The organism is Corallococcus sp. NCSPR001, from assembly GCF_017309135.1.
Lineage (GTDB): Bacteria > Myxococcota > Myxococcia > Myxococcales > Myxococcaceae > Corallococcus.
On sequence record NZ_JAFIMS010000002.1, the window covers coordinates 2,669,255 to 2,726,179 of the forward strand.

The 56,925-nt window shown below is 70.6% G+C and carries 49 protein-coding genes (2 of these 49 only partly in view); 35 read left to right on the forward strand and 14 right to left on the reverse strand.

The window, feature by feature from the left end:
• On the reverse strand, positions 1-1,790 hold the 5' portion of the coding sequence (locus JYJ93_RS13030; protein WP_206790464.1) for a FecR domain-containing protein. The gene continues 250 nt to the left of window position 1, outside the view; only the first 1,790 of its 2,040 coding nucleotides appear in the window; it begins with the start codon at positions 1,788-1,790; its stop codon lies beyond the left edge, outside the window.
• On the reverse strand, positions 1,777-2,445 hold the full coding sequence (locus JYJ93_RS13035) for an RNA polymerase sigma factor (protein ID WP_206790465.1): 669 nt from the start codon (positions 2,443-2,445) through the stop codon (positions 1,777-1,779). Before JYJ93_RS13035 ends, JYJ93_RS13030 begins: the two co-directional genes overlap by 14 nt.
• Before the next feature lie 239 nt (positions 2,446-2,684).
• Here JYJ93_RS13035 and JYJ93_RS13040 point away from each other — a divergent pair, with 239 nt between their 5' ends.
• Positions 2,685-3,884, forward strand: coding sequence for a hypothetical protein (locus tag JYJ93_RS13040; protein WP_206790467.1), 1,200 nt, complete (start codon positions 2,685-2,687; stop codon positions 3,882-3,884).
• Between the two features lie 17 nt (positions 3,885-3,901).
• Here JYJ93_RS13040 and JYJ93_RS13045 read toward each other — a convergent pair whose 3' ends face one another.
• Positions 3,902-4,891, reverse strand: coding sequence for a class I SAM-dependent methyltransferase (locus JYJ93_RS13045; RefSeq protein ID WP_206790469.1), 990 nt, complete (start codon positions 4,889-4,891; stop codon positions 3,902-3,904).
• A gap of 51 nt (positions 4,892-4,942) precedes the next feature.
• Between JYJ93_RS13045 and JYJ93_RS13050 the strand changes: the two genes are divergently transcribed.
• From JYJ93_RS13050 to JYJ93_RS13080, 7 genes are all read left to right on the forward strand, one after another.
• Entirely contained in the window at positions 4,943-5,704 is a 762-nt protein-coding gene (locus JYJ93_RS13050) for a crotonase/enoyl-CoA hydratase family protein (RefSeq protein ID WP_206790471.1), read from the forward strand.
• A gap of 50 nt (positions 5,705-5,754) precedes the next feature.
• On the forward strand, positions 5,755-6,900 hold the full coding sequence (locus JYJ93_RS13055) for a cystathionine gamma-synthase (protein ID WP_206790480.1): 1,146 nt from the start codon (positions 5,755-5,757) through the stop codon (positions 6,898-6,900).
• 86 nt (positions 6,901-6,986) lie between these two features.
• A complete protein-coding gene (locus JYJ93_RS13060) occupies positions 6,987-8,816 on the forward strand; it encodes a discoidin domain-containing protein (protein WP_206790482.1) in 1,830 nt (609 codons plus the stop codon).
• Positions 8,817-8,890: 74 nt separating this feature from the next.
• Positions 8,891-9,337: a MaoC family dehydratase gene (locus JYJ93_RS13065; RefSeq protein ID WP_206790491.1), complete on the forward strand. Its 447-nt coding sequence runs from the start codon at positions 8,891-8,893 to the stop codon at positions 9,335-9,337.
• A 66-nt stretch (positions 9,338-9,403) separates the two neighbouring features.
• Positions 9,404-9,862 carry a hypothetical protein gene (locus JYJ93_RS13070; protein ID WP_206790493.1) on the forward strand — a complete coding sequence of 153 codons (459 nt, stop codon included), beginning with the start codon at positions 9,404-9,406 and terminating at the stop codon, positions 9,860-9,862.
• 151 nt (positions 9,863-10,013) lie between these two features.
• Positions 10,014-10,412 carry a hypothetical protein gene (locus JYJ93_RS13075; RefSeq protein WP_206790495.1) on the forward strand — a complete coding sequence of 133 codons (399 nt, stop codon included), beginning with the start codon at positions 10,014-10,016 and terminating at the stop codon, positions 10,410-10,412.
• 3 nt (positions 10,413-10,415) lie between these two features.
• Positions 10,416-10,817 (forward strand): hypothetical protein, encoded by a 402-nt coding sequence (locus tag JYJ93_RS13080; RefSeq protein WP_206790496.1) that lies wholly within the window; start codon positions 10,416-10,418, stop codon positions 10,815-10,817.
• A 93-nt stretch (positions 10,818-10,910) separates the two neighbouring features.
• Here the strand turns inward: JYJ93_RS13080 and JYJ93_RS13085 are convergent, their stop codons facing one another.
• A complete protein-coding gene (locus JYJ93_RS13085; protein ID WP_206790498.1) occupies positions 10,911-12,278 on the reverse strand; it encodes a pyridoxal-phosphate dependent enzyme in 1,368 nt (455 codons plus the stop codon).
• A gap of 259 nt (positions 12,279-12,537) precedes the next feature.
• Between JYJ93_RS13085 and JYJ93_RS13090 the strand changes: the two genes are divergently transcribed.
• Together JYJ93_RS13090 and JYJ93_RS13095 are read left to right on the forward strand one after the other, a co-directional pair.
• Complete coding sequence (locus tag JYJ93_RS13090; protein WP_206790507.1) at positions 12,538-13,578, forward strand: phosphotransferase; 1,041 nt, start codon at positions 12,538-12,540, stop codon at positions 13,576-13,578.
• Between the two features lie 4 nt (positions 13,579-13,582).
• Entirely contained in the window at positions 13,583-14,611 is a 1,029-nt protein-coding gene (locus JYJ93_RS13095) for an NDP-sugar synthase (protein WP_206790509.1), read from the forward strand.
• On the opposite strand, the gene JYJ93_RS13100 is transcribed toward JYJ93_RS13095, so the two are convergent.
• The 3 genes from JYJ93_RS13100 to JYJ93_RS13110 form a co-directional block, all read right to left on the reverse strand.
• Positions 14,612-16,081 carry a hypothetical protein gene (locus tag JYJ93_RS13100; RefSeq protein ID WP_206790511.1) on the reverse strand — a complete coding sequence of 490 codons (1,470 nt, stop codon included), beginning with the start codon at positions 16,079-16,081 and terminating at the stop codon, positions 14,612-14,614.
• Positions 16,082-16,159: 78 nt separating this feature from the next.
• Positions 16,160-16,924 carry a Stp1/IreP family PP2C-type Ser/Thr phosphatase gene (locus JYJ93_RS13105; RefSeq protein ID WP_206790513.1) on the reverse strand — a complete coding sequence of 255 codons (765 nt, stop codon included), beginning with the start codon at positions 16,922-16,924 and terminating at the stop codon, positions 16,160-16,162.
• 144 nt (positions 16,925-17,068) lie between these two features.
• Positions 17,069-17,437 carry a DUF192 domain-containing protein gene (locus JYJ93_RS13110; RefSeq protein WP_206790515.1) on the reverse strand — a complete coding sequence of 123 codons (369 nt, stop codon included), beginning with the start codon at positions 17,435-17,437 and terminating at the stop codon, positions 17,069-17,071.
• Between the two features lie 17 nt (positions 17,438-17,454).
• Here JYJ93_RS13110 and JYJ93_RS13115 point away from each other — a divergent pair, with 17 nt between their 5' ends.
• The 5 genes from JYJ93_RS13115 to rsmA all read left to right on the forward strand — a co-directional run bounded on the left by JYJ93_RS13115 (position 17,455) and on the right by rsmA (position 29,108).
• Positions 17,455-17,958 (forward strand): tRNA (cytidine(34)-2'-O)-methyltransferase, encoded by a 504-nt coding sequence (locus tag JYJ93_RS13115; RefSeq protein WP_206790517.1) that lies wholly within the window; start codon positions 17,455-17,457, stop codon positions 17,956-17,958.
• Positions 17,959-17,992: 34 nt separating this feature from the next.
• Positions 17,993-24,262, forward strand: a complete 6,270-nt coding sequence (locus JYJ93_RS13120; protein WP_206790542.1) for a DnaJ domain-containing protein — start codon at positions 17,993-17,995, stop codon at positions 24,260-24,262.
• Positions 24,263-24,405: 143 nt separating this feature from the next.
• Positions 24,406-27,180 (forward strand): response regulator, encoded by a 2,775-nt coding sequence (locus JYJ93_RS13125; RefSeq protein ID WP_206790551.1) that lies wholly within the window; start codon positions 24,406-24,408, stop codon positions 27,178-27,180.
• Between the two features lie 52 nt (positions 27,181-27,232).
• Complete coding sequence (gene tsaD, locus JYJ93_RS13130) at positions 27,233-28,231, forward strand: tRNA (adenosine(37)-N6)-threonylcarbamoyltransferase complex transferase subunit TsaD (protein ID WP_206790562.1); 999 nt, start codon at positions 27,233-27,235, stop codon at positions 28,229-28,231.
• A 10-nt stretch (positions 28,232-28,241) separates the two neighbouring features.
• A complete protein-coding gene (gene rsmA, locus JYJ93_RS13135; protein ID WP_206790564.1) occupies positions 28,242-29,108 on the forward strand; it encodes a 16S rRNA (adenine(1518)-N(6)/adenine(1519)-N(6))-dimethyltransferase RsmA in 867 nt (288 codons plus the stop codon).
• An 18-nt stretch (positions 29,109-29,126) separates the two neighbouring features.
• Here the strand turns inward: rsmA and JYJ93_RS13140 are convergent, their stop codons facing one another.
• Positions 29,127-29,414, reverse strand: a complete 288-nt coding sequence (locus tag JYJ93_RS13140; RefSeq protein ID WP_206790566.1) for a hypothetical protein — start codon at positions 29,412-29,414, stop codon at positions 29,127-29,129.
• A 181-nt stretch (positions 29,415-29,595) separates the two neighbouring features.
• Here JYJ93_RS13140 and JYJ93_RS13145 point away from each other — a divergent pair, with 181 nt between their 5' ends.
• From JYJ93_RS13145 to JYJ93_RS13165, 5 genes are all read left to right on the forward strand, one after another.
• Entirely contained in the window at positions 29,596-30,237 is a 642-nt protein-coding gene (locus JYJ93_RS13145) for a deoxynucleoside kinase (protein ID WP_120568193.1), read from the forward strand.
• Between the two features lie 170 nt (positions 30,238-30,407).
• A complete protein-coding gene (panB, locus tag JYJ93_RS13150) occupies positions 30,408-31,316 on the forward strand; it encodes a 3-methyl-2-oxobutanoate hydroxymethyltransferase (protein WP_206790573.1) in 909 nt (302 codons plus the stop codon).
• Between the two features lie 2 nt (positions 31,317-31,318).
• The gene (gene panC / locus JYJ93_RS13155; protein ID WP_206790575.1) at positions 31,319-32,173 is read left to right on the forward strand and encodes a pantoate--beta-alanine ligase; all 855 of its coding nucleotides are present in this window, start codon (positions 31,319-31,321) and stop codon (positions 32,171-32,173) included.
• A 17-nt stretch (positions 32,174-32,190) separates the two neighbouring features.
• Positions 32,191-32,676, forward strand: coding sequence for an SsrA-binding protein SmpB (smpB, locus tag JYJ93_RS13160; protein ID WP_014398822.1), 486 nt, complete (start codon positions 32,191-32,193; stop codon positions 32,674-32,676).
• 36 nt (positions 32,677-32,712) lie between these two features.
• A complete protein-coding gene (locus JYJ93_RS13165; protein ID WP_206790577.1) occupies positions 32,713-33,255 on the forward strand; it encodes a ClpXP protease specificity-enhancing factor SspB in 543 nt (180 codons plus the stop codon).
• A gap of 20 nt (positions 33,256-33,275) precedes the next feature.
• On the opposite strand, the gene JYJ93_RS13170 is transcribed toward JYJ93_RS13165, so the two are convergent.
• From JYJ93_RS13170 to JYJ93_RS13195, 6 genes are all read right to left on the reverse strand, one after another.
• Positions 33,276-35,087, reverse strand: a complete 1,812-nt coding sequence (locus tag JYJ93_RS13170) for a serine/threonine-protein kinase (protein WP_206790579.1) — start codon at positions 35,085-35,087, stop codon at positions 33,276-33,278.
• A 31-nt stretch (positions 35,088-35,118) separates the two neighbouring features.
• On the reverse strand, positions 35,119-35,460 hold the full coding sequence (locus JYJ93_RS13175; protein WP_206790590.1) for a DUF971 domain-containing protein: 342 nt from the start codon (positions 35,458-35,460) through the stop codon (positions 35,119-35,121).
• Positions 35,461-35,564: 104 nt separating this feature from the next.
• Positions 35,565-37,280, reverse strand: a complete 1,716-nt coding sequence (locus JYJ93_RS13180) for an HD domain-containing phosphohydrolase (RefSeq protein WP_206790598.1) — start codon at positions 37,278-37,280, stop codon at positions 35,565-35,567.
• A 29-nt stretch (positions 37,281-37,309) separates the two neighbouring features.
• On the reverse strand, positions 37,310-38,161 hold the full coding sequence (locus JYJ93_RS13185) for a peptidoglycan-binding protein LysM (RefSeq protein WP_206790601.1): 852 nt from the start codon (positions 38,159-38,161) through the stop codon (positions 37,310-37,312).
• Positions 38,158-38,568, reverse strand: coding sequence for a FecR family protein (locus tag JYJ93_RS13190; RefSeq protein ID WP_014398816.1), 411 nt, complete (start codon positions 38,566-38,568; stop codon positions 38,158-38,160). Before JYJ93_RS13190 ends, JYJ93_RS13185 begins: the two co-directional genes overlap by 4 nt.
• A gap of 129 nt (positions 38,569-38,697) precedes the next feature.
• Complete coding sequence (locus tag JYJ93_RS13195; protein ID WP_206790603.1) at positions 38,698-39,501, reverse strand: carbon-nitrogen hydrolase family protein; 804 nt, start codon at positions 39,499-39,501, stop codon at positions 38,698-38,700.
• A gap of 209 nt (positions 39,502-39,710) precedes the next feature.
• On the opposite strand from JYJ93_RS13195, the gene rimP reads away from it, so the two are divergent.
• The 15 genes from rimP to JYJ93_RS13270 form a co-directional block, all read left to right on the forward strand.
• On the forward strand, positions 39,711-40,196 hold the full coding sequence (gene rimP / locus JYJ93_RS13200) for a ribosome maturation factor RimP (RefSeq protein WP_120620823.1): 486 nt from the start codon (positions 39,711-39,713) through the stop codon (positions 40,194-40,196).
• A 70-nt stretch (positions 40,197-40,266) separates the two neighbouring features.
• Positions 40,267-41,967, forward strand: a complete 1,701-nt coding sequence (gene nusA, locus JYJ93_RS13205) for a transcription termination factor NusA (protein WP_206790605.1) — start codon at positions 40,267-40,269, stop codon at positions 41,965-41,967.
• A gap of 17 nt (positions 41,968-41,984) precedes the next feature.
• Positions 41,985-42,281 (forward strand): YlxR family RNase P modulator, encoded by a 297-nt coding sequence (locus JYJ93_RS13210; protein ID WP_206790607.1) that lies wholly within the window; start codon positions 41,985-41,987, stop codon positions 42,279-42,281.
• A gap of 120 nt (positions 42,282-42,401) precedes the next feature.
• Complete coding sequence (infB, locus tag JYJ93_RS13215; protein ID WP_206790610.1) at positions 42,402-45,593, forward strand: translation initiation factor IF-2; 3,192 nt, start codon at positions 42,402-42,404, stop codon at positions 45,591-45,593.
• Positions 45,594-45,712: 119 nt separating this feature from the next.
• Positions 45,713-46,315 carry a DUF503 domain-containing protein gene (locus JYJ93_RS13220; RefSeq protein ID WP_206790612.1) on the forward strand — a complete coding sequence of 201 codons (603 nt, stop codon included), beginning with the start codon at positions 45,713-45,715 and terminating at the stop codon, positions 46,313-46,315.
• A complete protein-coding gene (rbfA, locus tag JYJ93_RS13225) occupies positions 46,312-46,671 on the forward strand; it encodes a 30S ribosome-binding factor RbfA (protein ID WP_014398810.1) in 360 nt (119 codons plus the stop codon). The genes JYJ93_RS13220 and rbfA overlap by 4 nt, the downstream gene beginning before the upstream one ends.
• 10 nt (positions 46,672-46,681) lie before the next feature.
• Positions 46,682-47,545 carry a tRNA pseudouridine(55) synthase TruB gene (gene truB, locus JYJ93_RS13230; protein WP_206790614.1) on the forward strand — a complete coding sequence of 288 codons (864 nt, stop codon included), beginning with the start codon at positions 46,682-46,684 and terminating at the stop codon, positions 47,543-47,545.
• Positions 47,546-47,875, forward strand: a complete 330-nt coding sequence (locus tag JYJ93_RS13235; RefSeq protein WP_206790616.1) for a hypothetical protein — start codon at positions 47,546-47,548, stop codon at positions 47,873-47,875.
• 125 nt (positions 47,876-48,000) lie between these two features.
• Entirely contained in the window at positions 48,001-48,270 is a 270-nt protein-coding gene (gene rpsO / locus JYJ93_RS13240; RefSeq protein ID WP_014398807.1) for a 30S ribosomal protein S15, read from the forward strand.
• 404 nt (positions 48,271-48,674) lie between these two features.
• Complete coding sequence (gene pnp / locus JYJ93_RS13245; RefSeq protein WP_206790632.1) at positions 48,675-50,831, forward strand: polyribonucleotide nucleotidyltransferase; 2,157 nt, start codon at positions 48,675-48,677, stop codon at positions 50,829-50,831.
• A 370-nt stretch (positions 50,832-51,201) separates the two neighbouring features.
• Positions 51,202-51,999, forward strand: a complete 798-nt coding sequence (locus JYJ93_RS13250; protein WP_206790634.1) for a hypothetical protein — start codon at positions 51,202-51,204, stop codon at positions 51,997-51,999.
• A 12-nt stretch (positions 52,000-52,011) separates the two neighbouring features.
• Positions 52,012-53,022, forward strand: coding sequence for a M23 family metallopeptidase (locus JYJ93_RS13255; protein ID WP_206790636.1), 1,011 nt, complete (start codon positions 52,012-52,014; stop codon positions 53,020-53,022).
• 76 nt (positions 53,023-53,098) lie between these two features.
• Complete coding sequence (gene dut / locus JYJ93_RS13260) at positions 53,099-53,554, forward strand: dUTP diphosphatase (protein ID WP_206790638.1); 456 nt, start codon at positions 53,099-53,101, stop codon at positions 53,552-53,554.
• Between the two features lie 112 nt (positions 53,555-53,666).
• Positions 53,667-56,714 carry an SUMF1/EgtB/PvdO family nonheme iron enzyme gene (locus tag JYJ93_RS13265; RefSeq protein WP_206790647.1) on the forward strand — a complete coding sequence of 1,016 codons (3,048 nt, stop codon included), beginning with the start codon at positions 53,667-53,669 and terminating at the stop codon, positions 56,712-56,714.
• Positions 56,711-56,925 carry the 5' end (the start) of an ABC transporter substrate binding protein gene (locus tag JYJ93_RS13270; RefSeq protein WP_206790655.1) on the forward strand. The gene runs 748 nt beyond the window's last position, so the window shows 215 of its 963 coding nt (coding positions 1-215); it begins with the start codon at positions 56,711-56,713; its stop codon lies off the right edge, out of view. The genes JYJ93_RS13265 and JYJ93_RS13270 overlap by 4 nt, the downstream gene beginning before the upstream one ends.

The following is a 56,925-nucleotide window of genomic DNA, read 5'->3' on the forward strand; positions in this document are numbered from 1 at the left end:
ATGCGGGCCTGTTCCCGGTGGCTCGTGCGAGGGCTGGCGGAGGCGATTTCGCCCAGGCCCACGAGGAACTGCCCGCACGTGGTTCCGGCCGTCTGGACCTTGGCGTAGCCGAGGAAGCGCTCATCGGAGTCGTCCGACAGCAGTCCGCCCGGAACGAGCCCGCCCAGCGTCTTGCGCTTGCGCGGCTCCGAGGGCGGGGCCGGAGCCATGGAGGGAGCCTGCACGGCGCCCGGCATTGGCGAGGAGGACGCGAGCGAACCCGCTGAAGCGCCAGGGTAGGGCGCGAAGTCATCGGACGGGGTGGGCTCGGGCGAAGGCACGGCCCGCGGAATCTCCGTGTTGGGAACCTGCGCCTGGGCAACAGCGGTGCGAGGCGCCTCGGGCGTCTTCCGCGCGACGTCCTGAGACGGCGCGGTGTCGTTCTCCACGGGAGCCGAGCCATCCGGCGTCGCCTGGGCGATGGCCTGCGACTGCGCGGCGTTGTTCTCCATGGGAGCCGGGGCGGTGGGCGCATTCTGCGCGACGGCCTGCGACTGCGCGGCCTTGTTCTCCATGGGAGCCGGAGCGGTAGGCGCCTTCTGCGCGACGGCCTGCGACGGCGCGGTGTTGTTCGTCACGGGCGAGGTGCCGGGAGCCGGGGCGGTGGGCGCCTTCTGCGCGACGGTCTGCGACGGCGCGACGTTGTTCTCCACGGGCGAGGTCCCAGCCGCGGGCGTGTCGCGCGTGGCGACGGACGGGCGCTCTTCGACTCGCGACGGTCCCTTCTTCGCGGGCACGACGCTCGCGACGGCAGCGGAAGGCTCATCGGCCCGCAGGTCCTGGAACGCCTGCCGGTCTCCAGCGGAGAGCGCGCGAGGCTTCAACGTCTCACCGGCGCCCGCGAGCTCCACGCGCTCGCCCGCGTCCACGAAGCGCGGAGGCTGTCCCTCCGCGTCCACGCGCACGCGCCCTTCGAGCACCGCCACCGCGGCCCCGGCCGCCGTGCGCTCCACCGAGAACACCGTCCCCACGACGGACACCCTCAGGCCCGCGGACTCCACGAGGAACGCGTCGCGACGCGCATGCGAGGCCTTCACGGACAGCCGTCCCTGCTGGACGGTCAGGTGCACTGCGTTCGAGTCCGCGCGAGCAAACACCACGTCCGAGCCCGCCGACAGACGCACGCGGCTCTCATCCGGAAGCCGCAGCACGGCCGATGCCTTCGGAGGCGTCCGCACCGCCATGCCCGAGCGCAGCCGCATCCCGGCCGCCAGCGCATGCTCCACACCCGTGGCCTCCCGCACCACCGCGCCGGTGACGCGCTCCGCCTCCGTGGTGGACGCAGCCTCCGAATGAGCCGCGACCGCTTCCTCCGTGGCGCCACGCTGCCCGGTGGCCTTCAAGTCCCCGGGCACGGTCCGCTCTCCAGCTTCCCCAGCGCCCTGTTTCGTCGCGACTGCGGACTCCGGCCCTTGCGCCGCATTCCTCCACTGCGCTCCACCCAACCACACCACCAGCGCGACGGCGCAGGCCCCCGCGAGCGTCATCGCCCAGGGCGACAGGAACCGCCGCTCGGGCACCGCCATCCGCTTCGCCGCGGCCGCCTTCAGCTTCGCCCCCGTCTCCTCCCACCGCACGGACGGCTCCACCGAACGCGCCGTGTGCAGCAGCGCCCGGGCCTCCTCCACGCGCTTCCACTCCGCCGAGCACGCGGCGCACTCCGCCAGGTGTGCCTCCACGCGAGCCTTGCCGGCGGCATCCAGCTCTCCCGCGGCCAGCGCCCACAAGGCCTGTGTCTCATGACCGGTCATGGGAACCTCCCACCGGCCGGTCGGCGACCAGACGCTGCATGGCTTCCGTGAACTCCAATCTCGCGTGGTGCAGGCGGCTGCGCACGGTGTTGGGAGAGCTTCCCACGGCGACGGCGATCTCGTCCGGGCTCATGCCGCACAGCTCGGCGTAGACGAAGACAATGCGCTTCTTGGGCTTGAGCTTCTCCAGCGCCGCCTCCACCAGCCGGGCCGCCTGACGGCGCTCCGCGGCGCGCTCCGGGTCCTCCCCCGTGGCCACCATCTCCGGCGGCTCCGCGAAGGGGTCCTCCGGCCGGCGCCGCTTCCACCGCAGATGGCTGAGCGCCACGTTGGCGCACACCCGGTAGAGGAACGTCTTGAAGCGGGACTCCCCCCGGAAGCCCTTCACCGCCGTGAGCAGCCGCAGGTACGTCTCCTGGAGGAGGTCATCCACCTCCACGCGGTTCCCCACCAGGTGGCGCAGGGTCCGCGCCGCGTCCAGCTTCGTGGCCTCGTAGAGCTGCTCGAAGGCGCTCAGGTCCCCCTGCTGGACCCGCTGGACCAGGAGCCGCAGGCGGGCCTCGTCCGCGGAGGCCGGCCCACGCGCGTCCACCGCGTCCACGCCGGACTCCGGCGGGACCGTGGCCGTCCACGTGCGCGCTCCTCGGCTGAACACCCGGGCCTCTCCTTCAGGGTGACGATGAAGGACGTCTCCCTTTTCCAGGAACGCCCTCCAGTCTGTAGCGGTGGTCCAGACGAGCACACTGCCTCCGTGCCCCTAGGTCTCCGGACCGACAAAAAAAGATCAAAAAGATTTGATCAATCTGGCCGCCTCTTGCGTCGAAGGCTCTCGAAATCGGATGACCCCCCCGGTGGCCGGTCCGGACCCATCCCATTCCTTTGGAGCCCCCACTCATGAGGAACATCACGCTTCGCGGCACATTGGTCGTGCCGTTCCTTACGCTGTTAGGCCTGTTGTCGGGTTGTATCCTCGAGACGAATGGCGGCGGTTACTGGCCTGACGACGACTACGACACCAGCTACGGCTGCTCCACCACGTCCGACTGCGGCTCGAACCAGTACTGTCGCTCCGGGAGCTGCTGGGACCTGACCTCCGACTCCCAGGGCTGCGTCTATTCCAGCGAGTGTCCCGGCACGCAGATGTGTATCAACGGCTGGTGCGCCCAGTCGTGCTACCGCGACTCGGAATGTGGCGCGGGCGGCCGCTGCAAGGACAACTTCTGCACCACCTCCGGTACCAAGCCGGACGCGGGCACCACGGACGGCGGCACCAAGCCGGACGCCGGCACGAAGCCGGACGCGGGCACCACGGACGGCGGCACCAAGCCGGACGGCGGCACGAAGCCGGACGCGGGCACGGACGGTGGCGCCCCGGTCTGCCGGGTCAATTCCGACTGCGGCACGGACCACTACTGCATCAACGGCCAGTGCCGTCAGCAGTGCGACCATGACGACAAGTGCGGCCCGGGCGGCGTGTGCATCCAGGGCCTGTGCCAGAAGCCGCAGACGGACCCGAACGCGTGCACCACGGAGGCCCAGTGCCCCACGGGCCGCGACTGCGTGAACGGCCAGTGCCGCGCGCCGTGCTCCTCCACGACGGAGTGCTCCGCGGACACCAAGTGCGAGGTGGGCTACTGCCTGCCCATTCCTTCCGGCGGCCAGTGCCAGGCCAACTGCGAGTGCCCGGCCGGCCAGGTCTGCACCAGCGGCCAGTGCAAGTCGCCGCAGCCGGACCCGGGCCAGGCGTGCCTCGCCAACTGCGACTGCCCCTCCGGCCAGGTGTGCAACGGCGGCTACTGCAAGCAGCCGGTGCCGGACGCGGGCTCGGGCAGCAACATCTCCTGCACGGTGAACTGCGAGTGCCCGTCCGGTGAGGTCTGCACCAGCGGCAAGTGCAAGCTGCCCCCGACGCAGCCGTCGTACGACGCGGGGACGTCCGGCACCGTGTGCCGCGCCAACTGCGAGTGCCCGGCGGGCCAGGCCTGCACCAGCGGCCAGTGCAAGCCGGTGAACCACGGCTCCGGCAAGGTCTGCCAGGCCAACTGCGAGTGCCCGTCCGGCGAGCGCTGCCAGGACAACGTCTGCTGGCTGTAGCCGTCAGCGGCTGACGCTCACCGCGAGGGGGCCACCATGCGCCAGCATCGGTGGATCTCCTTGCGGTGGAAGTCCTCGGGGATGGAGCGGGGGGTGAGCTCCTCCACCTTCTCCATGCCCCGGGTGGCGGAGTCCTTCAGTTCGAAGCCCAGGAAGTTGGTGGAGAAGTAGAGGACGCCTCCGGGGGCCATGAGCGCCCGGAGGTGTTCCAGCATCCGCACGTGGTCGCGCTGCACGTCGAAAGTCCCCGACATCTTCTTCGACGTGGAGAACGACGGCGGGTCGCAGACGATGAGGTCGTACTTGTCGTCCCCGTGCTTCGCCTGGTCCTCCAGCCACGCCTTCGCGTCCGCGCGGATGAGCACGTGGCGAGGGTCCGCCAGGCCGTTGAGGACCAGGTTGTCCTCCGCCCAGTCCAGGTACGTGTTGGACAGGTCCACGCTCACGCTGCCCGCCGCGCCGCCCGCCGCCGCGTACACGGTGAACGCGCCGGTGTACGCGAAGAGGTTGAGGAACTGCTTCCCCTTGGCCTCCGAGCGCACACGCGCGCGGGTGTTGCGGTGGTCCATGAAGAGGCCGGTGTCCAGGTAGTCGCCCAGGTTCACCCAGAACTTGAGGCCCTGCTCCTCCACCACCAGCCGCTCGCTGCCCTCGCCCACGCGGCCATACTGCGAGCGGCCCCAGGGCTGGGGCGTGTGCGTCTTCACGGACGTGCGCTCGGGCGGCACGCCCAGCACGGCGGTGACGGCGGCGAGCACCTCGTCGCGCTCCGCGTCTTCGGACGTCCCCTTCGCGCGGGCCTTGCGGCGGGGGAACTCCACGACGTGGGCGTGGTCGCCGTAGAGGTCCACGGCGTAGGGGTACTCGGGGATGTCCCGGTCATAGACGCGGAAGGCGGTGAGCCCTTGCGCGAGAGCCCACTTGCGCAGGCGCTTCGCGTTCTTGCGCAGGCGGTTCTCGAACATGCCACCCGCGCCCTGCGTCTCCTGGTTGCCTTCGTCCGACATGGCTCCCCTCATATTGCAGGCCGCCCCGGGGGCGGGGGAAAACCGGTCCCCATGAGCGTGCGCGTCGAGAAGAACGGACCCGTCACCACCGTCATCCTCCACCGGCCGGAGGTCCGCAACGCGGTGGACGCCGACACGGCCCGGGAGCTGGCGGACGCCTTCCGCGCCTTCGACGCGGACCCCGACGCGAAGGTGGGCGTCCTCCATGGCGACGCGGGGACGTTCTGCGCGGGCGCGGACCTGAAGGCCGTGTCGGAAGGGCGCCTGCCGCGCCTGGAGCCGGACGGGGACGGGCCCATGGGGCCTTCGCGCATGCGCCTGTCCAAGCCCGTGGTGGCGGCCATCAGCGGCCACGCGGTGGCGGGAGGCCTGGAGCTGGCGCTGTGGTGCGACCTGCGCGTGGCGGAGGAGGACGCGGTATTGGGCGTCTTCTGCCGCCGCTGGGGCGTGCCCCTCATCGACGGGGGCACCGTGCGCCTGCCCCGGCTGATTGGCCTGTCGCGCGCGCTGGACCTCATCCTCACCGGCCGCCCCGTGTCGTCGGGTGAGGCGCTGGGCATGGGCCTGGTCAACCGCGTGGTGCCGAAGGGCGAGGCCCGGAGCGCCTCGGAGTCGCTGGCCGCTCAAATCGCTGCCTTCCCGCAGGCCTGCATGAACGCGGACCGAGCCTCCGCCTACGCCCAGGGGGACCTGGCCTTCGAAGACGCGATGCGCCAGGAGTTTCAGGCCGGGGTGAAGGTGCTCCAGACGGAGTCCATCCCCGGGGCCACGCGCTTCGCGAAGGGGGCGGGCCGGCACGGCCAGTTCGACTAGAGGCCCGGGAGCGCTGCACGGCCGGTGGGACTGTGTTAGTTCGCGAAGCCATGCGCTTCGACACGCTCGCCATCCACGCCGGCCAGGAGCCGGATCCCACCACCGGCGCCATCATGACGCCCGTGTACCTGACCTCCACCTACGTCCAGGACGGGCCGGGGGAGCACAAGGGCTACGAGTACAGCCGCACGCAGAACCCCACGCGCAAGGCGCTGCAGGACTGCCTGGCCGCGCTGGAAGGCGCGAAGTACGGCGCCGCGTTCGCGTCCGGCCTCGCCGGCACGGACATGCTGATGCACATGCTGGAGGCCGGTGACCACGTCATCGTCTCCGACGACGTGTACGGCGGCACCTTCCGCATCTTCGACAAGGTGTTCAAGCGCTCCGGCCTGAACTTCTCCTTCGTGGACCTCTCCAAGCCGGAGAACTTCGAGGCGGCCATCACCCCGAAGACGAAGATGGTCTGGGTGGAGACGCCGACGAACCCGATGCTCAAGCTCATCGACCTGGCGCGCATCGCCGAGGTCGCCAAGAAGCGCGGCATCATCTCCGTCGCGGACAACACGTTCATGACGCCGTACTTCCAGAAGCCCCTCAACCTGGGCTTCGACGTCGTGGCGCACTCCACGACAAAGTACCTGAACGGCCACAGCGACGTGGTGGGCGGCTTCGTCTGCACCAGCCGCGACGACATCGCGGAGCGGATGTACTTCCTGCAGAACGCGGTGGGCGGCGTGTCCGGCGCCTTCGACAGCTTCCTCGTGCTGCGCGGCGTGAAGACGCTGCACGTGCGCATGGACCGCCACGCGCAGAACGCGATGAAGGTGGCCCAGTACCTGTCCACGCACAAGCAGGTGAAGAAGGTCACCTACCCGGGCCTGGAGACGCACCCGCAGCACGCGCTCGCGAAGCAGCAGATGAGCGGCTTTGGCGGCATGCTGACGTTCGACATCCACGGCGGTCTGGAGGCGGCGCGCACCTTCCTCAAGACGGTGAAGGTCTTCGCCTGCGCCGAGTCCCTGGGCGGCGTCGAGTCCCTCATCGAGCACCCGGCCATCATGACCCACGCCTCCATCCCCAGGGAGACGCGGGAGAAGCTGGGCATCGCGGACGGCTTCATCCGCCTGTCCGTCGGCATCGAGGACGCGCAGGACCTCATCGACGACCTCGCGCACGCACTCGACCGCGTGAAGTAGTCAGCGCGCTCGCTCGCGCTCCTGCCTGCCAGGCCTGCCCTCCGGGGCAGGGGGAATGTTGGTTGGAACACAACGTTTCCGGCGCGATGCGTAACCGACTGCTTGGTCCCACCTGCCTCCTGGGCGCGTGGCTCGCGACTGGCTGCGAGTCACCGCCTGCTCCCACTGACTCCGACGTTCCTCCGGCCGCGCTGCCGGAGTCGCTCTCCGCGTCCAACTGCAATCAGCTCGTCACGAAGACGGTGACGGCGAGCGGCGACGACGGCAACGTCCCCGCCAACACGCAAGACGACGACCTGGGCACTCGCTGGAGCGCCCAGGGGACGGGCGTCTGGCTCCAGATGGACCTGGGCTCGGCGCAGACGCTCACGGGCACCACCATCGCGTGGCACCGGGGCAACGAGCGCCAGAACCACTTCGTCGTCTCCACGTCCACCGACGGCAGCAGCTTCACCCAGGCGTACGCCGGTGACAGCGCGCTCAACACGTCCGCGCAGACGGTGGCGTTCTCCTCGCGCAGCGCGCGCTACGTGCGCATCACCGTCAATGGCAACACGGTGAACGACTGGAACTCCATCGCGGAGGCCCGTGCGTGCGCGGCAAGCGCTCCGCCGTCTTCCAGTGACTCCGGCACCGCGTTGCCGCGCCTGCCGTACCTGCAGAGCGTGAAGCAGACGTCCGCCATCGTGGCCTTCCGCACCGCCAGCAGCTGCAACCCCACGGTGCGCTATGGCGAGGGGAACAACCTCACGTCCTCCGTCAGCGCGGGTGTGACGGGCACGCGCCACGCGGTGAAGCTGTCCAACCTGTCCGCGGGCCGCACCTACGGCTACGTGGTGGAGGCCTGCGGCAGCAAGACGGGCCTGCGCAGCTTCCAGACGTCCACGACGTCCTCGGCCACCCAGGCGCACTTCACCGCGATGGGCGACTTCGGCACCGGCGGCAGCATGCAGGGGAAGGTGATGGCGGTGATGAACACGCCGCAGTGGCGCTCGGAGCTATTGCTGGCGCTGGGTGACAACGCGTACCCGAACGGCACGGACGCGGAGTTCCAGGAGCACCTCTTCAAGCCCATGGCGGGCTTGCTGCGCGAAGTGCCCATGTTCGCCACGCCCGGCAACCACGAGTACGTGACGAACCAGGCGCAGCCCTACCTGGACAACATGTACCTGCCGGCCAACAACCCGCAGGGCACCGAGCGCTACTACTCCTTCGACTGGGGCCCGGTGCACTTCATCTCCCTGGACTCCAACTGCGCGGTGGGCCTGGCGTCCGCGGACCGGTGCACGCTCGCGGCGCAGAAGTCATGGGCGGAGTCGGACCTGGCCGCGAACACTCGGCCGTGGACGGTGGCCTTCTTCCACCATCCGTCGTGGTCCAGCGGTGAGCACGGCTCGCAGCTCACCATGCGCCGCCAGTTCGGCCCGCTGTTCGAGAAGTACGGCGTGGACCTGGTGCTCACCGGTCATGACCACGACTACGAGCGCAGCAAGCCGATGTACGGCGACAACGTGGCCTCCAGCACCCAGCGCGGCATCCCGTACCTCGTGGTGGGCAGCGGCGGTGCCACGCTGCGTCCCTTCGCCACCAGCCAGCCCGCGTGGACCGCGCTGCGTGACAACCAGGCCTACGGCTTCCTGGACGTGACGGTGGACGGCGGCACGCTCACCGCGCGGCTCATCACCTCCAGCAACACCGTGCGCGACACGCTGACCCTCAGGAAGACGCTGGCCAAGGCTTCGGTCCGCGGCGTCCAGGCCAGCGCGCTGGAGGCGGAGGAGGCCGCGGCGGAGGAGGCGCACGCCACGCCCCCGGGCCCCACGGACGACCGCGCGGAGCCGGCGCGGCGAGGCCCCGTGCCGCCCGCGGACACGCTGGAGTCCGTGGCCGACCCCGAAGAGCCGCTTCCGCAGTAGCCGCGAGGCCCGCCGGAGGGTAGGGAAGGGCGGAATGAACCGCCGGCGGGCCCGGCACCCACAGGAAGGACACCATGCGCTACTTCGAGGACTTCCCCGTCGGCGAAATCATGGAGCGGGGGCCGTACGTGGTGACGCGCGAGGAGATCATCGCGTTCGCGCGCCAGTTCGACCCGCAGCCCTTCCACATCGACGAGGACGCCGCCGGCAAGAGCATCTACGGCGGCATCATCGCCAGCGGCTGGCACACCGCCGCCATCTGCCACAAGCTCATGGTGGAGGGCCTGCTGGGCCAGGCCGCCGGCATGGGGTCGCCCGGCCTGGACGAGCTGCGCTGGAAGAAGCCGGTGCGCCCCGGTGACTCGCTGCGGATCCGCATCGAGACGCTGGAGGCGAGGCCCTCCGCGAGCAAGCCGGACCGCGGCGCGCTCAAGCTGCGCCTGGAGGTCGTGAACCAGCACGGCGAGGTGGTGATGACGGAGGTGGCCAACGCCCTCTTCGCCCGCCGCCCGGCTCCGTAGAAAACGACCCACACTTTGAGTTCCTGGGCTGACCTGGGTTACCAATACGTCCCAAAGGAGAAGCCCATGTCCAACACCAATGAGGTCGTTCCTCCTCCGGCGCCCAGCCGGCTGAAGCGTCCCGTGGAAGTGGTGCGCGCGGAGCTGCTGGCGGACGCCGACGTGCAGCAGCAGGCGGAGATGCTGAAGCTCCCCGTCGCGCAGTACGTGGAGAAGATCCTCGATTACGCCATCCACCCGGACAAGCCGCCCCAGCTGGAGATCATCCCGGACGAGGAGCTCAAGGCGCGCGACCCGAAGATCCCCACGGTGGAGGAGATCGGCACCCACCTGCAGAAGATCATCGACGGTGAGGTCGTCATCAGCCCCGCCCAGCAGCGCGACGGCTTCAGCAGCGACAAGAGCCACGAGCAGCGCTACAGCGCCGCGCTGGGCTCCGCGGCGAAGCCCGGCCAGGCCGTGGCGCCCAAGCCCGGCGCCGCCGTGGATCCGGCGGAGGCCAAGAAGGGCCCCATCCGGGGCTGAGCCGTCCCGCCAAGGCCCTGGAATCCCAGGGCTTTGGGGTGGGTCACTCGGATAATCCGGGAACCGGAAACTTCTCCGGCGTCCCACCGAGAATCCCACTGTCAGTCTCACTTCGAGGGCCCGCGCGGCCCTCCCCGAAAAGGCTCAGACCATGGGCGGCATCGGCAAGGCTCTCGGCAAGGTGATGGACATCGTCAAGCCGTTCGTGTCGGCGGTGAACCCGCTGCTCGGCGCGGCGATGGGTTTCGCCAGCGGCCTGATGCAGGGCAAGAACCCCCTGCAGGCGCTGCTGGGCGCGGCCACCGACCTCATCCCGGGCGGCGGCGTGCTCAAGAACGCGCTGGGCACCTTCGCCGGCTCCGGCCTGATGGACGGCGCGGGCGGCAACAGCCTGCTGTCCGGCGCGCTGAACCTGGCGAAGGGCAAGAGCAAGGTCACCGACATCGTGGGCGACCTGTTCAAGGCCACCAAGAGCAACCCGCTCACCAACCTGGGCATGAACAACGCGACCGAGCTCGCCGCCCAGAAGATGTCCACGTTCCTCTCCTAGTCCATGAAGCCCGTCCGCTTCGACCCCAAGGTCCACCACGAGCTGCTCAACCTGTGGCGCAAGCCATGGGATGAGACGATGACGCCGGACGCGCTGCCGGAGTACGGCTTCGTGGTGCCGGGCAAGGCGGCGGGCTTCCTGTACCGCACGGACAGCTCGGTGGCGTTGATTGAAGGCATCATCGCCGCGCCCGGGCTGACCAAGGAGGACCGCAACGAAGCGGTCAACGCCATCGTCGCCGCCGTCCGCGACGAGGCCCGGAAGCAGGGCTTCAAGCTGCTGTTGGGCTACTCGCAGCTGGACGCCATCAAGAACCGCGCGGAGCGCTTCGGCTTCATGCACGTGGGGCCGGGTTACCACATGGTGGCCCTGGACCTGACGAAGCCGGACCCCGAAGGGCTCTGAAGTCACCGCACCGCTGAAGCACGACGGGCCCGAAGGGAGGATTCGCTCCTCCTTCCGGGCCCGCGGTGTTTTCAGCGCCTCCGCTCGCGGTGCTTAAGCCGCGGTGCGGTGCAGGTGGTCGATGAGGTCGATCTTCGTGACGATGGCGATGACCGTCTCGCCGTCCTTCACCACGGCCACGTTGTCGCGCGCGAAGATTTCACGCAGCCGGTCGATGCTGGCCTCGGCGGACACGGCGCCCTGGAGCGGGGCGACGATGGGGTCGATGGCGTCCTGGAACTTCACCTTGTTAGCGACCAGGGCGTTGAGCAGGTCGTACTCGTGCACCATGCCCACGGCGCGCCCGTCGTCGGACACCACGGGCATCTGGCTGATGCCATGGCTGCGCATGGTCTCCACCACGCGGTCCACGCGGTCACCGCGCTTGGCCGTCTTCAGGTCGCGGGGCTTCGCGCCGATGATGTCGCGCACCGTGCCCGCGCCCTTCTCCTGCATGAAGCCGTTGTCGCGCATCCACTCGTCGGAGTGGAACTTGCTGATGTAGCTGCTGCCGGAGTCCGGCAGGACGACCACGATGGTCTTGCCCTTGCCCACTTCCTTCGCCAGCTGCACCGCCACGTGCACGGCCGCGCCGGACGAGCCACCCGCGAAGATGCCCTCCTCGCGAGCGAGGCGGCGCGCGGCGTTGAAGCACATGCGGTCATCCACCTGGCGCACGTCGTCCACGACCTTGAAGTCCATGGCGCCGCAGAGCATGTCCTCGCCAATGCCCTCGACCTTGTAGACGTGCGGCTCGGTGAGCTTGCCCGTCTTGAAGTAGCCTTCGTAGACGGAGCCCTCCGGATCCACGCCGATGTTCTTCAGGCCGGGGATCTTCTCCTTGAGGAACTTGCCGGCGCCGCTCATGGTGCCGCCGGTGCCCAGGCCGGACACGAAGTAGTCGAACTTGCCCTCGGTCTGCTGGAAGATCTCCGGACCCGTCGTGTGGTAGTGCGCCTCGATGTTGTCCGGGTTGTGGTACTGGTTCAGCATGAACGCGCCCGGCGTCTCCTTGGCCAGCCGCTTGGACGTCTCGTAGTAGCTGCGCGGGTCCTCCGCCGGAACGTTCGTCGGCGTGACGACGACCTGGGCGCCCATGGCCTTCAGGCGGTTGATCTTCTCCAGGGACATCTTGTCCGGCATGGTGAAGATGCACTTGTAGCCCTTCACCGCCGCGGCCAGCGCCACGCCCATGCCGGTGTTGCCGGACGTGTTCTCCACGATGGTGCCGCCGGGCTTGAGCTTCCCCTCCCGCTCGGCCTTTTCGATGATGTAGAGCGCCATGCGGTCCTTGATGGACGCGCCGGGGTTCATGAACTCGCACTTCACGAGCACGGTGGCGTCGTTCGGACCGACGAGCTTGTTGAGCTTCACCAGCGGCGTGTGGCCAATGGCGGTGAGGATGTTCTGTTGGATGTCCATCGTGCGTGGCTTCCCGAAAAAAGTGAGGGTCGGGGCCTTATATGTGCTCCGCCCCGTCAGGGGGAACATGCCCGAAGGCATGGCCCTTCCTGACGCAGGATGCCGCGACCGTGTGGGTGTTGCCCTGGGGTTCCTCGTCGCGTAGGCGACAGGGCAGGCGGCCGCCGGACGCGTGGCCCACGTGGGCTTTGACCCGCCGCGCCGTGCCTCCGATACTCGCGGGCGTCTTTTCCTTCCCCCTCCGGAGCACCCGCCCCCCATGGAACTTGAGGCCGCCCTTCGCGACCAGGTGGGACAGGCCATTGGCCGTCCCGTCCCCGATGCCCCCATCAAGAAGTTGAAGGGCGACGCGAGCAACCGCTCCTACTACCGCGTCGGCAGCGCCCCGGAGAGCTGGGTGCTGATGGTGATGCCGCCGGACGCGACGAAGAAGAGCGAGGAGGCCACCAAGGGCGAGCCCCCGAAGGAGCTGCCCTTCATCAACGTGCACCGCTACCTGGAGAAGCTGGGCGTGCGCGTGCCGCGCATCCTCCGCTACGACGAGCCCGCGGGCATCATGGTGCTGGAGGACCTGAGCGACATCACCTTCGAGTCCGCGCTGGAGGGTGGCCGCCACAACCAGGCGCTCTACACGCGCGCGGTGGACCTGCTGGCGAAGCTGCGCGTGCAGGCGGAGAAGCAGCGCGACCCGGAGTGCCTGGCCTTCACGCGCGCCTTCGACGAGGACCTCTACGACTGGGAGCTGCACCACTTCCGCGAGTGGGGCCTGGAGGCCTGGAGCGGAAAGCTGCCCTCGGACGCGGAGCGCGCCCAACTGGACGCCACGTTCCGGGACATCGCGAAGACGCTCGCCGCCGCGCCGCGGGGCTTCACGCACCGCGACTACCAGAGCCGCAACATCATGGTGAAGGAGGGCGAGCTCGTCGTCATCGACTTCCAGGACGCGCTCCAGGGCCCTCGCCAGTACGACCTGGTGGCGCTCCTGCGCGACAGCTACGTGGAGCTGGACCGCGACTTCGTGGACACGATGCTGGACCGCTACATCGCCACGTTCGAGCAGGAGAGCGGGGAGAAGATCGACGCGAAGGAGTTCAAGGCGTTCTTCGACCTGCTCACCATCCAGCGCAAGCTGAAGGACGCGGGCCGCTTCGAGTTCATCAACCGCGTGAAGGGCAACCCGGGCTTCCTCGTCTCCATCCCCGCGTCGCTGCGCTACGTGAAGGCCGCGTTCGCGCGCCGGCCGGAGCTGGCGGGGCTGCAGAAGCTCATCGCGAAGTACGTGCCCGAGCTGGCGGCCTGAAGCCATGAAAGCGATGGTCCTCTGCGCGGGCCTGGGCACGCGCCTGCGCCCGCTCACGGAGCGCTGGCCCAAGCCGGCCATGCCGTTTCTTGGCCAGCCGCTGCTCCGGTATCACCTGGCGGTGCTGAAGGCCGCGGGCGTGACGGAGGTGGGCATCAACACGCACCACCTGCCGGACACGATGGCGGCGGTGGCCCGCGCGGAGTGCGAGCGCGCGGGGCTGCCGTTGCACGTGGTGCACGAGCCCGTCATCCAGGGCACGGGCGGAGGCATCCGCGGCCTGCGCGACTTCCTCTCCGGCGAGGACTTCCTCGTGTTCAACGGGGACATCCTCTTCCCGGTGGACCTGAAGCCCGTGGTCGCGGCGCACCGGGAGTCCGGCGCGGTGGCGACGATGGTGCTCTTGCCCATGCCGGAGGGGGAGAAGTACGCGGCGGTGGAGGCGGACGCGGGCGGGCAGGTGCGCCGCATCGCGGGCTACGGGCCGGGCGACGAGGGCCTGAAGCCGTGGCACTTCACGGGCGTGCACGTGATGTCCCCCAGCGTGTTCGACTTCATGACGGCCGAAGGCCCCGAGGACATCAACCGCGAGGTCTACGTGCGGGTGATGCAGGCGGGGCTCCAGGTGCGCGGCCAGGCGGTGGACGCGTACTGGTCCGACCTGGGCATGCCGTCTCGCTATCTGGCCACGGTGCGGGACGTGCTCGAAGGGCGCGTGCCGTTGCAGGCGCTGGGGAAGGACTCTCCGCTGCACGGGCTGAAGGCCGGCGCGGACGGAGCCTGGGTGCACCCGGAGGCCCGCGTCGCGGGGACGGTGCGCGGCCCCGCGTACGTGGGCGCGGGCGCTGTCGTGGACGCAGGCGCCACCGTGGGCCCGGACGTGTCGGTGGGCCCGGGCGCGCGGGTGGGGCAGGGCGCGAAGCTGGAGCGCTGCGCCGTGTTCGAGGAGACGCAGGTGGCCCCCGGTGAGGCGCTCACCGAGGTGCTCGCGTGGGGCCCGCACCGGGTGCCCGCGCCGCTGACGGGGCGCTGATCACGGTCTGGCGGCGACCGTGTCCACCTTCACGCCGGAGCCATCGGGTTTCCAGGTGGCTTCGAGCGTGAGGAGGGTACCGAACGTCACGCGCAGCTTCTGCCCCGGCGCGGCCCAGTGGAGCTTCGGGGTGGTGTCCTCGTCGGCGCTCTCCGGGTACTGCGCCAGGTGCTGCTTTCCGTCCGAGATGCCGCTGCCGCAGTCGTCCCAGGTCAGCAGGACGGTCCGCTTCGGCCCCTGCTTCTCCAGGCGCACGAGCTCTATCGTGACGACGGTCGCGCCGCCGCAGGGGCCGTCCGTGTAGCGGCCATACATGGAGTCATCGCTCCGCTCCACGAGCCCCGGTGTGCCATCCTTGAACCGGAACGTCTCCACCACCGCGCTGGACACCACGGCGCGCAGGTCGCCCGGCGCCCGGGAGAGGTACAGCGTCGTCGGGGCGCCCGGGGTCCGCAATGGGATGCTCGCGGTGTCACCGCCCACGAACGGGGTGGGCGGACCGAAGACGCTGGCTTGAGGACGGTATCTGGTGACGTCATCGAGCGTCTCGGAGCAGACCCGCACCCTGTTGCTCGTGGGGACCTCACGGAGCGCCCGTACGCCGGTCCACGTCTCCCCCGTGCGCAGGAAGTAGGGCGGCAGCGCATCAAACGCCTGCTTCGCGCCGGGCGCCTTGCGCAGGGGCTGCCCCAGCTCCGGAAGGCCCTCCACCAGCGTCATCGTGAGCGGCTTCACGAGCTTCACGGTCCGCAGCGTCTGCGCGTCGCCCCACTTTGGGGCCGGGTGCGTGGAGCGCAGCGTCTCCTTCGTGCCCGCGGCGCCCGCGTCGATGGCGTCCACCCGGACGCGCAACGTGCGCACGCCATCCTTCGGGACGAACAGCAGCGCCCCGGGCTGGAGCACCGCGCGCACGTGGTAGCCCGTGGCCGTCCGCAGCGCTTCGTAGCGCACGTCGCCTTCGCCCAGGGCCGGGGACAGGCCCGGGTAGCGCTCCACGTCGTAGAGCACGGGGGGCCGGCCGTCCGGAAAGAGGCCCAGATGCGCGAGCCCCAGCAGCACCCGCGTCCGCTTGGGCGCCGTGCCCAGCTGCTCGCGCACGGCCTGCTTGTCCTCCGCGCAGAATCTGTCCGACGGGGACTCGCCGCGGATGAGGGCCTCCAGCGCCTTCGGGTCGTCCTTGCCGCTCACCGTGAAGAGCTTCCCCTCGGGGGACGTGGTGACGACGCGGGAAGGCATCAGCGCGTCGGGCGCCTCCAGCCCGAACCACACCTCCACGTGATCCGAGTGCACGTCGTCCGTCGCGGCCGACGGCGTCGTGTCCACCACGTCCACGTCCAGCACCAGCTGCTGGCCGTCCGAGACGAGCGTCGCGGTCGAGGCGGAGGTCTTCTCTCCGGCGGCGGTCAGCGGGGCGGAGAAATCGGGCGGGGCCGCCATCAGCAGCAGGCCGGTCAGCAGGTGCCAGGACATGGGAACTCCTCAAGACGAAGGCCCGCGCTCCTTCGGGGAGCACGGGCCTTCACGCGTCCGGATGGGACGGGCGCCGCTTCAGGCGGCGTGGTAGCGCGCCAGCACGCAGGTGACGTTGTCGTTGCCGCCCGCCGCGTTGGCCAGGTCGATGAGCTGGCCGCAGGCCTTCTCCAGCTCCGGCGTGCGCGACAGGATGTCCTGCATCTGCGCGTCGGTGATCATGCCGCTCAGGCCGTCCGAGCACAGCAGGAAGACGTCGTTCTCCAGCGGATCCACGCGGGTGACGTCCACCTGCACCTGCTCCTTCATCCCCAGCGCCCGGACGATGACGTTCTTGTGGGGGAAGTTCTCAATCTCCTCCGGCGTGAGCTTCTTCGCCTTGAGGTAGTCGTTGAGCAGCGAGTGGTCCTCCGTCACCTGCTGGAGGATGCCACCGCGGAAGAAGTACACGCGGCTGTCGCCCACGTGGCCCACGTAGACGCCGTTCTCCGCGAAGTGCACGGACACGATGGTGGTGCCCATGCCCTTGTACTTGGAGTCCGCCGTGGCGCGCTCGAAGATGCGCGCGTTCGCCAGCTTGATGCCGGTGGCCAGGCGGTTCTCGTCGTAGTTGCGCTGCTTGTCCATCTTGAAGGGCCAGGTGGCGTCCTGGTCCTTGGACGTGAGGCGGAAGAACTCCCCCAACTCATCCACCGCGATGCGGCTGGCGATCTCCCCGGACGAATGGCCTCCCATGCCGTCCGCCACGCACACGAGGTTCTCCTCTTGGAGCACGAGGTAGTTGTCCTCGTTGTGGTTCCGCTTCATCCCGACGTGGGTGCTGCCGGCGACCTCGATGCGCATGCGAAGGGACTCTTCCGGGGACAGGCGTGAAAATCGGGGCGCGACGTTAACAAAGCGCTCCAAAAGGGGTCAAAAACCTCTCGTTTGTCCCAGCATTCCCCCCTCCGGGTGCGGGTGGAGGGGACGGCATGGGCCCCCGGATGCCTAGACGCCCGGGTCTTGCGCCGGGGTGAAGACCAGGCGGTCGCCCTCCTGGGTGCCGCTGGCCGAAAGGACGCCGGCGGGCAGCTCCAGGACGGAGCGGGCCTTGAAGTAGATGGACGAGGTGCGCCAGGGAGGCATGGCGGACAGTTGCTTGACGATGCGCCCTTCCGCGTCCAGGAAGGCGACGTCGATGGGGATGCGCATGAAGAAGGTGTGGATGGAGTTGCAGGGCTCGATGTGCATCCCGCCCCCCATGGGCAGCGAGGCGCGGCCCATGAGCCCCTGGAAGCGCTGGACGAAGGACTCGGCGCGTTCCGCGCGGTCCGCGAGCAGCCGCTGCCGCGTTTCGTTGGTCACCCTCCAGTGCATGTCCGGTGTTCTATCCCATGCTTGAGCCCCTGGCGTCCCCGCTGCACCTGGTCCTCGTGTCCCCGCAGATTCCGCCCAACACCGGCAACGTGGCCCGGCTGTGCGCGGTGACGGGCTGCCGGCTCATCCTGGTGGAGCCCCTGGGGTTCTCCATCGATGACCGGAACCTGAAGCGGGCGGGGCTGGACTACTGGGACAAGGTGTTCCTGAAGCTCTACCCGACCTACGACGCCTACGTGGCGGAGTATCCCCAGGCCCGGCGCTGGCTGTTCTCCGCCCGGGCGGAGACGTCCCTGTACGCGGCCACGTTCGAGCCGGGGGACCACCTGGTGTTCGGCTCGGAGGTGACGGGGCTGTTGCCGGAGGTGATGGAGGGGGGGACGGGGACGCCGGTGACCATCCCGATGCTGCCGGAGCGCCGGAGCTTGAATCTTTCGACGTCGGTGGGGATTGGCGCCTACGAGGCGCTGCGTCAGGTACAGCTGGGGACAGCGGCCAGGCAGGCGCCGCCGTCGAATTGAGGGGCGGGCAGGACGGGCTACACTCCGTGGCCGAATGTCCGCCTCGCAGGTCGCCGAAGCGCTGTATGCCGCCCACAAGTCCCGAGCCACCGGCCGGCTGACGCTGCACGCCGGTGGACGCGAGTCCGCGCTGTGGCTGCGCGAGGGCGACCTGGTGGGCGCGAAGCTGGGCTTCGGCTACCAGACGCCGGCGCAGGCGCTCTTCCAGAACGGGCTGTTGGGCGTGGACGCCCTGGACGCGCTGTGGGCGCGGGGTGGGGCGGCGGCGCCGGACGAGGAGCTGCTGGAGGACAGCGGGCTCCAGCCCGCGGTGGTGCACGAGCAGCAGGTGCTGGCGCAGGTGCGGCGGCTGAGCGAGCTCGCGGAGCGCGCGGACTTCGAGGTGGAGGCGGTGGAGGCGGCGGGGGATTTCGCGCCCATCGCGGGGGTGCGGGTGGTGCGCGCGGCGTTGGAGCCAACGCCCCGTGAGCCCGTGCCCGCGAGGGTCTACCGCTGCCCGGAGGTGGCGGCGTGCGAGCCGTGGCTGACGGATGCGTCGGAGCGGAGCCTGCTGGAGACGCTGGGCGCGTTCCGGAGGCCGGAGTCGCTGACGGGGGCACAGCAGGCGCTGTTGCGGGTGTTGGAGCGCGAGGGCCGCATCGAGGCCCTGTCGGTGGAGGAGTGGGAGGAGCGCGAGCGGCTGCGGCGCGAGGAGGAACTGCGGCAGGCGGAGGAGGAGGCCTGGGCCATCGAGGAGGCGCGCCGTCGCGAGGAGGCGGAGCGGCTCGCGGAGGAGGCGAGGCTCGCGGAGCTGGCGCGGCTGGAGGCGGAACGGCTGGCGGAGGAGGCCCGGCTCGCGGAAGAGGCGCGGCTGGCGGAGCTGGCGCGCATCGAAGCGGAGCGGCTGGCGGAAGAGGCGCGGCTGGCCGAAGAGGCGCGGCTGGCGGAAGAGGCCCGGCTCGCTGAGGAGGCCCGGCTCCGGGCGATTGAGGAAGCACGCCTGGCGGAAGAGGCTCGGCTCGCGGAGCTGGCGCGGCTGGAGGCGGAACGGCTCGCGGAAGAGGCTCGGCTGGCGGAGCTGGCTCGCATCGAAGCGGAGCGGCTTGCGGAAGAGGCCCGCCTCGCGGAACTTGCGCGCATTGAGGCGGAGCGACTCGCCGAAGAGGCTCGGCTCGCGGAGTTGGCGCGTATCGAAGCGGAGCGGCTCGCGGAGGAGGCTCGCCTCGCGGAACTGGCGCGTATCGAAGCGGAGCGACTCGCCGAAGAGGCTCGGCTCGCGGAGCTTGCACGCATCGAAGCGGAGCGACTCGCCGAAGAGGCCCGGCTCGCGGAGTTGGCGCGTATCGAAGCCGAGCGACTCGCCGAAGAGGCCCGACTCGCTGAACTTGCGCGCATCGAGGCGGAGCGTCTCGCTGAGGAGGCTCGCCTCGCTGAGCTTGCGCGCATTGAAGCGGAGCGACTCGCCGAAGAGGCTCGTCTCGCGGAACTGGCGCGCATCGAAGCGGAGCGGCTTGAGGCGGAGCGGCTGGCCGAGGAGGCCCGGCTCGCGGAAGAGGCTCGGCTGTCGGAGTTGGCTCGCGTCGAAGCGGAGCGGCTGGCCGAGGAGGCTCGTCTCGCGGAAGAGGCTCGCCTCGCGGAACTGGCGCGCATTGAGGCGGAGCGGCTGGCCGAAGAGGCTCGTCTCGCCGAACTGGCGCGCATTGATGCCGAGCGGCTGGCCGAAGAGGCGCGGTTGGCGGAGCTTGCTCGCATCGAAGCGGAGCGACTCGCTGAAGAGGCACGGCTTGCGGAGTTGGCGCGCATCGAGGCGGAGCGGCTGGCCGAGGAAGCTCGTCTCGCGGAAGAGGCTCGTCTCCGCGCGATCGAGGAGGCGCGCTTGGCGGAAGAGGCCCGCCTCGCGGAAGAAGCACGTCTTGCCGAAGAGGCTCGCCTTCGCGCCGAGGAAGAGGCGCGTCTTGCCGAGGAGGCTCGGCTCGCTGAAGAGGCCCGGCTTCGCGCCGAAGAGGAGGCCCGGCTAGCCGAAGAGGCCCGACTTCGCGCGGAGGAAGAGGCTCGACTCGCGGAAGAGGCGCGGCTGGCTGAAGAGGCCCGACTTCGTGCGGAGGAAGAGGCTCGTCTTCGCGCCGAAGAGGAGGCCCGGCTCGCAGAAGAGACGCGGCTGGCGGAGGAGGCTCGCCTTCGCGCAGAGGAAGAGGCTCGTCTTCGCGCCGAAGAGGAGGCCCGGCTCGCAGAAGAGGCGCGGCTGGCGGAGGAGGCTCGCCTTCGCGCAGAGGAGGAGGCTCGCCTCGCTGAAGAGGCCCGGCTCGCTGAAGAAGTGCGGCTGGCGGAGGAGGCTCGCCTTCGCGCAGAGGAGGAGGCTCGCCTCGCTGAAGAGGCCCGGCTCGCTGAAGAAGCCCGACTCGCCGAGGAGGCCCGGCTCGCTGAACTTGCACGTATCGAAGCCGAGCGACTGGCCGAAGAGGCGCGCCTCGCGGAAGAGGCGCGGCTGCGTACGGAAGAGGAGGCCCGGCTCGCTGAAGAGGCTCGACTGGCTGAAGAGGCCCGACTTCGCGCGGAGGAAGAGGCTCGCTTTGCGGAAGAGGCTCGCCTCGCAGAAGAGGCTCGCCTCGCGGAAGAGGCTCGCCTCGCGGAAGAGGCGCGGCTGCGTGCGGAGGAGGAGGCCCGCCTCGCGGAAGAGGCTCGACTGGCCGAAGAGGCTCGGCTTGCAGAAGAAGCCCGCCTTCGAGCGGAAGAGGAGGCACGGCTCGCAGAAGAGGCTCGCCTCGCGGAAGAGGCTCGGCTGGCTGAAGAGGCGCGTCTTGCCGAAGAGGCTCGCCTTCGCGCCGAAGAAGAAGCTCGCCTCGCTGAAGAAGCTCGCCTCGCTGAAGAAGCTCGCCTCGCTGAAGAAGCTCGCCTCGCTGAAGAAGCTCGCCTCGCTGAAGAAGCTCGCCTTCGTGCCGAAGAAGAGGCGCGTCTTGCCGAGGAGGCTCGGCTCGCTGAAGAGGCGCGACTGGCCGAAGAGGCGCGACTGGCGGAGGAGGCCCGCCTTCGTGCCGAGGAGGAAGCGCGAGTAGCCGAAGCGGCGCGTCTCGCTGAAGAGGCGCGACTGGCCGAAGAGGCCCGGCTTCGTGCGGAGGAAGAAGCGCGTCTCGCTGAAGAGGCGCGATTGGCCGAAGAGGCCCGACTTCGTGCGGAGGAGGAGGCGCGTCTCGCGGAGGAGGCCCGACTCCGTGCAGAGGAAGAGGCTCGACTGGCGGAAGAGGCACGTCTGGCCGAAGAAGCCCGCCTTCGCGAGATCGAAGAGGCTCGGCTCGCCGAGGAAGCACGGCTGGCTGAAGAGGCGCGTCTCGCGGAGGAGGCCCGCCTTCGCGCCGAAGAGGAAGCGCGCGTCGCGGAAGAGGCTCGCCTCGCGGAAGAGGCCCGGCTCGCTGAACTGGCGCGCCTTGAAGCCGAGCGCCTTGCCGAAGAAGCCCGCCTTCGCGCCGAAGAGGAAGCGCGCGTCGCGGAAGAGGCTCGTCTCGCGGAAGAGGCCCGGCTGGCGGAGGAAGCTCGCCTTCGCGCAAAGGAGGAGGCCCGTCTCGCGGAGGAGGCGCGGCTTCGCGCGATCGAGGAGGCTCGACTCGCTGAGGAAGCGCGGCTGGCTGAAGCGGCGCGCCTGCGTGCGGAGGAAGAGGCCCGCCTCGCGGAAGAAGCCCGTCTTCGCGCGGCGGAAGAAGCGCGTCTCGCCGAAGAGGCTCGACTGGCCGAAGAGGCCCGACTTCGCGCAGAGGAAGAGGCACGCCTCGCGGAAGAAGCGCGTCTCGCCGAAGAGGCGCGCCTCGCCGAAGAGGCTCGACAGGCTGAGGAAGCTCGCCTCGCGGAAGAAGCCCGTCTGCGTGAGGAGGAGGCGGCACGACTCGCCGAAGAGGCACGGTTGGCCGAGGAGGCCCGCCTCGCGGAAGAGGCTCGACTGGCCGAAGAGGCTCGCCTTCGTGCGGAAGAGGAGGCTCGGCTCGCGGAGGAAACCCGGCTTCATGCTGAAGAAGAGGCCCGGCTGGCCGAAGAGGCGCGCCTCGCGGAAGAGGCCCGGCTGCGTGCGGAAGAGGAGTCCCGCCTCGCGGAGGAAGCCCGGCTTCGCGCGATCGAGGAAGCCCGACTCGCAGAGGAAGCTCGGCTGGCCGAAGAGGCTCGCCTGCGCGCGGAAGAAGAGGCGCGTCTGGCCGAAGAGGCGCGTCTGGCCGAAGAGGCTCGCCTCGCGGAAGAGGCCCGCCTTGCCGAAGCCGCACGCCTCGCGGAAGAAGCCCGCCTGGTCGAAGAGGCTCGCGTTCGCGCCGAAGCCGAAGCACTGCGCCTCGCGGAGGAGGCCCGCCTTCGCGCCGAGGAGGAGGAGGACCGTCAGGCCGAACTCCACCGCCTCGCCGAAGAGGCCCGTGCCGCCGAGGCCGCCCGCCTCGCGGAACAGGCCCGCGCCGCGGAAGAGGCCCGCCTCGCCGAAGAAGCCCGCGCCGCTGAAGCCCAGCGCCTGTCCGAACAGGGCAAGCCCGCCCATCCGCCCTCACTCCCCCGGCGCTCCCGTCCGGCCGCGCCTGCCACGCCGCCTCCGGTCCTCGTCCCCATCGCCGCCGCGTCCGCAGAGCCCGAACCGCTCACGCTCAGTCCCGAGGACATCATCCTCACCGCGGAGCCTGAACCCTCCGCCCCGTCGAACTCCTGGGCGGACTCCATCCCCGCGTCCCCCCGCGACGCCCTGGAGCTCCCCGCCAGCGACAACACCACCGCCCTCACCGAGGCCCGCAAGCGCGCCCAGGCCGCCCTGCTCCAGGACATGGCCGAGGCCCTGCGCCGCTCCGCCTCCGTGCCCCTGGACCCCTGGCTCACCGAGGAGTCCTCGCGCTTCCCCGTCGCCCCCCCGCCGGAACCCGACCTCCCCCTGCTGGAGGTGGAGCCGGAGAGCTGGGGCGACATCGTCCCCGCCGGCGCCCCCCTCCCGGACACCCGCGCCCCCGCTCCGGCCGCCCCCGTCGTCCCCGCCGAGGCCCCCCCGCAGCCGGACCTCTGGGCCGTCCAGCCCCCCAAGTTCCCCGCGTCCTCCACACCGCCCGTGCGTCCCGCCCGCGCCAGCGAGGACGACCTGTGGCGCATCGTCTCCTTCGACGAGTCCAACGACCCCGCCCAGAACCTCACCGCCTCCTTCGAGGCCGCCCTCCAGCAGGTGGACGCCCACCTGGAAGCCCTCATCCGCTCGGATGTCCGCTCGGCGGGCGACGCCAACGAATTCCTCGTCGAGGCCATCGTCGAAGCGACGTTCGAGCCGCTGCCTTCTCCCCGCTCCACCGCGTTCCCCGGTGACAACGCGGGGGCTTCTGGCCAGACTGGGGACGAGTTGTCCGGAGACCTGGACGACTGGGATTTTGACGAGGACGACGTGGCGGCCGAAGACCCCTCCAACCCCGACGAAGCCTCCAAGCTCCGGCGCCAGCGCCTCCTGCGCCGCGCCATGGAGAACATGGGCACGCTCGGCGCCCGCCCCGTTCCCCCCGCCGCCGCGAGCACCCCGGCCATGCCCGAAGGCGCCGTACCGCCGTCCGCCGCCGTCGCCGCGCCGCCGGAGCCCCCCAAGCCCGACGAGGGCCGGCTCGCGCAGCAGATTGAGCAGCGCTACGCCGACATCCAGACGAAGAAGGACCACTTCGTCACACTTGGGGTTCCGCAGGACGCCTCCCGCGACCAGGTGAAGGCCGCCTTCCTGAGCCTCGCCAAGGTGTTCCACCCGGACCGGCTGCCCCCGTCGCTGCCCCACCTGGCGCCGAAGATCACCGCCGTCTTCGAGTCCATCCGCGAGGCCTACGAGGTCCTCCACGACGACACCCGGCGCAAGAACTACCAGCTGGCCCAGCAGGGCGCTCAGGCCGCTCCCAAGCCTCCGGCGCCCGGCGCCCGTCCCGGCGGGCCCGCCGCGGCCCGCGCGGACACCAACGCGGACGACCTGTTCCGCATGGGCGAGGTCTTCTTCCGCAAGCGCGACTTCGTCGCCGCCAGCGAGCACTACGAGCGCGCGTACGGCCTGGACCCCAAGCCCCTGTACCTCGCGGCGCGCGCCTGGTCCGTCTACATGGACCCCAACCGCAAGGCCGACATGCCCCGCGCGAAACAGTGGATGGCGGATGCGGTGCGCACCGACCCGAACTGTGATCGCGCCCACTACCAGCTGGGCGTCATCGCCCGCGTGGAGGGGGACATGGACCGCGCGGAGAAGCACTTCCGGGAAGCCGTCCGTGCGAACCCCAAGCACCTGGAGGCGAACCAGGAGCTGCGGCTCATCGACATGCGTAAGAAGAACCCACCCAAGAAGGGTCTCTTCCGCTGACTCGCCTGTCCCCCGGGGAGGGAGCCGGCCCGTTTTCCGGACAGTCCCGCCCATTGACACACTTGAAAGCCGGACCCGATGCTTGCCCCCACGGGGCGCGTCCGTTGGATCCGCCGTCCCGCCCGTTTTGAAAGGCATGCCACGTGGCCAAGCAGCACCTGCTCCTCGTCGATGGTGACGCGAAGAGTCTGCGCGTGATGGAGGTCAGCCTGAAGAAGGCCGGCTTCTCCGTCACGACTGCGATCCACGGCAAGGATGCGCTGGAGAAGGTCCAGATCAGCCCGCCGGACCTCGTGCTCGCGGACACCAAGATGCCGGAGATGGACGGCTTCGAGCTCTGCAAGACGCTCAAGTCCGACGAGCGCTTCAAGTTCATCCCCTTCGTCTTCCTGACGAACCAGAAGTCGGTCGAGTTCAAGGTGCGCGGCCTGGAGCTCGGGGGCGACGACTACCTGACGAAGCCCATCTACATCAAAGAGATCGTCACCCGCGTGAAGATGATCCTTCAGAAGGCCGAGAAGGAACGCATCGAGAAGCGCGAGACGACCAAGGGCGGCTTCGCGGGAAGCCTCGCCGACATGGGCGTCGTGGACCTGGTCCAGACGTTTGAAATCGGCCGCAAGACGGGCGTCATCTCCATCCAGGGCGAGCGCACCGGCGTCGTGTACTTCAAGGAAGGCCGCGTCATCGACGCGGAGCTGGGCCGGCTCAAGGGCGAGAACGCCTTCTACCGCCTGCTCAACACGTTCGAAGGCCAGTTCGACGTGCAGTTCACCACGTTGGACCGCACCGAGCGCATCGAGGTCTCCACGCAGGGCCTCCTCATGGAGGGCATGCGCCGGCTGGACGAGTGGGGCCGGATGCTCGAGCAGCTCCCGCCACTGGAGACGGTCTTCGAGATCGACTACCACCAGCTGGCGGACCGCCTGTCGGAGATCCCCGACGAGGTGAACGGCCTGCTGCGCCTGTTCGACGGCAAGCGCGCGCTGTCGCGCGTGGTGGAGGACTCGGACTTCGAGGACCTGGCCGCGCTGGGCATCATCAGCAAGCTGTACTTCGAGGGCCTCATCCGCGAGCTGGGCAACGCGCCGCTGGAGCCCGTGCAGAGCAGCAAGCCGGGCATCGAGCAGTGGCTGAACGCCGCGCCGCCCATCCCCGTGGACGTCGCGCCCGCGCCCCAGCCCCACGACGCGCCGGCCCCCGTGGAGCCGCCCCCGGTGGAGGCGGCGCCCGTGGCGGAAGCTCCGGTCTCCGAGCCGGAGCCGGAGCCGGAGCCGGAGTCCGCGCCCACGCAGCCCGAGCCCATGGAGGAGGTCACGCCCGTGGCGGAGAGGGCGCCCGCGCCGGTCTCTCCGCAGCCCGCACAGGTGGTCATCTTCCCGCCGCGCGTGCGTCCCGGCGACGGCGCTCCGCCCCCGTTCGGCCAGGATGGCGCGGAGCCCGCGGTGCCGCCGCTGTCTCAGGAAGGCTCGGCGTTCCTCGTGGAGCCGCCTCCGGCGCACCGCGCGGTGGATCATGCGCGGCGCAGCCTGCTGCTCGATTGGAGCCGGGTGGACACGGAGGGCCTGAGCGCCTCCAGCACCTGGGGTCCGGGTTCGCCCTGGTCGTCCGCGGCCCGCGCACCGGCCGCTCCCAACCCGTTCACCGCGCAGCCCGCGCAGGCGGCCGTGGATCCGCTGCCCTCGCGTCCGCCCATCTTCGGGGGCGCGGCCATCGCGCCCAGCCCGCTGGCACCGGTGCCGCCGCCCACGCCGGCCCCGCCGTCGTCCGAGGTGACGCTGGTCAGCGGCACGGAGCCCTTCCACGACGAGGTGCCGGTGGAGGAGCCCGCGGCGCCGCAGCTCGCGCTGCCGCCGTATCCGGGCCACGGCATCGTGCCGCCGCAGGTGGCCCCGGTGGCGCTCAACGTCGAGTTCCCCGAGTCGACGCCCTTCGATGCGCAGCCGGCCGCCATGGAGCCGGTGGACACCACCGCGCAGGACGTGCCCGCCTCCGAGGCGTACTTCACGGAGCCCGAGCCCGCCACGCCCGTGCAGCCCTCCGCTGCTCCTGTCGCGGCCGCACCGGTCGCGCCGGCCCCGGTCATTCCCGCGCCCACGAGCAGCGCGAAGCCCGCCGCCTCCAAGCCCTCGCACGACGAGGACGACGCGGCGCTGATCGCCGCGATGAAGCCCAAGCGCACGGGCCTCTACGTCGCGGGTGGCCTGCTCCTGGTCGCGGCGGTGGCCGCGGTGGTCATCTCCAAGGGCTCGGGCAGCGCCGAGACGCCCAAGCCCGACGCGCCCAAGGTGACGCAGCCCGCGAAGCCCGAGGACGCGCCCAAGCCGCCGGAGACGACGCCTCCGCCGGCCGTCACGCCGCCGCCCACGAAGACCGTGGACGCGCAGACCGACGCGGGCGCGCCCCCGGCGAAGACCGCCGCCGCCCCGGAGGACGCGGGCACGCCGGTGAAGACGGCCACGCCCGAGCCCGCCGCCGTCGCGGACGCGGGGGTCGCGGTCGCCGTCACACCGCCGCCCACGGCGCCCCCGGAGGCTCCCGCGCCCAAGGCCACCTACGCGGACTTCATCAAGGACGGCCGCGCGGCCATGGCGCGCAAGGGCTTCAAGTCGGCGATCGGCGCGTACCGCAAGGCGCTCGCGCTGGACAACGACTCCATCGAGGCGAAGTCGGGCCTGGCCATGGCGTTGGCGAACAGCAGCACCAATGAGTCCGGCTACCGCGAAGCGGCCAGGCTGCTGCAGGACGTCGTCAAGGCGGAGCCCAAGAACGCGAAGGCCTGGTTCTGGCTGGGCAGCTCGCTGCAGTTCTCCGGCGATGAAACCCGAGCAGCCGACGCCTATAAGAAGTATCTGTTCCTCGAACCGACGGGGAGCTCGGCGAACGAGGTGCGTGCCCTGCTCAATGGGATGAAATGAGCAGGGGCGGCGGCCTGCCCGCCTCCTGCCCGCCCTTGTCGTTGGAGTCGTCGTGCTCGTCCTGGGACTTGAAACCTCGTGCGATGAAACCGCCGCCGCCGTCGTGGAGGACGGGCGGCGCGCCCTGTCGGACGTCGTCTCCACGCAGGTGGACATCCACCGCCGCTGGGGCGGCGTCGTGCCGGAGCTGGCGAGCCGCAACCACATCGTCCAGGTGATGCCCGTCGTCCACGAGGCCCTCACCCGCGCGGACAAGACGCTGGACGACATCGACCTCATCGCCGTCACGTCCGGCCCCGGCCTCATCGGCGCGCTGCTCGTGGGGCTCCAGGTGGCCAAGGGCTTGAGCCTCGCCACCGGCAAGCCCTTCGTGGGCGCCAACCACCTGGAAGGGCACCTGCTCGCCATCCGCCTGCTGGAGGACGCGCCCGCGCCGCCCTTCCTGGGGCTCGTCGTCTCTGGCGGGCACACCAGCCTCTACGAGGTCCGCGACTACGGGAACTACCGCCTCGTCGGCCGCACGCGCGACGACGCCGCGGGCGAGGCCTACGACAAGACGGCGCGCATCCTCGGCCTGCCGTACCCGGGCGGGCAGCCCATCGATGAGCTGGCGCAGAAGGGCGACCCGGAGGCCATCCGCTTCCCGCGCGCGCTGCCCGGCGACAACCTGGACGTGTCCTTCTCCGGGCTGAAGACGTCGGTGCTGCACCACGTCCAGAAGCACGGCGTGCCGGAAGGCCAGGCCCTCCACGACCTGTGCGCGTCGTTCCAGGAGGCGGTGGCGGACGTGCTGTCGAAGAAGCTCGTCGCCGCGGCGAAGAAGCTCGGGCACCAGCAGTTGGTGCTGTGCGGCGGCGTGGCGGCGAACTCGCGGCTCAGGGCGCTGTGCAAGCAGCGCGCGGAGGAGCGGGGCCTGCGCATGTTCCTGCCGCCGGTGCGGCTGTGCACGGACAATGGCGCGATGATCGCCGTCGCGGGGTATGAAGCGTGGCGCCGCGGCTTGCGCGGTGATTTCCGCCTCGCGGCCGACCCCGCCTGGCGCATGGAGTAGGGGCCTGACAGTGGATTCTCCGCGCGACATCCTCAAGCGCCACGGCCTGCGGGCCAAGCACAGCTGGGGACAGAACTTCCTCGGGGACGCGGACGCGCTCCAGGAGATTGCGGACGCGCTCGCGCCGCGCGAGGGCGAAGCCGTGGTGGAGCTGGGCCCGGGCCTGGGCCACCTCACGCGCTTCCTCGCCGCCACCGGCGCGCGCGTCACCGCCGTGGAGCGCGACCGCGACATGGTGGCCGTGCTGGAGAAGGAGGCCATCCCCGGCGTGCGCGTGGTGCCCGGCAACGCCGCCACGGTGGACTTCGCCCAGGTGGCCGGCGCGGACGAGATCGCGCTCGTGGGCAACCTGCCGTACCACCTCACCAGCCCCATCCTCTTCCAGGTGCTCGCGCAGCGCGCCCACATCTCACGCGCCGTCTTCACGCTCCAGAAGGAGGTCGTGGTGCGGCTGGCCGCGGAGCCCGGCAACCGCGACTACGGCCTGCTCACGGTGCTGCTCGGCCTGCACTTCGACGTGGAGAACGTGCTCACGCTGGAGGCCTGGCGCTTCCATCCGCCCCCGAAGGTGGACTCCGCCGTGCTGCGCCTCGTCCGGCTCAAGAAGCCCCGCGCGCCGCTGGTGGACGAGGCCCGCTTCACGCGGCTGGTGAAGGCCGGCTTCGCGCAGCGCCGCAAGACGCTGATCAACTCGCTCAAGTCCGACAAGGGCCTGGCTCCGCCGGACGTGCTGCTCGCCGCGCTCCAGACGGCGGGCATCGACCCGGGCCGCCGCGCGGAGACGCTCTCCCCGGAGGAGTTCGCCGCCATCGAGCGCGCCTTGGGCCCCGTGACGGCCATGGCGCCGCCGCCTCCGGATGCTCCGCCAGAGGAGTAGGAGAAGAGTAGGGGACGTTCAGCGCTTCTGGCCCAGCGCGGCCAGGAGCCCACCCTGCTGGGCGAGGAACGCGCGGAACTCGTCCTCGTCGATGCGCAGGCGCGCGAGCACGCCGCTGAGGACCTCATCCACGGAGCCCTCCGGCCGGCGCTTCAGCTCGAAGGCCGTCTTCAGCAGGGCCACACCGTAGAGTGGATCCACCTCCACCGGAGGTGCGGGAGGGGCCGTGGCGGGACGTGCGGCGGGCGCCGCTTGCGTCGTTTCCACCCGATCCACCACCGTCTTCACCCGCTGCCTGCCGCGCATCTGTGGCCCGTCGCTCCCGCAGTCCGTGTTCGCGGGCACCGTAGGGGATGACCTCGGAGGGCGCAAGGGTGGGATGGCCCGGCGAAAATTGCGGGATGCACGGGGGCATGGTTGTGTTATCCGCCCCCCGCGCGCGCATGTGTCTCATGCGTGGCATTCCGGGGGCGGAGGCCTCGGGCCGATGGACCACCGCTACATCGTCGTCGAAGGCCCCATCGGCGTGGGCAAGACGAGCCTCACCAACCTCCTCACGGAGCGACTGGGCAGCCGCCGCATTCTCGAAGTCGTGGAGGAGAATCCCTTCCTCTCCAGCTTCTATGCGGACCGGCAGAAGTTCGCGTTCCAGACGCAGGTGTTCTTCCTGCTCTCGCGCTTCCGCCAGCAGCAGGAGCTCTTCCAGCAGGACCTGTTCCGCGCCGTCACCGTGAGCGACTACCTGTTCGCGAAGGACCGCATCTTCGCCAACCTCACGCTGGCCTCGGACGAGCTGGCCCTCTACGACCGCGTCTTCGAGGCGCTGGGGCCCCGCGTCCCGCAGCCCGACCTGGTCATCTACCTCCAGGCCCAGCTGGACGTGCTGCTGCATCGCATCAAGAAGCGCGGCCGTGAATTCGAGCGCAAGTTCGACGCGGGCTACCTGGAGTCGCTCACGCACGCGTACAACGACTTCTTCGCGCACTACCAGGACACGCCGCTCCTGGTGGTGAACACGTCGGACATCGACTTCGTGCACAACGAGGCGGACCGTGAGGACCTGATGAACGTCATCGCGAGCGTGAAGTCCGGCGTCCAGCACTACACCCCCCGGTCCCGGCGGGGTTGACAGCCTGCGCCCGCCTGGCCGCCTGGCGTGGGTTAACCCCCCACGCGGCCCCGAGGGCGTTAGAGTGCATCCCCGTGGAACCCCGGCCTCCGGCGATCCCCCCTGGGGACGGCGAGGGGCCTGACGTTCCACGAGGCTGTCCCACCCGTCTTGCCCACAGGAGGTGAACCGTGAAGGACAAGGTCACCATCCACACGCTGAAGCGCCTGAAGCAGTCCGGTCAGAAGATCTGCATGGTCACCGCCTACGACGCGACGTTCGCGCGCATCCTCGACGAGAGCGGCGCGGACGTGCTCCTGGTCGGTGACTCGCTGGGCATGGTCGTCCAGGGCCAGGAGTCCACGCTGCCCGTCACCATGGAGCAGATGGTCTACCACTCGGCGGCGGTGGCCCGCGGCGCGAAGCGGGCGCACGTGGTGGGCGACCTGCCGTTCATGAGCTACCAGGTGTCGCCGCAGGAGGCGGTGCGCAACGCCGGGCGGCTCGTGTCCGAAGGCAACGTGGGCAGCGTGAAGCTGGAGGGCGGCGCCGAGTTCGCCGAAACCGTGCGCGCCATCGTCCGCGCCAGCATCCCCGTCATGGGGCACCTGGGCCTGACGCCGCAGTCGGTGCACAAGATGGGCGGCTACGTGGTGCAGGGCCGTGACGAGGACGCCGCGCGCCGCATGCTGGAGGACGCGCTCGCGCTGGAGGCCGCCGGCGCCTACGCGCTGGTGCTGGAGGGCGTGCCGCTGGAGCTGGCGCGCACCATCACCCAGAGCCTGAAGATTCCGACCATCGGCATCGGCGCGGGCAAGCACTGTGATGGCCAGGTGCTGGTCTGCTACGACCTGTTGGGCATGAACCCGGACTTCAAGCCGAAGTTCGTGAAGCGCTTCGCCAACCTGCACGGGAACATCACCGAGGCCGCGAACACGTACTTCTCCGAAGTGCGCGCCGGCACCTTCCCGGATGAAGAGCACAGCTTCAAGGCCACCAAGGGCATCCGGCTGGTGACGCCCACGCCGGTGGCCCCCGACGCGGAAGGCGCTGGCGAGCCCGCGGAGAAGGTCGGCGGCATCTACGGGGCCCCGGTCTAGCCATGGCACCCCACGTCCTGCGCACCGTCGCGGAAGTGAAGGCCTGGGTCGCGTCCCTCCAGAAGGAGGGCAAGACCCTGGCGCTCGTTCCCACCATGGGCTTCCTGCATGAGGGGCACGTCTCGCTCATGAGGGAGGGCGGCCGGCGCGCGGACGTGGTGGCGGCCTCCATCTTCGTGAACCCCACGCAGTTCGGTCCCCGCGAGGACCTGGCGCGCTACCCGCGCGACTTCGAGGGGGACCTGGCGAAGTGCGCGAGCGCGGGCGTCACGGCCGTGTTCGCGCCCGAGCCCGCGGCGATGTACCCCGCGGGCTACCAGACCTACGTGGAGGTCACGGAGGTCAGCCAGGGGCTGTGCGGCGAGCGGCGTCCCGGCCACTTCCGGGGCGTCGCCACCATCGTCACGCAGCTGTTGGCGCTGTTCCGGCCGGCCGTGGCGCTGTTCGGGGAGAAGGACTACCAGCAGCTCCAGGTCATCAAGGCGCTCAACCGCGACCTGCACCTGGGCGCGGACATCGTGGGCATGCCCACCATCCGCGAGGCGGACGGGCTGGCCATGAGCAGCCGCAATGCCTACTTGTCAGCGGACGAACGCCAGCGGGCGCTCGCCCTGTCCAGGGGCATGCGGGCGGCCCAGGCCCTGCTCGCCTCCGGCACCCGGGACACGCGGGCGTTGGTGGAGGCCGCCCGCCGTGAATTGCAGGCGGTGGACCTGCGCGAGGACTACGTGGAGGTCCGGGACGCCGGGACGCTCTCCCCCCTGGACACGGTGGCGCCCGGGCAGACGGCGCGCATGCTGGTGGCGGCCTTCTCAGGCACCACGCGGCTCATCGACAACATGCCGCTGGCCGGTTAGGAGACCCGGGACACGTTATGGCCGCTGGAAAGTCGAAGGGTGTGGGTGCGGAGCCGGGGGTGAAGCTCATTGCCGAGAACCGGCGTGCGCGCTTCGACTACACGGTGGATGAGAAGATAGAGGCCGGGCTGGAGCTCACGGGGAGCGAGGTGAAGTCGTTGCGTGAAGGAACGGCCAACCTGTCGGACGCCTACGCGCTCCAGAAGGGCACGGAGCTGTTCCTTCTCAACGCCCACATCGGCTCCTACAAGGCGGCCAGTGTCTTCGACCACCTTCCCACCCGGGGCCGGAAGCTGCTGATGCACCGGGCGGAGATCGACCGGTGGACGGCGAAGGTTCGCGAGCGCGGTTACTCCATCATCCCGCTCGTGCTGTACTTCAGGAAGGGCCGGGCCAAGGTGGAGCTGGGCCTGTGCCGCGGCAAGACGCACGAAGATCGCCGCCACGACATCAAGGAACGGGAGACGAAGCGGGAGATGGACCGGGAAGTGCGCCGTCGTTGAGGGCGCTCCCGCAACTCCTCCGCTGGACAGGCTGGAATGGACAAGAAGGTTTCCGACAAGAAGGAGCGGCTGCTGGCCGCGCTCGACCAGGGCATGGTGATGATCCACCTGGACGCGCGCCGCCCCGGTGTGCTCGTCCCCGCCAGCCTCCGAGGCGAAGCGCACCTGCGCCTCAACCTCTCCTACCGTTTCGAGCCGCCCGACCTCACGGTGGGCGAGTGGGGCGTGCGCTGCACGCTGAGCTTCTCCGGTTCGCGCTTCACGGTGGCGGTGCCCTGGTCGGCGCTGTTCGCCATCGCCAGCCACGTGACGAAGGAGTTCTGGATGTACCCGGAGGAGATGCCGCCGGAGCTGCTCCAGCAGCCCCCGGTCGCGTCGGCCTCCGTCGCGCGCCCGCCGCAGCCCGCGCCGGTGCCCGTGGCCGCGGAGAGGCCCCGTGCCTTCCTGCGCGAGGTGCAGGCCGAGCACTCCGACGAGCCGGAGTCGCGCCCGGAGGTGGCGCCTCCGCCGCCGCCCGAGGGAGGCCCGCCGGACGAGCCGCAGCCGCCGCGCCGTGGTCACCTGCGGCTGGTGAAGTAGGGCGGGCTTGAGGCGGAGCGTCAGCGCTTGAGCTCCGCCGTCACGTCCGACTTCTTGCCGCCCATGAACGACCCCGTCCAGACGCGGTAGCCCTTGAGCTTGAGCTGCACGGGGACGGAGCGCGCGGGGTAGGTGTTGTCCATCACCAGCGGCGTCACGCCGACCTCCACGCCGTCCACCAGGACGGTGGCGCCGGAGGGCTCGCTCTGGACGGACAGGACCGCCGAAGGGAGTCCCAGCGCGCGCAGCACCTGGAGCTCGTAGCGGGGCCAGACGAACAGCGCGCCCGCCGCGAGCACCGCAGCGGTGCCGAGCAGCGCCACCGCGGCTCCCCACCGCCCGCGGGGGCGGGAAGGCACCACGGGCTCGAACTCCGAAGGCGAGCTCTCCGCCCGGGGCCCACGCTCCTCCAACTCCAGGTCACCCTGAGCCGCCTGGCGGATGCTGGGCCGGTTCATCCGCGCCGCGTCGTCCACGTCCGAGATGGACTGCGTGGCCAGCGCGGGCGCAGCCGGAGCGGCAGGGGAGGGCGCGTTCATCCGTGCACGCGAGGCCGCGGTGCCGTGGCCCAAACTCGAAGCAGCGGAAGCTCCCCGCGTGCAGGACTCACAGGGCGAGTCAGGGGACTCCAGCGCCCTGCCGCAGAGGGCACAGGTGTGGACCACGGCGCCATCTGCGGACAGCGAGACACCTCCGGCTGGCGGGCTCCACGGCTCCTCTTCCTCCGCCCCCACGGGGACGGACGCCAAAGACGCCTTCCACGCAGGCGAGGCAGCGTCACCTCCGCCATGAACCACCGTCGCTGAACGCGCACCCGACGCGGACGGGATGCGCCCCGTGTCCATGCCCTCGCGCGGCACCGAGGACATCACGAACGACGCCGCCGTCGAAGCCGGGGCCTCCGCGAGCGCGGTCCGCGCCACCTCTCCCACGGACATGGGCAGCCGGACGCCGCGAAGGAAGGTCGCCAGCGCATGCGACGACGCGGGCTCCCCCGTCTGCGCGAGCCACCGCGCCAACGCCTCCGACACATCCTCTGGCTCCGGGAAGCGGGCCGCCGGGTCGCGCGACAGCATGCGCAGCACCAGCGTGGCCAGCGACGCCGGCACGTCCGGCAGCGACGCGGGCGCGCGGTTGAGGATGGAGTGCGCCACCGCCATCGGCTCCGCCGCCGCCGACCCGAACGGGTGCTGCCCCGCGAGCAGTTCCGCCAGGAGGATGCCCAGCGAGAACTGATCGCTCAGCGCCGTGGCCGGCTCACCCCGGATGACCTCCGGCGCCGCATAGGGCACCTTGCCCTTGAACGCCCCGGGCTCCGTGCGCGACAGGCCCGCCAGCCGCGCGATGCCGAAGTCCGTGACCTTCACTTCCCCTTCGCGCGACACCAGCAGGTTGGACGGAGACACGTCCCGGTGCGCCGTCACCACCGGATGGCCGTCGTGCTGGCGGCGGTACGCGTGCTGCAATCCCGCCTGCGCCTGGCTCGCGATGAACACCGCCAGGTGCGGAGGAACCCGCAGCCCCTGCCTTGTCACCGCCCGCATCAGCGCGCCCAGGTCCCAGCCGTCCACCAGCTCCATCACCAGGAAGAGCCCTTCCGCGCTCTCTCCCACGTCGTGCACGGTGACGATGTTCTGGTGTTGCAGCAGCATGGCCAACCGCGCCTCGGAGACGAACATCCGGGAGATGTCCGGCTCGCGCGCCAGGTGCGGCAGCACGCGCTTGATGGCCACGGTGCGCTCGAAGCCCTCCGCGCCCTTCGCCACCCCCAGGAACAGCTCCGCCATGCCTCCGGTGGCCAGCGGTTGCAGCAGCCGATAGCGCGACGTCACAAGGACCTCCGGAGGGACGCGGTGGGGCGCTTCACCCCTGCGTCTGGGTGATTTCGCGCAGGTGCTTCCACGGATAGATGCCCGTGGTGTGCTGGTCGCTGAAGACGAACGCGAGCGCGTAGTTGCCCACCGGCTGCATCTGCAGCACGCGCAGGTTCGCGGGCACCTGCGAGGGGTCCAGCGTGCGCTTCGCCGTCCACTCGTCCACGCACGCGGCGCACGGGCACTGCTGGCGCAGCACCTGCGCGGTGGCGGTCGTCGTCGCGCCGTCGTCCCACGTCAGCGTCAGTGACTCACCGTCCGCGGACAGCTTCGCATCCGTCGCGCTGACGGGCTTGGGCGCGGGCTTGATGCGATCCCAGAAATTGCTCACCGAATCCACCTTCCAAGGCTTTGCAGCAGCAGCCCCTCCCTACCATCCTTCCGGCGGAGTGGGGGGCCTGCCGCGAAAGCGAAAGGGCCCGGGGAGCCAGGGCTTCAGGAAGCCAGCTTGACGGGCTGCCGGTGGCCCTCCAGCCGCACGCCCCGCTGGGCCAGCACCGCGCGCAGCGCCAGCACCACCTTGGGGTCCAGCTGCGCGCCGCTCAGGTTGTCCAGGATCTCCATCGCCTTCTCCAGCGGCATGGCCTTCTGGTAGGGGCGCGTGGAGGTGCACGCATCGAACGTGTCCGCGCACGCCACGATGCGCGCGAGCATCGGGATGGCCTCGCCCTTGAGCTTGTCCGGGTAGCCCGTGCCGTCCCAGCGCTCGTGGTGGTGGCGCACGCACGCGCGCACCGAACCCAGGAACGTCACCGGCCCGATGATGGCGTCGCCAATGGCCGGGTGCTCACGCATCAGGGACATCTCCTGGTCGGTGAGCCGGGACTGCTTGCAGAGGATGTTCTCCGGGATGCCAATCTTCCCGATGTCGTGGAGGATGCCGCCGTACTGCAACTGCCGCAGCTCGCGCTCGGTGAGCTTCAGCTCCTTGCCAATCTCCACCGCCACGTCGCCCACCCGCTGGCTGTGGCCGCGCGTGTACGCGTCCTTGGAGTCGATGGAGTTGGCCAGCGCGACGATGGTCTCCAGGTAGCCCTTCTCCAGGCTCTCGTAGAGGCCGCGCGTCTCCATGTCGTACGCCATGAGCTGCTTGCTCATGTAGTTGAACGTCTGGGCCAGCTCCCCCAGCTCGTTCTTCTGCTTCAGGTGCACCTCCACGCCGAACTTGCCGCGCGCCAGCTCCAGCGACGTGGCGATGAAGGTCTTCAAGGGCTGCGTGAGGTTGCGGGAGAAGATGGCCGCCAGCACCAGCGCCACCAGGATGGCGCCGCCCAGGCCCAGCAGGATGCGCCGCTCCATGGTCTCCACCTGTCGGTACGCGTGCTCCACCGGCTGCTCGGACACGATGGCCCAGCCCGCCTCCGGCAGCACCGAGTACGCGGACACCACCGCGTCGCGCCCCTCGCCGAAGTTGCCCACGTGGAACAGCTCCGCCTCGGGCGTGCCCTCGCGCTGCTTGAGCAGGTGCGCCAGGGGCAGCCGCTTCGACACGTCGTCGCCCACCGCGCCCAGGTCGCCGCCGCCGGTAATCAAGCGGCCATGCCGGTCCGCCAGGTACGCGAACCCCGTGCTGCCCACGCGCTCCTGCGCCAGCATCTGCCGCAGGCCCGCGAGCGTGATGTCCGCGGCCATGTAGCCCTGCACCGGGTCGCCCACGGGGAAGGCCAGCGTCACCACCGGACCTCCGCCGCCGCCGTGGGACCCCACCACGTCCGAGTAGCGCACCCCCGTGAGCCCCTCGTCCAACAGGGCCCGCGCGCGCTCCTCGTGCTCCGCCACCCCGCTGGGCGCCATGTCGTGCACGGCGAAGGCCTGCAACCCGGGAAGCCGCTGCCGGTCCGCGCCGAACACGGTGAGCGCCAGCACCTCCGGGCGCTGGTTGAGCACCGCCGTGATGTACAGCCGCTGCGTGTCGCGCGGCAGGGTGAAGAAGCCGCCCGGCACGCTGGACAGCCCCACCACGCGCTCCGTGGGGTCCTCCAGGAAGCTCTCCGCCTTGAGCCGCAGCTGCTTCACGCGCTCCTGCGCCAGCTCCTGCGCGTCGCGGATGAGCAGCTCGCGCGTATGGGACACCGACAACCAGCCCACCATCAGCGTGGGGATGATGCTGACCACCAGCATCAGGAGGAGGATGGCTTTGAAAAGTCGCACGGCGGGGGCTCCTCGCTGGGGTCAGGCGGCTACTTCTGCCACCCGTCCTTCACCTTGACGTTGAGTTCGAGCGATTCCGCGGCCAGCTCGAAACGCCGTGTCTGGGAAGGCAGGGACCGCCCCTGCTCCGGACTCACCGCCGTCACCGTCCAGCGATAACGGCCCGCGGGCAGCGCCGGCAACGTCCATTGCCGCGCGGCCAGCACCATGCGCACCGGCGCCGCCGCGGCCTTACCCTCCACTCCCTCCGCGACGACCTCCACCTCGTAGCGCGTGGCGCCCTGGACGGAGGCCCACGCCAGCGTCACCGGCCCCAGCAGCCCTCCGTCCGCCGGCTTCAGCGTGAAGCGGGCCTTGTCCGCGGGCTGCGCCAGCTGCGGCGCGCCGGGCGGCTCCGGCAGCACGGTGCCCTGCTGCACGCGCACGGACTCGCCCTTCACCAGCACGCGGGTGGCGTGCTGCGCCTCCACGGTGACGGGAGGCCCCTGCCGGTGGGTGACGGTGGTGGTGCCGCCGTCGTGGTCCACCTCCACCGTGAAGTTGGACGGCTGGGGCGGGTTGAGCAGCGCCCACGCCTCGTCCGCCTTGTGCAGCGCGTCCGCGTACCGCGCGGCCTGGAAGTGCGCCTCCGCTTCCTTCAGGCGGGACTCGGCCTCACGGCGGCGCGCATCGTCCGGCGCGGCCTTCACCGCCGCGCGCGACATCTCCAGCGCCTTGAGCGCCGTCTGCGGCTCCGTCCCGGGCGCCTTCCGGGGCGCCGACGCCGAGGCACCTCCGGAAGGGGACGCGCCGTCCGCGGACTCACGCCCCACGGACGTCGGAGCGGTTGACGGCACCACGGACAGCCCCATCCACGCGCTGAGCCAGAGGGCGGCCTTCATTGGAATTCAATCTTCCTGCCCGCCCGAACGGTGGCGGATGGGGTGGTGACGGACAGCGACTGGGTGGCCGGCTTCTCCAGGGTGGCATCCACCCGTCCCCGCAGGACGGTGACGTCCGTTCGCAACTTGCTCTCCGCGATGCCCACCAGGGAATCGCCCCCCAGGTGCAGCGTGCTGCCATTGGCGAACACGACCTGGGCGCTGGCCCCGGCCTCGGTGCGGACCTTGTCGTTCTCGTAGAGGGGCAGCTCGTCGCGCGCGGGGCTCCATTCATCCGCCACCGCGCGTTTGATCTGCACGTCCCCCGTCAGCTCCCGCAGGTGCGCGCGCGGCACGGGCGGAGGCAGGGGTGCCTCGGTGGGCCCCCGAGGCTTCTCATCGGCGGTGCAGCCGGGAGGAAGGGCCATGAGTGCGACCGCGAAAAGCAGGGGAGGCCAGCGTCGTCCATTCACCAGAGGGGTCTTCCTGAAAACCACTCTACCCGGAAACGCCGCGCCGGAAGGGCCTGCCGCCCCCTCCCGTTCACTCTTGCCCGCCTACTCCAGCCGCCTGTGCGTCAGGCACGGCAAATTCCGCCGGATGCGTGCCTGGAGCTCCGGGTCCACCGGCGCGATGGCCAGTCCCTCGCCCTCGGAGGCCCGCGCCGTCACCAGGCCCCACGGGTCCACCACCATCGCGTGGCCGTACGTCAGCCGCTGCGCGGAGTGCCGCCCGCCCTGGGCCGGCGCCAGCACGTACGCCTGGTTCTCGATGGCCCGGGCGCGCAGCAGCACCTCCCAGTGGTCCTTGCCGGTCATCATCGTGAAGGCCGCCGGCACCGCGAGCAGCGTCGCCCCGTCCTTCGACAGCCGCCGGTACAGCTCCGGGAAGCGCAGGTCGTAGCAGACGCTCATGCCCAGCCGGCCCACCACCGTGTCCGCCGCCACCACCTCCGTCCCCGGCGCCACCGCCGCGGACTCCTGGTAGGTGGCACCGTCCCCCACATCCACGTCGAACAGGTGCATCTTCCGGTAGACGGCCTGCCGGGCGCCGTCCGGGCCGAACAGGACGCTGGTGTTGTAGAGCCGGCCGCCGGGCGCTCCCTCCTCCAGGATGGAGCCGGCCAGCAGCGTCGTCTTCGTCCCCCGCGCCAGCTCCGCCATCCGGCTCAGGGTGGGGCCGTCCAGGCTTTCAGCGGCGGACGGACGCTCGGGCTCCGGTCCCATCCAGGAGAAGTTCTCCGGCAGTCCCACCAGGTGGGCACCCAGGGAGGCGGCCTGGCGCACGAGGCGCGTGGCCACGTCCAGGTTGTGGGCCTTGTCCGCGGTGGACACCATCTGTGCGGCGGCGATGAGGTGCATGGCGGCGTTATAACGCCACCGGCGTCACTCGGAACCCCTGGGAATCCTTCAATCCCGGGGGGCGTTTGACCCGGTGCCTCGGGGTGTGTCCTTCCTTTACACCCCGAGGGGGCGTGTGTTACGGACGCCCCGACATTTTTCGACGCATCACTTCGAAAAGTGGGCCGCCGTGCCCGCTTTTTGCGTTTTTGGAGACCGGTTTCCTGGCCATGGAGTCGAAGAACATCAAACAGACGGTGGAGGAGAAGGCAGCGGCGCTGCTGGACCCCATCGTGGCGAACGAAGGCCTGGAGCTCCTGGACGTGGAGTACGTCCGCGAGCGCGAGGGCTGGGTGTTGCGGCTGTTCATCGACAAGCCCGGTGGCCGGGTGGGACTGGACGAGTGCTCCCAGGTGTCGCGCGCCGTGGATCCGGTGCTCGACGTGGAGGACTTCATCCCCCAGGAGTACAGCCTGGAGGTCTCCAGCCCGGGAGTGAACCGGCCCTTGAAGAAGCCGGCGCACTTCGAACGGGTGAAGGGACAGAAGGTCAAGGTGAAGACCTTCGGCCCGCTGGGTGACCCGCCGCGGAAGAACTTCAGCGGCACGCTCACCGGAGTGGCGGCCGACGCCATCTCCGTGGACGTGGAAGGGGGCGGTGCCTTCATCATCCCCTTCAAGGACATCGCCAAGGCCCATCTGGAGTTCGAGTTCTAGAAGCCCACATACAGGGGACCCTGTTCGCGCCAGGGCCGCCCGTGGACCCATTTTCGGAGAAGACACAGCCATGCCCACGCCCGCCAACCCGGCAGTCAACCTCAACCTCGTCCTGGATCAGGTCGCCAAGGACAAGGGCATCGAACGGGCCGTGCTCATTGCCACCCTCGAGGACGCGATGAACACCGCGGCCAAGAAGCACTTTGGCCAGGACCGCAACCTGGAGGCCAAGTACGACCCGGAGAAGGGCGTCGTGGAGCTCTTCCAGGCCATCACCGTGGTCGCGGAGATCACCGACCCCGTCCAGGCGGTGAACCAGATCACCATGGACGAGGCCCACAAGAAGGGCATGGAAGTGGAGCCCGGTGACGAGCTCGTCTTCCAGATCTTCTACCGCGACGAGGACGCCGCGGAGGCCAAGGCCCAGGACGACCAGTACGGCGACATCCTCCGCCTGAAGACCTTCCGCCGCGGCTTCGGCCGCATCGCCGCGCAGACGGCCAAGCAGGTCATCCTGCAGCGCACCCGCGACGCCGAGCGCGAGAACGTCTTCAACGAGTACAAGGACCGCAAGAACGAGATCGTCACCGGCATCGCCCGCCGGTTCGAGCGCGGCAACATCGTGGTGGACCTGGGCCGCGCGGAAGCCGTGCTGCCCGTGCGTGAGCAGGTCCCGCGCGAGACTTACCGCCCGGGCGACCGCGTCCAGGCGTACGTGCTGGACGTGCTGCGTGAGTCCAAGGGGCCGCAGATCGTCCTGTCGCGCGCGTCCGTGAACCTGCTCACCAAGCTCTTCGAGATGGAGGTGCCGGAAATCGCCGAGGGCATCGTCGTCATCGAGGCGGCGGCCCGCGAGCCGGGTGGCCGCGCGAAGATCGCCGTGTCCAGCCGCGACTCGGACGTGGACCCGGTGGGCGCGTGCGTGGGCATGAAGGGCAGCCGCGTGCAGGCGGTGGTGCAGGAGCTGCGCGGGGAGAAGATCGACATCGTCCCTTACGATGAAGACCCGGCCCGCTTCGTGTGCTCCGCGCTGGCCCCCGCGGAGGTCAGCCGCGTCATCATCGACGAGGCCAACCACGCCATGGAGCTCATCGTCCCGGATGACCAGCTGTCGCTGGCCATCGGACGGCGCGGGCAGAATGTGCGCCTGGCCGCCCAGCTGACCGGTTGGAAGCTGGACATCAACAGCGAGAGCCGCGTGCGGGAGATGCGCGAGTTCGCCAGCCGCTCGCTGGGTGCCCTGCCGGGCGTCAACGAGATGCTGGTGGAGACGCTCTACGCGCACGGCTTCCGTCAGGCGCGCGACGTGGCGGACGCCAACGCGGAGATGCTGGCGCAGATCCCCGGCATCGACCCCACCCGCATCGCCGCGATGCAGGAAGAGGCCAAGAAGCGCATGGTGGAGGACCAGCAGGAGCTGTCGCGCATGGACTACGAGCGCGAGCAGGCCCGCCTGGCCGAGGCCCGCCGCCACCCGGACGAGCTGTCCCAGCCGGAGCGCATGGCGCGCGTGCGCGGCGTCGGTGAGAAGACCATCGAGCAGCTCATCCTCGCCGGCTACCGCACGGTGGAGGACATCGCGAACGAGAAGGACCTCACCCGCCTGGGCGACGTGCCGGGCGTGGGTATCAAGAAGGCCCGCCAGCTCAAGAGCGCGGCGGAGAATTATCTGGTGGAGGAAGCCAAGCTGCGCGCGGAGCTGAACGCGGAGCGGGGTGCGATGGCTTCGGCAGGCGGGTCGGAGGGCGTGGAAGCGGCCAAGGCACCGTAACGACAAGGGGTAGGCGGATGCGCCGCGCAACCAAACGGTCCGGGACACATCCCATTGAAACCACGGCGTCAGGTCCCGTCAGGACCTGCGTCGGGTGTGGTTCTCGCAAGGCACAGGCGGAACTCACCCGGTTCGTGGTAGGTCCCCAGGGCGGCGTGGTGGCGGACAGGCGGCGGAGGCTGCCAGGGCGGGGGGCGTACCTGTGCGGTGCCGGTTGTTTGACGGCAGCGCTCAAGCGTAAGGCGCTGGGCAGGGCCTTCCGGGGCAAGGCGGGGCAGGTCGACCCGTCAGCACTCGGACAGGCTTGGGAGTGAGGGCGGGTGGGTGGAGAGGTTGCGGGGAGAGGTGGCTGTTAGTCACCACTCGCACACAATTTCGGCTTTGGACTAGGGTGCTCGGCCTCGTCGTCGGCGGAGCAGAAGGCCAATCAAGGTATGTCGAAGAAGCGCGTTCACGAAATCGCCAAGGAGCTCAAGAGCCACGGGATTGAGCTCGACAACAAAGAGGTTGTGACCGAGCTCGCCGGGCTGGGTTACGACGTCAAGAGCCACTCGTCCTCCCTGGACGATGACCAGGCCACCGCCGCGGTCCAGAAGATCCTGGACAAGCGCAAGCCCAAGCAGGCAGCCCCGCCCGTCGCCGCCAAGGGCTTCGTGGTGCGCCGCAAGGTCGGTCCTCCCGCGGGCGCCTCCGCCCCGGAGAGCCAGGACGCCTACTCACAGGCGAACGAGCCCGCCTACGAGCCGGAGCCCGAGCCTCAGGTCGGGGCCCCCATGGAGCAGGAGCCGCAGCAGGCGCCTGTCGCCATGGAGCCGCCGCCCACCGCCGTGGAGCAGGCCCCCGTGGCCCGCACCCCGGAGGCCCCGGCCGTGACGGCCCCGCCTCCGGAGGCGACCGTCGCCTCCATCGCCGCTGCCCCGGAGGCGCCGTCCGCGCCCGAGGCTCCGGCCACCCCGCCTGTTGCCGCAACCGCCACCCCGCCCGTGACGCCGCCCTCCACCCCGCCTCCCGCGGCCGTGGTGGAGACGCCCCGGGCCGCCGAGCCGACCCCGGCCACGGCGACACCGCGCAGTCCTACGCAGGAGAGTCCCCGCTTGCCCAACCCCCCTACGCGCTCGCCGGTCCCGCCCACCGCACGGACGCCTTCTTCCACGTCGACGTCCGCGACGGTCATCTCCCGAGGTCCCGGCTACGTGCAGCGTCCGGGTTCCACGGGCGGGCGCCCTGGTGGGCCGCCGGGCAGCCGTCCGGGTGGTCCGGGTGGTCCCGGCAGCCGTCCGGGTGGGCCTGGCAGCCGTCCTGGCGCGCCCATGCAGGGCCGTCCGGGTGGGCCGCCCATGAACCGTCCTGGCGCGCCCATGCAGGCGCGTCCGGGCCAGACGGGGCCGGTGCGTCCGTCCTCGCCCCCCACGGCCGCTGGCGGCGCCACGCCGGTCCAGCCGACCGGCCCGACCATCATGGTCGGCGGCGTCCCGCACGCCCAGGTCGCGCCCACGCCGGGCGCCCAGGCGCGCCCCACGGCCACCCAGGCCGTGGTGATTTCGCGTCCGCTCATCCAGGTCCGCCGCGTCACGCCCACCACGACCCAGGCCAAGCAGTACCCCATGGCCCCGGGCCGCACGGCGCTCGGCACGGAGAAGCGCGAGTACAAGGTCGTCCCGGATCACCTGGGCCGCGGCCGCGAGCTGGTGGACGTCTCCAAGAACAAGGAGCGTGGCCAGCGCAAGCGCACGGGTCCTGAGACGACCAGCGTGTCCAAGCAGGAGCTGTCGGACATGGTCTGGGGCCGCATCCAGATCCCCGTCCGCGGCAAGAAGCGCAAGCCCACGAAGAAGGGCGCCAAGACGCAGATCACCCAGATGGCCGAGGAGAAGAAGGTCATCAAGCTCCAGGAGGGCATCAGCGTCTCCGACCTGGGGCAGCGCATGGGCATCCGCACCGCGGAGCTCATCAAGAAGCTGATGGGCATGCAGAAGATGGCCACGGCGAACCAGATCCTGGACGCCGACACCGCGGAGCTCATCGCCACCGACTACCACTGGAAGGTCGAGCGCGTCGGCTTCGAGGTGGAGGACTACCTGCCTGAGGTCGAGGCCAAGGCCGAGGACGAGCGTCCCCGTCCGCCGGTGGTCACCATCATGGGCCACGTCGACCACGGCAAGACGAGCCTCCTGGACGCCATCCGCCAGGCCAGCGTGGCCGCGGGCGAGGCGGGCGGCATCACCCAGCACATCGGCGCGTACAGCGTTTCCACCGCGCGCGGCGACGTCACGTTCCTGGACACCCCGGGTCACGAGGCCTTCACGTCCATGCGCGCCCGTGGCGCCAACGTGACGGACATCGTGGTGCTGGTGGTGGCCGCGGACGACGGCGTGATGCCCCAGACCATCGAGGCCATCAAGCACGCCAAGCAGGCGGAGGTGCCCATCGTCGTCGCCATCAACAAGATGGACGTCCCGGGCGCCAACCCCGACCGCGTGAAGAAGGACCTCGCGAGCCAGGAGCTGGTGCCGGAAGAGTGGGGCGGCGACACCATCATGGTGCCCGTCTCCGCGAAGACGAAGATGAACCTGGATCTCCTCCTGGAGAACCTGGCGCTGCAGGCGGAGGTCCTCGAGCTGACGGCGAACCCGTCGCGTCCGTCCGTGGGCGCCATCGTGGAAGCGAAGCTGGAGCGTGGCCGCGGTCCCGTGGCCACGGTGCTGGTGCAGGAGGGCACGCTCAAGCTGGGCGACGCCATCGTCACCGGCACGCACTACGGCCGCGTCCGCGCCATGAACAACAGCCGCGGCGAGGCGGTGAAGGAAGTGAAGCCGGGCTACTGCGCGGAGGTCGTCGGCCTGTCCGGCGTGCCCACCGCGGGTGACGCCATCAACGTCGTCTCCGACGAGAAGGCGGCCAAGCAGATCGCCGACCACCGCGGCATGAAGGAGCGGCAGGCGGAGCTCAGCAAGGTCAGCCGCGAGTCCCTGGACCAGCTCTTCGCCAAGACGAAGGCGGGCGGCGGGCCCAAGGAGCTGCGCGTCATCATCAAGGCGGACGTGCAGGGCTCCGCGGAGGCCGTGCGCCAGGCGGTCGAGAAGCTCACCACGCACAAGGTGCGGGTGGTCATCATCGACGCGGGCGTGGGCGCCATCACGGAGACCGACGTCATGCGCGCCGCCGCTTCCAAGGGCGTCGTGCTGGGCTTCAACGTGAAGCCGGAGTCGGGCTCCGAGGCCGCGGCCAAGGCGCAGCAGGTGACGCTGCAGAGCTACTCCATCATCTACGAGCTCATCGACGGGGTTCGCACGGAGATGGAGGGCCTCCTGGAGCCCATCCGCACCGAGCGCAAGCTGGGCCGTGCGGAGGTGCGCAACACCTTCAACGTGCCGAAGCTGGGCACCATCGCCGGCGCGGCCGTCCTGGACGGCGTGATGAAGCGCGGCTCGTTCGTGCGCCTCATGCGCGAGAACAAGCAGCTCTTCTCCGGGAAGATGGCGTCGCTGCGCCGCTTCAAGGACGACGTGAAGGAAGTCGCCCAGGGCTTCGAGTGCGGTATCGGCATCGAGAACTTCAACGACCTCAAGGCCGGCGACATCATCGAGGCCTACGAGATCGAGGAGACCCGGCAGAGCCTCTCGTAGTCCTGAGAGGCACACTCGACGGACCCCGGGGAAGGCCCCACCTTTCCCGGGGGATGGACGATGCGGCGGCGCCCGGGCGTGGATGACGCGCCCGGCGGCCGTTGGCCTGGGGGACCTCTATGTTCGTGGGAGTCGCACGCCTCACCCTCCAGATTCCGGAGAGCGCCTCGCTGAAGTCCAAGCGGCAGGTGCTCCGCCGGGTGACGGACCGGGTGAAGGCCCGCTTCAACGTGGCCGTCGCGGAGGTGGACGACCAGGACCTCTGGCAGAAGGCGTCGGTGGCCCTGGCCGTGGTGGGCAACGAGCGTCCGCACGTGGATGAGCAGTTGGAGAAGATCATCCACTTCATCGAAGAGATGTACGTCGCTCCGCTGATGGCCCGGGAGACGGAGATCCTGGCCTTCGGGGATACGCTCTATTCGGACAAGAGGCCCACGGGCTTCCGCGCCCCGGCGAAGGTGCCGGAACCGGAGGACGAGGACGCCCACCTGTCTCCCGAGGACGCTCACGCGCACTCGGAGGCGGCGATTGCCCGCTTCCTGCGCAACGACCGCTCGCTGGCGGAGGCGGAGGGGCTGGGGTCGTGGGAGCAGCGGCACGAGGGCGCGGGCCCCGGGCCCGGAACCTCCCGGCCCACGGGGGACGGTGGAACGCTGAATCTGGACGACGCGCGGGCCAAGGCCCGGGCGCTGCGAAACCCGCGAGACTGGGAGAAGAAATGACGACGCATGCACGACCCGAGCGCGTGGGGCAGGAAATCCAGGCGGCCATCGGCGCCCTGCTGACGCGGGGGGAATTGCGCGACCCGCGCATCGGCTTCATCACCATCACCGGCGTGAAGGTGTCGCCGGACCTGCGGGTGGCGAAGGTGTTCTATTCGATGCTGGGCACGGACCAGGAGAAGGCGGACACGCAGAAGGGCCTGGACGCGGCCAAGGGCTTCGTGCGCCGCGAGGTGACGTCCGCCGTCAACCTGCGCGTGTCGCCGGAAATCTTCTTCGCCTTCGACGCGTCCGTCGGCGAGGGCGATAAGATCGACCGGCTCCTGCGCGAGGTGCGCGGCAAGGAAGGCTGGTAGGCCCCGCTTCATGGACGGCGTTCTCGTCATCGACAAGCCCCTGGGCCCCACGTCCTTCGACGTGGTCCGTCAGGTGCGTGGCCTGCTGAAGGTGAAGAAGGCGGGCCACACGGGCACGCTGGACCCCATGGCCACCGGCGTGCTGCCGGTGTGCCTGGGCGAGGCCACCAAGGTCGCCGGCATCATCACGGAGGGCGACAAGGCCTACGACGCCGTGGTGCGGCTGGGCATCGAGACGGACACCCAGGACGCCCAGGGCAAGCCCACGGCCCAGGCCCCGGTGCCCCCGCTGACGGCCGCGCTCCTGGAGACGGTGCTCGCCCGGTTCCGGGGCACCTTCGATCAGGTGCCGCCCATGTACTCGGCGGTGAAGGTCGCCGGGAAGCGGCTCTACGAGCTGGCGCGCGCCGGGGAAGAGGTGGAGCGGGCGGCCCGCACCGTCACCGTGCATGAGCTGGTGCTGCGCGACTTCTCCGCGGACCGGCTGACCCTGTCCGTGCGCTGCACCAAGGGCTTCTACGTGCGCACGCTGGCGTACGACCTGGGCCGCGCCCTGGGCTGCGGGGCGCACCTGGAGGCCCTGCGGCGCACCATGAGCGGCCCCTTCACCCTGGCGCGCGCGCTGCCCCTGGGGGAGCTGGTGTCCCTGTCCCGCGAGGCGGTGGCCGGGCGGCTGGTGTCGCTGGCGGACGCGCTGACGGACCTGCCGGTGGTCCGGGTGAACGCGGAGGAGGCCCGGCGGGTGCTGCACGGCGTCCCCGTGGAGGTCGCCCCCGTGCCCGGCCGGGTGCGGGTGCTGGGCCCGGATGACGCGCTGCTCGCCATGGCGGAGGTCGTGGGCGGGCGGCTGCGCTACCACCGGGTGTTCAACTGAGTGGCCACCCGCACCCATGACATCACCGTGAGCGTGGCCCCGGGCCTTCGCGGCGCCTTCGACGGGCGGCGCGAGCTGTCCCTGGGCGTCCCCGCGGCGGCGGGCATTGGTGACGTGGTGGAGGCGCTCCTGCGCCTGTACCCCCGGACACGCCAGCTGTTGGCGGGGGACGGGGGCGAGGCGGGGGGACAGTACCTGCACGTGGCCATGGACGAGGCCTCGGCCCGGGAGCTCTCCCCGGGCGGCGGCGGAATGCCGGGCGGCTGCCGGTTGTACGTCTTCGCACTGTCCCGACCTCCGAAGGGCGGACGGACGGGCGGCGAAGGTTGACCCCCCAGGGGGTGAAGCTTATAAGCGGCCCGCTCGTTAGAAGGACCATGAGGCCGGGTCTGTACCCCTCCGCGGACCCAGGCGGCACGAGCAGTCACCCCGGAGCGGGATTCAGGAAGAAGCCCATGTCGTTGCATCAGGAACGCAAGAGCGAGCTGGTCACGAAGTTCCGCACCCACGAGTCCGACACCGGCTCGCCCGAGGTGCAGGTGGCGCTGCTGTCCGAGCGCATCAACATGCTCACCGAGCACTTCAAGACCCACAAGAAGGACCACCACTCCCGCCGCGGTCTGCTGAAGCTGGTCGGTCAGCGCCGCCGCATGCTGGACTACCTCAAGTCCAAGGACGTGGCCCGCTACAAGAAGCTCATCGAGGGCCTCGGCATCCGCAAGTAGTCCTCGAGAAGTCCCCGGGGCGCTGGCACACCACCAGCGCCCCGCGTATTTGGGCAGCACGCAGCACGGTTTCAAGAACAGCAGCGGACGTGGGTGAAGGAGTCGGGCGAGGGAGTTGGTGGAGGCGGGCTCTTTTGGTTTCCGTTCAGACCGGCCGACCCGGAGTCTTCGGGTGGGCGGGTGTGATCAGGGATCAAGAGGTCCGGTCCATCCCTCCGGCGCTCCGCAACGGAGCCCGTTTCCGCAGTACAGGCAGCGTTCGTCTGGCATGTGCCTGCTTCAGGCCCTGGCGACCGCTCAATCCCAGAGGGCCCCTTTACGGGCGGTCCCGGCCCCACGCACGTGGGCGGGCCGCGGCTGGCGAGGGCCCTCGCACGCGAAGCAGGCACGGAAGGCCACACGACATGTTGAAGAAGAGCGTCAAGATTGGTGAGAACGAGCTGAGCATCGAGACGGGCCGCCTGGCCAAGCAGGCCGACGGTTCCGTGGTGGTCCGCTACGGCGACACCATGCTGCTCGTCACCGCGGTGAGCGCGCGGGAGAAGAAGGACATCGACTTCCTGCCCCTCACGGTGGAGTACCAGGAGAAGCTGTACTCGGCGGGCCGCATCCCCGGCAGCTACTTCAAGCGCGAGGGCCGTCTGACGGAGAAGGAGACGCTGGCCTCCCGTCTGGTGGACCGCTCCTGCCGTCCGCTGTTCCCGGAAGGCTACGCCTACGAGACGCAGGTCATCGCGTCCGTCATCTCCGCGGATCCGGAGAACGAGGGTGACATCCACGGCATCACCGGCGCCTCCGCGGCGCTGTGGGTGTCGGACATCCCGTTCAACGGCCCCATCGCGGGCATCCGCGTGGGCCGCGTGGGCGGCCAGTTCGTGGCCAATCCCACCGCGAAGCAGCGTGAGCAGAGCGACCTGGACCTCGTCATGGCGGTGAGCCGCGAGGCCATCGTGATGGTGGAGGGTGGCGCGGAGGAGGTCAGCGAGGCGGACATGGTGGCGGCGCTGGAGTTCGGCCGTCAGAACGCCCAGCCCGCGCTGGACCTGCAGGACCAGCTGCGCACGGAGCTGAAGAAGCAGGTCCGCGCCTACGACAAGCCCGCCACCATCGACGAGGGCCTGCGCAACCAGGTCCGCGAGCTGGCGCTGGAGGGAGTGAAGGCCGGCTACGCCATCAAGGAGAAGGGCGCGCGCTACGAGGCGCTCTCCAAGACCAAGAAGGCGGCGATCGCGGCGCTCAAGGAGAAGATGGGCGCGGAGTTCACCCCGCTGGTGGAGAAGCACGCCAAGCAGGTCATCGAGGACCTGAAGTACGACCACATGCGTGAGCTCACCGTGAACGGTGGCCGCATCGGTGACCGTCCGCACAACGTGGTGCGCTCCATCACCAACGAGGTGGGCGTGCTGCCCCGCACGCACGGCAGCGCGGTGTTCACCCGCGGCGAGACGCAGGCGCTCGTGGTCGTCACGCTGGGCACCAGCGAGGACGAGCAGCGGCTGGAGCTGCTCAGCGGCCAGGCCTTCAAGCGCTTCATGCTGCACTACAACTTCCCGCCGTTCAGCGTGAACGAGACCAAGCCCCTGCGCGGCCCCGGCCGTCGCGAGGTCGGTCACGGCGCCCTGGCGGAGCGCGCGTTGCGCAACATGATTCCGGCCAGCGACTCGTTCCCGTACACGGTGCGTCTGGTGTCCGAGATTCTCGAGTCCAACGGCTCGTCCTCCATGGCGTCCGTGTGCGGTGGCACGCTGGCGCTGATGGACGCGGGCGTGCCCATCAAGGCGCCGGTGGCCGGCATCGCCATGGGCCTGGTGAAGGAGGGTGAGAAGATCGCCATCCTGTCCGACATCCTCGGTGACGAGGATCACCTGGGCGACATGGACTTCAAGGTCTGCGGCACGTCCAAGGGCATCACGTCCATCCAGATGGACATCAAGATCACCGGCCTGACCACGGAGATCATGAGCCGCGCGCTGGAGCAGGCGCGTCAGGGCCGCGAGCACATCCTGGCGGAGATGGCGAAGACGCTGAGCGCGCCGCGCAAGGAGATCAGCCAGTTCGCGCCGCGCATCACGACCATCCAGATCCGTCCGGAGTTCATCAAGAACGTCATCGGGCCGGGTGGCAAGGTGATCAAGGACATCATCGCCCGCACGGGCGCGGCCATCAACATCGAGGACACCGGCCGCGTGGACATCGCCAGCGCGAACGGCGAGGCGGTGAAGGCGGCCATCGCGATGATCCAGGCGCTCACGCGTGAGGCGGAGATCGGGAAGATCTACACGGGCACCGTCCGGAAGATCGCCGAGTTCGGCGCCTTCGTGGAGCTGTTCCCGGGCACCGACGGCCTCATCCACATCTCCGAGCTGTCCGACAAGCGCGTGAAGAGCGTGTCGGACGTGCTGAGCGAGGGCGACGAGGTGCTGGTGAAGGTCGTCAGCATCGACAAGACGGGCAAGATCCGCCTGTCGCGCAAGGAGGCCATGGCCGAGCGCGCCACCGCGCAGGGCACGCCCCCCGCGGCCCCCGCCCCGGCCGCCCCGACGCCGGACGCGAAGGCCTGAGTCCGGCCCCCGCGTAGCGGCCCTCCGTGAGGAAGGCCGCGACCGGAGAACGCCCCGTCTCCTCCCGCCTCCGGGCGCGAAGGGGCGGGGCGTTGTCGTTGCGGGGGAGGGGGCTCCCCGCCCGGCGGCGCATGGCTAAAACCTGTCCGACAGTCGGACAGGTTTGGCGAACCCGCGTCGGGTGCGAGGCCCGGGGCCTGGAGGCTCCGTCTCCTCACGCTCGGGAGGTGCTGGTGCCGCTGCCGAGGGGCGTGATGCCGCGCCACCGTGGTTTCGGGGGCAGCGCGCGAGTTTTCGTCCTGGCGGGGTGACGGCTTAAAACCCCGGGAAGGCCTCCCGCGTTCATGGGGGACCGTCCCGGAGGCGCTGCATGCCGGTCCACCCATCCAGCTCCTCGGAGCCTTCGAGCAGCTTCCTCACGGACGTGTCCCGGTTCCTGGGGGCGTTCCGCTGGGCGTTCATGCCGTTGGGCCTGCTCGCGCTGGTCGCGGTGGGCGTGCACGCGGCGGCGGACACGCTGGATGACCGGCTGCTCACCGCGGTGGACCGGTTGGACTCCGCGTTCGATGCGTGGGTGGGCCAGTTCCCCGCCTTCGCGTCGATGGTGGATTGGGTGTCGCTGGAGACGCGCACCCGGCTGGCTCGAGGCCTGGCCCTGGTCTGGGAGCTGGCGGCGGACCTGCTCCTGGCGCTGCCGGCGCTCGGCTATCGCGAGACCGACGCGGCCCGCCCCGTGGAGCCCTGGCGTCCGGTGACGGCGTCCGCTCCGGAGGCCTCCTCGTGGAAGGCGCTGCTTCGGCGCTGTCTGCGGCGGCCCACGCCGATGCGGTGGGTGCGGCCGCTGGCCACCGCGGGCGTGGTGCTCGCGGGCGCGTGCACGGTGGCGCGGCTCGTCCAGGGCACGGTGTACCTGTCGTGGCGGCCCTTGTTCGGCGACGTCGCCGCGGACTGGGCGGCCCGAGGGCTGGCGGTGGCGGCGCTGTGCGGAGTGAGCGTGTCGATGGGGTGGCGCGCGGTGCTGCGCAACCTCCAGCACGCGGACGCGGCGTGTGAAGCGGTGGGGGCGCGGCGGGCGTGGACTCGCGGGCTCGTGGGGTGCCTCGTGGTGGCGCCGCTGGGCTTCGCGGCGGCCTGGGACGCGGCACCGGTGCTGTCCTTCCTGCGCTGAGGCTCGTGACGCATGTTCGCTCGACGCGCCCGCGGACTCCTGGACTTCACCTTCGCGCTCCTGTGCGTGTGGTGCGCGTACCACCACACGCCCGCGGGGGCGCTCCTGCGGCGCGCGGGCGCCTGGGCCTTCCACACGCGCACCACGGCCCGGCCGCTGCTCGCGTACTACGACGGCGTGAGCGGGACGGCCGTGCCCGTGCCGGACTCGCTGCCCGCCGCGATGCTCACGCGGGTGCCCACGAGCGCGGAGGCGCTGGCGTGGGGGACGCACTCGGCGCTGAAGGCCCTGGATGCGAAGGCCCGTGAGCCGTCGCTCGCGCTGGCGCGTGAGCTGGGTATCGCTCCGGAGACGCTGGTGGATCCGGTGAAGGGACCGGCGGCGACGCGGCGGATGCTGGACGCGCTCGCGAAGGATTTCCCGTCGGAGGAGGCTCGGGTGACGGCGGTGTTCGCCGGGCGGGTGCCCGCGCGCTTCGCGCTGGAGCGGGTGGACGCGGAGGGTGGGGCGCTCAGCCTGGAGCGCCTGGCGAAGCAGCTGCCCCCGGGCTTCGAGGGCTCCTCCGTGGGCGCGGCGCAGGCGCTGGCGCTGTCCACCGCGTTGATGCTCGGGTGGCCGGTGTCGGAGAGCGCTCCGGTGACGAGCCCCTTCGGCATCCGCGTCCATCCCACGCTGCGCACGCGCCGGATGCACACGGGGGTGGACCTGGCGGTGCGTACAGGCACTTCGGTGACGGCGGTGGCCGCGGGCGTGGTGCGCCGCGCGAGCGAGGACTCCGTCAACGGCCGCGTGCTGGTGCTGGACCACGGGCGGGGCGTGACGACGGCGTACTGTCACAACTCGGAGCTGCTGGTGAAGGCGGGCACGCGGGTGGAGAAGGGACAGGCCATCGCGCTGTCGGGCAGCACCGGCCGGTCCACCGGGCCGCACCTGCACTACCAACTGGAGCTGGCCGCGCGGCCGGTGGACCCGTTCGGGTTCCGCACCGCGCTGCGCATGGCGGACGGCGCGACCGAGCTGTGAGGGCCCGGCTCATACGACCCGTGACGTTGGCGCCAGGAAGTAGAGGGGGGCCGGGGTGCGTGTTACGGCGGGAGGCATGGACCCCACGCTGACCGTCCCCGTGCGCCGGGTGCGCTCGCATCCGGACCCGCTGCCCCTGCCGCGCTACGAGACGGAGCTCGCCGCCGGGCTGGACCTTCGGGCCGACATCGACGAGGAGCGGGTGCTCCAACCCCTGGAGCGGATGGCGGTCCCCACGGGGCTGGCCTTCGCGCTCCCGCCGGGCTTCGAGGGCCAGGTGCGGCCCCGCTCGGGGCTGGCGTTCCGGCACGGGGTGACGTGCCTCAACTCCCCCGGGACGGTGGACGCCGACTACCGGGGGGAGGTCCAGGTGCTGCTCGTCAACCTGTCCAACACCCCTTTCACCCTGCGTCGGGGGGACCGGGTGGCCCAGCTGGTGGTGGCCCCCGTGACGGCCACGGCCCTGCGCGAGGTGGACGTGCTGGAGGTGACTTCCCGGGGAGCCGGAGGTTTCGGGTCCACGGGTCGCTAGGCCCGGCGCGCAACGTCGTTCCTCAACGGCTCCGGAGCGGGCAGAATGGAGCCCCCCGGCCGTCCGCCGGGGAGGCCGCCCCCCCGCGGCCCCGTTCTGGAGTTTCACTGCTTTGCTCTGCTACCGCTGCGGCAGCCATGTCCCCGATACGAGTGAAACCTGCGCCACGTGTGGCCAGAAGTTCGACGCGGCCGCGCGTCAGGCTGCGGGGGCGGCGCGAAAGCGAGGCGCGGAAGGTGCGCCGTACAAGCCGGGCGACGTCGTCGCGGACCGCTACGCCATCCAGGAAGTCGTAGGGGCGGGGCCGCTGGGCTTCGTCTTCCGCGCGCAGGACCAGGCCATCGACGTGGAGGTGGCGCTGAAGGTCATCCAGCCCCGGCTGGTGCAGCAGCCGGAGGAGCGCACGCAGTTCGCGCTGTCCATGCGGGTAGGCAAGAAGCTCAACCACCCCAACCTGGTGCGCGTGTACGAGGAGGGCGTGGACGGGGACCGGCCCTTCTTCACCATGCAGCTGCTGGAAGGGCTGTCGCTGCGCCGGATGATGGAGCAGCGCGCGGCGAAGGGGCAGCTGTTCTCGCTGAAGGAAGTGGAGCCGCTGCTGGCGCAGATGGCGGCGGCGCTGGACGGGGCGCACCGCTTCGGGCCGCACTCGGACGTGAAGCCGGAGAACGTCTTCGTCCTGCCGGACATGTTGAAGGTGTCGGACTACGGGCTGGGGCTCGCGGTGCCGCACCTGCCCTTCGTGCAGGCGCAGAAGGGGCACCGGGCGGCGGCGTACATCGCTCCCGAGTACGTGAATGGCGCGGAGCTGGACACGCGCATGGACGTCTACTCGCTGGGCGTGTTGATGGGGGAGCTGGTGACGGGGCTCCTGCCGGAGGACGGTGGCGTGCCCGAGGTGTCGGTGCGGCACCAGGACCTGCCGCCCGCGTTCGAGTCCCTCTACCGGCGCGCGCTCAACGTGAATCCGCTGGCCCGTCCGAAGTCGGGCGGTGAACTGCACGCGGAGTTCGCGGCGCTGGTGCAGCGGCACCCGGCCGCGGCGTCGAGGCAACGCGCGGTGCCCGCGTCAGGCGCACTGTCGCCGTCCGCGGTGGCCGCGCGCGCGGCGAACAAGCCGCTGCCGCCGGTGCCCACGGGCATGCTGCCGGTGGCGAGCGCGCCCACGCCGGCCGCGCCCCTCCCGGCGGTGGAGGACGATCCGCCCCCGGACGCGACGCAGCCGCTGGACGCGGCGACGCTGGCGGCCATCCTGGGTTCGAACGCGAAGGCGCTGGACTACATCACGGGGCCGGAAGCGCGCTCCGTGTCCGACGCGGCGACGATGCAGGAGATGCGCGCGGTCGCGCCGTCAGGCCGCAAGGGCGCGGAGGCGGCACAGGCCTCCGACGCGGCGGCGCAGCAGGAGGCCCGTGCGGCCTCGCGTCCGGTGGATGAACCGCGCGCGGCTCCGGCCAAGGCGGCCGAGCCGGTGATGCGCATCTTCGCGAAAGCGGAGGAGCCGTCGTTCCCAGCGGACCCTCGCGGCGCCCGCTCCGCGGAGGGCGCGGCCGAAGCGCGGTCCTCGGCCCGCGGAGGCGGTGAGTCCTCCGGTCGCGGTGAGGCCTCATCGGGCGACCTTCGCTCCAGTGGCCGTGGTGAAGCGTCTGGCGACGGGCGCTCCGGTCGCGGTGAAGCCTCATCGGGCGACCTTCGCTCCAACGGTCGTGGTGAAGCGTCCAGCGACGGGCGCTCCGCTCGCGCTGACGCCTCGTCCAGCGATGGGCGCTCGGGGCGCGGCGAGTCCTCCTCGGGCGACCTTCGCTCCAACGGCCGTGGCGAGGCTGCCTCTGGCGACGGGCGTTCCAACGGCCGTGGCGAAGCTGCATCGAGCGACGCTCGGTCCAACGGTCGCGGCGAAACGTCTAGTGAGGCTCGTTCCAACGGCCGCGGCGAAGCCGCCATGAGCGACGAACGCTCCGGTCGTGGTGAGGCCTCTTCGGGCGGCCGCCCGGGTCGCGGCGCCGAGGCATCCACCGACAGCCGGCCCAGCCATCGCAACGCGGATGCCTCCGCCACGGAGTCACGGTCCGGCCGGAGCTCCGACGACGATGAGCCCTCGGAGTCCCGTTCCTCCAGCCGCGGTGGCCGCAACCCGCGGGCCTCCGGCGCGGTGTCGTCGGTGAGCTCGCGCGGCGCGGATCCGTCGGGTCCCCGCGCCCCACGAGCCTCGGCGGCCCAGGGCGCGGTCCGCGCTTCTGGCGTTCACGGCGAGAACTCCACCGGCGGCCGCTCGCGCAAGGGCGAGCCCCCTCCGGAAGTGTCGGGTGTCCGCTCCTCGGCGCGCCGGCTGCCGCCCTCGACCTCCGGCCTGCACACGCTCCCCACGACGCGGGCCACGCAGGCGAAGCCGGCCCGCTCCGGCCCCAGCTCCATGGTGTGGATGATCATCCTCGCGGTGGCCGGCGTCGTGCTGGGCGCGGGCGGGGGTTACCTCTACCTGCGCCTGCGCCAGGCCCAGGCCGCGAAGAACAACCCCACGACCGCCGCGCCCGGGGCCGCCGCGGCGGGAGACGGCATCCTGGCCACGGGCTCCTGTCCCGCCGGCATGCGCCTGGTGAGCGGCGGCAGCTTCAAGAAGGGCTCGTCCCCGGAGGACCTGCAGTCCGCCGGCTCCACCGATGAGATGCCCATGGCCAGCGTCATGGTGGAGTCCTTCTGCGTCGACGAATACGAGTTTCCCAACCAGCTCGGCCGCAAGCCCCGCGTCAACGCGACGTGGCTCGACGCGAAGGCCGCCTGTGAAGAACTCGGCAAGCGGCTGTGCTCGGAGGAGGAGTGGGAGAAGGCCTGCAAGGGCCCTGGCAACGCGCGCTTCTCCTCCGGCGACGAGCAGGCCCGGTCGCCCTGCAACACCGGCACGCCAGAGGCGAACGCGGCGCGCACCCTGGCGAACTCCGGAGCCTTCCCGTCCTGCCACTCCGCCTACGGCGTGACGGACCTGTCCGGCAACGTCGCCGAGTGGACCTCCTCCAACGTCCCCGACTCCACGGAGATGCTCATCAAGGGCGGCTCCTTCGCCATGGCCGGAGACACCGCCCGGTGCTCCGCGCGCCGCCGGGGGGCTCCGTCGCTGAAGGCCACGGACGTGGGCTTCCGCTGCTGCCAGAACGCGCCGTGAGGACGACGCTCCCGAGGCTCGCGCTCCTCACGCTCCTCCTGCCCGTCGTCGCCCTCGCGCAGGCTGCATCGCGCGCGCCCGCACGGCCCCGCGTGGTAGCCGTGAAATCCTCGAGCCTGGCGCCGTACGCCTCCTTCCTCGCCGGCTTCACGTCCGAGGCCCGCGCGGACGTCACCGAGCTGACCCTGGAAGAAAGCCCCACGGAGGCCGC

Coding starts and splice junctions, on each gene's coding strand:
- JYJ93_RS13040 (WP_206790467.1), top strand. CDS start 2,685: ATGAGGAACATCACGCTTCGCGGCACATTGGTCGTGCCGTTCCTTACG.
- JYJ93_RS13045 (WP_206790469.1), bottom strand. CDS start 4,891: ATGTCGGACGAAGGCAACCAGGAGACGCAGGGCGCGGGTGGCATGTTC.
- JYJ93_RS13050 (WP_206790471.1), top strand. CDS start 4,943: ATGAGCGTGCGCGTCGAGAAGAACGGACCCGTCACCACCGTCATCCTC.
- JYJ93_RS13055 (WP_206790480.1), top strand. CDS start 5,755: ATGCGCTTCGACACGCTCGCCATCCACGCCGGCCAGGAGCCGGATCCC.
- JYJ93_RS13060 (WP_206790482.1), top strand. CDS start 6,987: ATGCGTAACCGACTGCTTGGTCCCACCTGCCTCCTGGGCGCGTGGCTC.
- JYJ93_RS13065 (WP_206790491.1), top strand. CDS start 8,891: ATGCGCTACTTCGAGGACTTCCCCGTCGGCGAAATCATGGAGCGGGGG.
- JYJ93_RS13070 (WP_206790493.1), top strand. CDS start 9,404: ATGTCCAACACCAATGAGGTCGTTCCTCCTCCGGCGCCCAGCCGGCTG.
- JYJ93_RS13075 (WP_206790495.1), top strand. CDS start 10,014: ATGGGCGGCATCGGCAAGGCTCTCGGCAAGGTGATGGACATCGTCAAG.
- JYJ93_RS13080 (WP_206790496.1), top strand. CDS start 10,416: ATGAAGCCCGTCCGCTTCGACCCCAAGGTCCACCACGAGCTGCTCAAC.
- JYJ93_RS13085 (WP_206790498.1), bottom strand. CDS start 12,278: ATGGACATCCAACAGAACATCCTCACCGCCATTGGCCACACGCCGCTG.
- JYJ93_RS13090 (WP_206790507.1), top strand. CDS start 12,538: ATGGAACTTGAGGCCGCCCTTCGCGACCAGGTGGGACAGGCCATTGGC.
- JYJ93_RS13095 (WP_206790509.1), top strand. CDS start 13,583: ATGAAAGCGATGGTCCTCTGCGCGGGCCTGGGCACGCGCCTGCGCCCG.
- JYJ93_RS13100 (WP_206790511.1), bottom strand. CDS start 16,081: ATGTCCTGGCACCTGCTGACCGGCCTGCTGCTGATGGCGGCCCCGCCC.
- JYJ93_RS13105 (WP_206790513.1), bottom strand. CDS start 16,924: ATGCGCATCGAGGTCGCCGGCAGCACCCACGTCGGGATGAAGCGGAAC.
- JYJ93_RS13110 (WP_206790515.1), bottom strand. CDS start 17,437: ATGCACTGGAGGGTGACCAACGAAACGCGGCAGCGGCTGCTCGCGGAC.
- JYJ93_RS13115 (WP_206790517.1), top strand. CDS start 17,455: ATGCTTGAGCCCCTGGCGTCCCCGCTGCACCTGGTCCTCGTGTCCCCG.
- JYJ93_RS13120 (WP_206790542.1), top strand. CDS start 17,993: ATGTCCGCCTCGCAGGTCGCCGAAGCGCTGTATGCCGCCCACAAGTCC.
- JYJ93_RS13140 (WP_206790566.1), bottom strand. CDS start 29,414: ATGCGCGGCAGGCAGCGGGTGAAGACGGTGGTGGATCGGGTGGAAACG.
- JYJ93_RS13145 (WP_120568193.1), top strand. CDS start 29,596: ATGGACCACCGCTACATCGTCGTCGAAGGCCCCATCGGCGTGGGCAAG.
- panC (WP_206790575.1), top strand. CDS start 31,319: ATGGCACCCCACGTCCTGCGCACCGTCGCGGAAGTGAAGGCCTGGGTC.
- smpB (WP_014398822.1), top strand. CDS start 32,191: ATGGCCGCTGGAAAGTCGAAGGGTGTGGGTGCGGAGCCGGGGGTGAAG.
- JYJ93_RS13165 (WP_206790577.1), top strand. CDS start 32,713: ATGGACAAGAAGGTTTCCGACAAGAAGGAGCGGCTGCTGGCCGCGCTC.
- JYJ93_RS13185 (WP_206790601.1), bottom strand. CDS start 38,161: ATGAAGGCCGCCCTCTGGCTCAGCGCGTGGATGGGGCTGTCCGTGGTG.
- JYJ93_RS13190 (WP_014398816.1), bottom strand. CDS start 38,568: ATGGCCCTTCCTCCCGGCTGCACCGCCGATGAGAAGCCTCGGGGGCCC.
- JYJ93_RS13195 (WP_206790603.1), bottom strand. CDS start 39,501: ATGCACCTCATCGCCGCCGCACAGATGGTGTCCACCGCGGACAAGGCC.
- rimP (WP_120620823.1), top strand. CDS start 39,711: ATGGAGTCGAAGAACATCAAACAGACGGTGGAGGAGAAGGCAGCGGCG.
- nusA (WP_206790605.1), top strand. CDS start 40,267: ATGCCCACGCCCGCCAACCCGGCAGTCAACCTCAACCTCGTCCTGGAT.
- JYJ93_RS13210 (WP_206790607.1), top strand. CDS start 41,985: ATGCGCCGCGCAACCAAACGGTCCGGGACACATCCCATTGAAACCACG.
- infB (WP_206790610.1), top strand. CDS start 42,402: ATGTCGAAGAAGCGCGTTCACGAAATCGCCAAGGAGCTCAAGAGCCAC.
- JYJ93_RS13220 (WP_206790612.1), top strand. CDS start 45,713: ATGTTCGTGGGAGTCGCACGCCTCACCCTCCAGATTCCGGAGAGCGCC.
- rbfA (WP_014398810.1), top strand. CDS start 46,312: ATGACGACGCATGCACGACCCGAGCGCGTGGGGCAGGAAATCCAGGCG.
- truB (WP_206790614.1), top strand. CDS start 46,682: ATGGACGGCGTTCTCGTCATCGACAAGCCCCTGGGCCCCACGTCCTTC.
- rpsO (WP_014398807.1), top strand. CDS start 48,001: ATGTCGTTGCATCAGGAACGCAAGAGCGAGCTGGTCACGAAGTTCCGC.
- pnp (WP_206790632.1), top strand. CDS start 48,675: ATGTTGAAGAAGAGCGTCAAGATTGGTGAGAACGAGCTGAGCATCGAG.
- JYJ93_RS13250 (WP_206790634.1), top strand. CDS start 51,202: ATGCCGGTCCACCCATCCAGCTCCTCGGAGCCTTCGAGCAGCTTCCTC.
- JYJ93_RS13255 (WP_206790636.1), top strand. CDS start 52,012: ATGTTCGCTCGACGCGCCCGCGGACTCCTGGACTTCACCTTCGCGCTC.
- dut (WP_206790638.1), top strand. CDS start 53,099: ATGGACCCCACGCTGACCGTCCCCGTGCGCCGGGTGCGCTCGCATCCG.